62 protein-coding genes, 5 tRNA genes and 1 riboswitch are annotated in these 54,604 nt (G+C 58.1%); of the genes, 54 read left to right on the forward strand and 13 right to left on the reverse strand.

All coding sequences use genetic code 11. The annotated features are described in order from the left end of the window. Positions 1–97: 97 nt before the first annotated feature. The 5 genes from MOV80_RS10410 to ribB form a co-directional block, all read right to left on the reverse strand. A complete protein-coding gene (locus tag MOV80_RS10410; RefSeq protein WP_118266425.1) occupies positions 98–784 on the reverse strand; it encodes a BON domain-containing protein in 687 nt (228 codons plus the stop codon). 302 nt (positions 785–1,086) lie between these two features. Beyond that, positions 1,087–2,436, reverse strand: a complete 1,350-nt coding sequence (locus MOV80_RS10415) for a sigma 54-interacting transcriptional regulator (RefSeq protein ID WP_118266428.1) — start codon at positions 2,434–2,436, stop codon at positions 1,087–1,089. Further along, entirely contained in the window at positions 2,433–2,963 is a 531-nt protein-coding gene (locus tag MOV80_RS10420; RefSeq protein ID WP_118266430.1) for a hypothetical protein, read from the reverse strand. The genes MOV80_RS10415 and MOV80_RS10420 overlap by 4 nt, the downstream gene beginning before the upstream one ends. Further along, the gene (locus tag MOV80_RS10425) at positions 2,960–4,369 is read right to left on the reverse strand and encodes a HAMP domain-containing sensor histidine kinase (RefSeq protein ID WP_043592296.1); all 1,410 of its coding nucleotides are present in this window, start codon (positions 4,367–4,369) and stop codon (positions 2,960–2,962) included. The genes MOV80_RS10420 and MOV80_RS10425 overlap by 4 nt, the downstream gene beginning before the upstream one ends. 53 nt (positions 4,370–4,422) lie before the next feature. Beyond that, entirely contained in the window at positions 4,423–5,082 is a 660-nt protein-coding gene (ribB, locus tag MOV80_RS10430) for a 3,4-dihydroxy-2-butanone-4-phosphate synthase (protein WP_019100521.1), read from the reverse strand. Positions 5,083–5,206: 124 nt separating this feature from the next. After that, positions 5,207–5,353: riboswitch (FMN riboswitch) on the reverse strand. An 88-nt stretch (positions 5,354–5,441) separates the two neighbouring features. On the opposite strand from ribB, the gene ruvB reads away from it, so the two are divergent. Together ruvB and MOV80_RS10440 are read left to right on the forward strand one after the other, a co-directional pair. Further along, on the forward strand, positions 5,442–6,476 hold the full coding sequence (ruvB, locus tag MOV80_RS10435) for a Holliday junction branch migration DNA helicase RuvB (protein WP_019100520.1): 1,035 nt from the start codon (positions 5,442–5,444) through the stop codon (positions 6,474–6,476). Positions 6,477–6,585: 109 nt separating this feature from the next. Continuing rightward, complete coding sequence (locus MOV80_RS10440; RefSeq protein ID WP_249605091.1) at positions 6,586–6,993, forward strand: hypothetical protein; 408 nt, start codon at positions 6,586–6,588, stop codon at positions 6,991–6,993. A 47-nt stretch (positions 6,994–7,040) separates the two neighbouring features. Here the strand turns inward: MOV80_RS10440 and MOV80_RS10445 are convergent, their stop codons facing one another. The 4 genes from MOV80_RS10445 to MOV80_RS10460 all read right to left on the reverse strand — a co-directional run bounded on the left by MOV80_RS10445 (position 7,041) and on the right by MOV80_RS10460 (position 12,467). Then, the gene (locus MOV80_RS10445; protein WP_249605092.1) at positions 7,041–8,114 is read right to left on the reverse strand and encodes a spermidine/putrescine ABC transporter substrate-binding protein; all 1,074 of its coding nucleotides are present in this window, start codon (positions 8,112–8,114) and stop codon (positions 7,041–7,043) included. A 78-nt stretch (positions 8,115–8,192) separates the two neighbouring features. Continuing rightward, a complete protein-coding gene (gene proB / locus MOV80_RS10450) occupies positions 8,193–9,311 on the reverse strand; it encodes a glutamate 5-kinase (protein ID WP_043592290.1) in 1,119 nt (372 codons plus the stop codon). Positions 9,312–9,510: 199 nt separating this feature from the next. Then, positions 9,511–11,013, reverse strand: a complete 1,503-nt coding sequence (locus MOV80_RS10455) for a hypothetical protein (protein ID WP_141113105.1) — start codon at positions 11,011–11,013, stop codon at positions 9,511–9,513. 101 nt (positions 11,014–11,114) lie between these two features. Further along, positions 11,115–12,467 carry an adenosylmethionine--8-amino-7-oxononanoate transaminase gene (locus MOV80_RS10460; protein ID WP_118266433.1) on the reverse strand — a complete coding sequence of 451 codons (1,353 nt, stop codon included), beginning with the start codon at positions 12,465–12,467 and terminating at the stop codon, positions 11,115–11,117. A 193-nt stretch (positions 12,468–12,660) separates the two neighbouring features. Between MOV80_RS10460 and MOV80_RS10470 the strand changes: the two genes are divergently transcribed. The 4 genes from MOV80_RS10470 (at position 12,661) to MOV80_RS10485 (ending at position 17,263) form a co-directional block, all read left to right on the forward strand. Continuing rightward, entirely contained in the window at positions 12,661–13,080 is a 420-nt protein-coding gene (locus MOV80_RS10470) for a pilin (RefSeq protein WP_118266435.1), read from the forward strand. Positions 13,081–13,092: 12 nt separating this feature from the next. Further along, complete coding sequence (locus MOV80_RS10475; protein WP_118266438.1) at positions 13,093–13,530, forward strand: pilin; 438 nt, start codon at positions 13,093–13,095, stop codon at positions 13,528–13,530. Beyond that, a complete protein-coding gene (locus MOV80_RS10480; protein WP_162896944.1) occupies positions 13,481–15,403 on the forward strand; it encodes a Wzy polymerase domain-containing protein in 1,923 nt (640 codons plus the stop codon). The genes MOV80_RS10475 and MOV80_RS10480 overlap by 50 nt, the downstream gene beginning before the upstream one ends. Positions 15,404–15,478: 75 nt before the next feature. Further along, positions 15,479–17,263, forward strand: a complete 1,785-nt coding sequence (locus MOV80_RS10485; protein ID WP_191186270.1) for an O-antigen ligase family protein — start codon at positions 15,479–15,481, stop codon at positions 17,261–17,263. A 72-nt stretch (positions 17,264–17,335) separates the two neighbouring features. Here MOV80_RS10485 and rpoH read toward each other — a convergent pair whose 3' ends face one another. From rpoH to ftsY, 4 genes are all read right to left on the reverse strand, one after another. Continuing rightward, on the reverse strand, positions 17,336–18,199 hold the full coding sequence (gene rpoH, locus MOV80_RS10490) for an RNA polymerase sigma factor RpoH (RefSeq protein ID WP_249605093.1): 864 nt from the start codon (positions 18,197–18,199) through the stop codon (positions 17,336–17,338). A gap of 185 nt (positions 18,200–18,384) precedes the next feature. Next, entirely contained in the window at positions 18,385–19,293 is a 909-nt protein-coding gene (gene ftsX / locus MOV80_RS10495; protein ID WP_019102028.1) for a permease-like cell division protein FtsX, read from the reverse strand. Further along, the gene (ftsE, locus tag MOV80_RS10500; protein WP_043592279.1) at positions 19,290–19,943 is read right to left on the reverse strand and encodes a cell division ATP-binding protein FtsE; all 654 of its coding nucleotides are present in this window, start codon (positions 19,941–19,943) and stop codon (positions 19,290–19,292) included. Before ftsE ends, ftsX begins: the two co-directional genes overlap by 4 nt. Before the next feature lie 60 nt (positions 19,944–20,003). Then, positions 20,004–21,149, reverse strand: coding sequence for a signal recognition particle-docking protein FtsY (gene ftsY / locus MOV80_RS10505; protein ID WP_081555061.1), 1,146 nt, complete (start codon positions 21,147–21,149; stop codon positions 20,004–20,006). Positions 21,150–21,386: 237 nt separating this feature from the next. On the opposite strand from ftsY, the gene rsmD reads away from it, so the two are divergent. The 48 genes from rsmD to rplQ all read left to right on the forward strand — a co-directional run bounded on the left by rsmD (position 21,387) and on the right by rplQ (position 54,562). Continuing rightward, on the forward strand, positions 21,387–21,944 hold the full coding sequence (rsmD, locus tag MOV80_RS10510) for a 16S rRNA (guanine(966)-N(2))-methyltransferase RsmD (protein WP_249605094.1): 558 nt from the start codon (positions 21,387–21,389) through the stop codon (positions 21,942–21,944). A 103-nt stretch (positions 21,945–22,047) separates the two neighbouring features. Further along, positions 22,048–22,299, forward strand: a complete 252-nt coding sequence (locus MOV80_RS10515; protein ID WP_019100314.1) for a YfhL family 4Fe-4S dicluster ferredoxin — start codon at positions 22,048–22,050, stop codon at positions 22,297–22,299. A 138-nt stretch (positions 22,300–22,437) separates the two neighbouring features. Further along, a tRNA-Tyr gene (locus MOV80_RS10520) sits at positions 22,438–22,522 on the forward strand. A 53-nt stretch (positions 22,523–22,575) separates the two neighbouring features. Next, positions 22,576–22,649, forward strand: a tRNA-Gly gene (locus MOV80_RS10525). A 21-nt stretch (positions 22,650–22,670) separates the two neighbouring features. After that, positions 22,671–22,745: transfer RNA gene (locus tag MOV80_RS10530), tRNA-Thr, on the forward strand. A gap of 40 nt (positions 22,746–22,785) precedes the next feature. Next, positions 22,786–23,976, forward strand: a complete 1,191-nt coding sequence (gene tuf / locus MOV80_RS10535) for an elongation factor Tu (RefSeq protein ID WP_081555062.1) — start codon at positions 22,786–22,788, stop codon at positions 23,974–23,976. Between the two features lie 11 nt (positions 23,977–23,987). Beyond that, positions 23,988–24,063: transfer RNA gene (locus MOV80_RS10540), tRNA-Trp, on the forward strand. A gap of 69 nt (positions 24,064–24,132) precedes the next feature. Beyond that, positions 24,133–24,489, forward strand: coding sequence for a preprotein translocase subunit SecE (gene secE, locus MOV80_RS10545; protein ID WP_019100014.1), 357 nt, complete (start codon positions 24,133–24,135; stop codon positions 24,487–24,489). After that, positions 24,489–25,022: a transcription termination/antitermination protein NusG gene (gene nusG / locus MOV80_RS10550; protein WP_043594671.1), complete on the forward strand. Its 534-nt coding sequence runs from the start codon at positions 24,489–24,491 to the stop codon at positions 25,020–25,022. Before secE ends, nusG begins: the two co-directional genes overlap by 1 nt. A gap of 99 nt (positions 25,023–25,121) precedes the next feature. Next, complete coding sequence (gene rplK, locus MOV80_RS10555; protein WP_019100246.1) at positions 25,122–25,553, forward strand: 50S ribosomal protein L11; 432 nt, start codon at positions 25,122–25,124, stop codon at positions 25,551–25,553. Next, positions 25,553–26,248, forward strand: coding sequence for a 50S ribosomal protein L1 (rplA, locus tag MOV80_RS10560; protein WP_019100247.1), 696 nt, complete (start codon positions 25,553–25,555; stop codon positions 26,246–26,248). Before rplK ends, rplA begins: the two co-directional genes overlap by 1 nt. 179 nt (positions 26,249–26,427) lie before the next feature. After that, positions 26,428–26,502: transfer RNA gene (locus MOV80_RS10565), tRNA-Thr, on the forward strand. Between the two features lie 86 nt (positions 26,503–26,588). Continuing rightward, complete coding sequence (gene rplJ, locus MOV80_RS10570) at positions 26,589–27,086, forward strand: 50S ribosomal protein L10 (RefSeq protein ID WP_039755753.1); 498 nt, start codon at positions 26,589–26,591, stop codon at positions 27,084–27,086. A gap of 36 nt (positions 27,087–27,122) precedes the next feature. Further along, positions 27,123–27,494, forward strand: a complete 372-nt coding sequence (gene rplL, locus MOV80_RS10575) for a 50S ribosomal protein L7/L12 (RefSeq protein WP_019102910.1) — start codon at positions 27,123–27,125, stop codon at positions 27,492–27,494. 158 nt (positions 27,495–27,652) lie between these two features. Continuing rightward, positions 27,653–31,828 carry a DNA-directed RNA polymerase subunit beta gene (gene rpoB, locus MOV80_RS10580; RefSeq protein WP_118266448.1) on the forward strand — a complete coding sequence of 1,392 codons (4,176 nt, stop codon included), beginning with the start codon at positions 27,653–27,655 and terminating at the stop codon, positions 31,826–31,828. A 54-nt stretch (positions 31,829–31,882) separates the two neighbouring features. Further along, positions 31,883–36,079 carry a DNA-directed RNA polymerase subunit beta' gene (gene rpoC / locus MOV80_RS10585; protein WP_043594667.1) on the forward strand — a complete coding sequence of 1,399 codons (4,197 nt, stop codon included), beginning with the start codon at positions 31,883–31,885 and terminating at the stop codon, positions 36,077–36,079. A gap of 208 nt (positions 36,080–36,287) precedes the next feature. Then, the gene (gene rpsL, locus MOV80_RS10590; protein WP_019103491.1) at positions 36,288–36,659 is read left to right on the forward strand and encodes a 30S ribosomal protein S12; all 372 of its coding nucleotides are present in this window, start codon (positions 36,288–36,290) and stop codon (positions 36,657–36,659) included. Positions 36,660–36,768: 109 nt separating this feature from the next. Then, entirely contained in the window at positions 36,769–37,239 is a 471-nt protein-coding gene (gene rpsG / locus MOV80_RS10595) for a 30S ribosomal protein S7 (protein ID WP_019103492.1), read from the forward strand. A 27-nt stretch (positions 37,240–37,266) separates the two neighbouring features. Next, on the forward strand, positions 37,267–39,363 hold the full coding sequence (gene fusA / locus MOV80_RS10600) for an elongation factor G (protein WP_200123251.1): 2,097 nt from the start codon (positions 37,267–37,269) through the stop codon (positions 39,361–39,363). Between the two features lie 77 nt (positions 39,364–39,440). Continuing rightward, positions 39,441–40,631: an elongation factor Tu gene (gene tuf, locus MOV80_RS10605; protein WP_081555062.1), complete on the forward strand. Its 1,191-nt coding sequence runs from the start codon at positions 39,441–39,443 to the stop codon at positions 40,629–40,631. 15 nt (positions 40,632–40,646) lie between these two features. Further along, complete coding sequence (rpsJ, locus tag MOV80_RS10610) at positions 40,647–40,958, forward strand: 30S ribosomal protein S10 (RefSeq protein ID WP_011137734.1); 312 nt, start codon at positions 40,647–40,649, stop codon at positions 40,956–40,958. Between the two features lie 158 nt (positions 40,959–41,116). Beyond that, positions 41,117–41,761, forward strand: a complete 645-nt coding sequence (gene rplC / locus MOV80_RS10615) for a 50S ribosomal protein L3 (protein WP_043594113.1) — start codon at positions 41,117–41,119, stop codon at positions 41,759–41,761. Beyond that, positions 41,761–42,381, forward strand: coding sequence for a 50S ribosomal protein L4 (gene rplD, locus MOV80_RS10620; RefSeq protein ID WP_019100829.1), 621 nt, complete (start codon positions 41,761–41,763; stop codon positions 42,379–42,381). Before rplC ends, rplD begins: the two co-directional genes overlap by 1 nt. Beyond that, complete coding sequence (rplW, locus tag MOV80_RS10625) at positions 42,378–42,686, forward strand: 50S ribosomal protein L23 (protein WP_019100830.1); 309 nt, start codon at positions 42,378–42,380, stop codon at positions 42,684–42,686. The genes rplD and rplW overlap by 4 nt, the downstream gene beginning before the upstream one ends. A gap of 11 nt (positions 42,687–42,697) precedes the next feature. Further along, positions 42,698–43,531 carry a 50S ribosomal protein L2 gene (gene rplB, locus MOV80_RS10630; RefSeq protein ID WP_043594111.1) on the forward strand — a complete coding sequence of 278 codons (834 nt, stop codon included), beginning with the start codon at positions 42,698–42,700 and terminating at the stop codon, positions 43,529–43,531. A 6-nt stretch (positions 43,532–43,537) separates the two neighbouring features. After that, positions 43,538–43,816 carry a 30S ribosomal protein S19 gene (gene rpsS / locus MOV80_RS10635; RefSeq protein WP_019099947.1) on the forward strand — a complete coding sequence of 93 codons (279 nt, stop codon included), beginning with the start codon at positions 43,538–43,540 and terminating at the stop codon, positions 43,814–43,816. Positions 43,817–43,825: 9 nt separating this feature from the next. Continuing rightward, positions 43,826–44,155, forward strand: a complete 330-nt coding sequence (gene rplV / locus MOV80_RS10640; protein WP_019099946.1) for a 50S ribosomal protein L22 — start codon at positions 43,826–43,828, stop codon at positions 44,153–44,155. A gap of 10 nt (positions 44,156–44,165) precedes the next feature. Beyond that, complete coding sequence (gene rpsC / locus MOV80_RS10645) at positions 44,166–44,867, forward strand: 30S ribosomal protein S3 (RefSeq protein ID WP_043594108.1); 702 nt, start codon at positions 44,166–44,168, stop codon at positions 44,865–44,867. After that, positions 44,851–45,267: a 50S ribosomal protein L16 gene (gene rplP, locus MOV80_RS10650; RefSeq protein WP_019101458.1), complete on the forward strand. Its 417-nt coding sequence runs from the start codon at positions 44,851–44,853 to the stop codon at positions 45,265–45,267. Before rpsC ends, rplP begins: the two co-directional genes overlap by 17 nt. Further along, positions 45,267–45,455 (forward strand): 50S ribosomal protein L29, encoded by a 189-nt coding sequence (gene rpmC / locus MOV80_RS10655; protein ID WP_011137725.1) that lies wholly within the window; start codon positions 45,267–45,269, stop codon positions 45,453–45,455. Before rplP ends, rpmC begins: the two co-directional genes overlap by 1 nt. 1 nt (position 45,456) lies before the next feature. Next, positions 45,457–45,720, forward strand: a complete 264-nt coding sequence (gene rpsQ, locus MOV80_RS10660; protein WP_043594104.1) for a 30S ribosomal protein S17 — start codon at positions 45,457–45,459, stop codon at positions 45,718–45,720. A 203-nt stretch (positions 45,721–45,923) separates the two neighbouring features. Beyond that, positions 45,924–46,292, forward strand: a complete 369-nt coding sequence (gene rplN, locus MOV80_RS10665; protein WP_019104491.1) for a 50S ribosomal protein L14 — start codon at positions 45,924–45,926, stop codon at positions 46,290–46,292. Positions 46,293–46,301: 9 nt separating this feature from the next. Further along, positions 46,302–46,616 (forward strand): 50S ribosomal protein L24, encoded by a 315-nt coding sequence (gene rplX / locus MOV80_RS10670; protein ID WP_019104492.1) that lies wholly within the window; start codon positions 46,302–46,304, stop codon positions 46,614–46,616. A 10-nt stretch (positions 46,617–46,626) separates the two neighbouring features. Continuing rightward, the gene (gene rplE / locus MOV80_RS10675) at positions 46,627–47,166 is read left to right on the forward strand and encodes a 50S ribosomal protein L5 (RefSeq protein WP_019104493.1); all 540 of its coding nucleotides are present in this window, start codon (positions 46,627–46,629) and stop codon (positions 47,164–47,166) included. A 4-nt stretch (positions 47,167–47,170) separates the two neighbouring features. Next, complete coding sequence (gene rpsN, locus MOV80_RS10680; protein WP_081546296.1) at positions 47,171–47,476, forward strand: 30S ribosomal protein S14; 306 nt, start codon at positions 47,171–47,173, stop codon at positions 47,474–47,476. Between the two features lie 14 nt (positions 47,477–47,490). After that, positions 47,491–47,886, forward strand: coding sequence for a 30S ribosomal protein S8 (gene rpsH, locus MOV80_RS10685; RefSeq protein WP_019104495.1), 396 nt, complete (start codon positions 47,491–47,493; stop codon positions 47,884–47,886). A 9-nt stretch (positions 47,887–47,895) separates the two neighbouring features. Then, positions 47,896–48,429 carry a 50S ribosomal protein L6 gene (gene rplF, locus MOV80_RS10690; protein WP_019104496.1) on the forward strand — a complete coding sequence of 178 codons (534 nt, stop codon included), beginning with the start codon at positions 47,896–47,898 and terminating at the stop codon, positions 48,427–48,429. Positions 48,430–48,442: 13 nt separating this feature from the next. Then, a complete protein-coding gene (gene rplR / locus MOV80_RS10695) occupies positions 48,443–48,796 on the forward strand; it encodes a 50S ribosomal protein L18 (protein WP_019104497.1) in 354 nt (117 codons plus the stop codon). A gap of 13 nt (positions 48,797–48,809) precedes the next feature. Next, positions 48,810–49,328 (forward strand): 30S ribosomal protein S5, encoded by a 519-nt coding sequence (rpsE, locus tag MOV80_RS10700; RefSeq protein ID WP_043594101.1) that lies wholly within the window; start codon positions 48,810–48,812, stop codon positions 49,326–49,328. Next, positions 49,321–49,506 carry a 50S ribosomal protein L30 gene (gene rpmD / locus MOV80_RS10705; RefSeq protein WP_011137715.1) on the forward strand — a complete coding sequence of 62 codons (186 nt, stop codon included), beginning with the start codon at positions 49,321–49,323 and terminating at the stop codon, positions 49,504–49,506. Before rpsE ends, rpmD begins: the two co-directional genes overlap by 8 nt. Positions 49,507–49,509: 3 nt before the next feature. Beyond that, entirely contained in the window at positions 49,510–49,941 is a 432-nt protein-coding gene (gene rplO / locus MOV80_RS10710) for a 50S ribosomal protein L15 (protein WP_019102768.1), read from the forward strand. Positions 49,942–49,952: 11 nt separating this feature from the next. Then, positions 49,953–51,272 (forward strand): preprotein translocase subunit SecY, encoded by a 1,320-nt coding sequence (gene secY / locus MOV80_RS10715; protein ID WP_039755684.1) that lies wholly within the window; start codon positions 49,953–49,955, stop codon positions 51,270–51,272. Positions 51,273–51,533: 261 nt separating this feature from the next. Continuing rightward, positions 51,534–51,647 (forward strand): 50S ribosomal protein L36, encoded by a 114-nt coding sequence (rpmJ, locus tag MOV80_RS10720; protein WP_011137711.1) that lies wholly within the window; start codon positions 51,534–51,536, stop codon positions 51,645–51,647. A 70-nt stretch (positions 51,648–51,717) separates the two neighbouring features. Continuing rightward, on the forward strand, positions 51,718–52,080 hold the full coding sequence (gene rpsM / locus MOV80_RS10725; protein WP_019102771.1) for a 30S ribosomal protein S13: 363 nt from the start codon (positions 51,718–51,720) through the stop codon (positions 52,078–52,080). 19 nt (positions 52,081–52,099) lie between these two features. Next, positions 52,100–52,495 carry a 30S ribosomal protein S11 gene (gene rpsK, locus MOV80_RS10730; protein ID WP_008955659.1) on the forward strand — a complete coding sequence of 132 codons (396 nt, stop codon included), beginning with the start codon at positions 52,100–52,102 and terminating at the stop codon, positions 52,493–52,495. A gap of 18 nt (positions 52,496–52,513) precedes the next feature. Beyond that, a complete protein-coding gene (gene rpsD, locus MOV80_RS10735; protein WP_043594097.1) occupies positions 52,514–53,134 on the forward strand; it encodes a 30S ribosomal protein S4 in 621 nt (206 codons plus the stop codon). 23 nt (positions 53,135–53,157) lie between these two features. Continuing rightward, the gene (rpoA, locus tag MOV80_RS10740; RefSeq protein ID WP_039755788.1) at positions 53,158–54,141 is read left to right on the forward strand and encodes a DNA-directed RNA polymerase subunit alpha; all 984 of its coding nucleotides are present in this window, start codon (positions 53,158–53,160) and stop codon (positions 54,139–54,141) included. Between the two features lie 25 nt (positions 54,142–54,166). Further along, complete coding sequence (gene rplQ, locus MOV80_RS10745) at positions 54,167–54,562, forward strand: 50S ribosomal protein L17 (protein ID WP_019102992.1); 396 nt, start codon at positions 54,167–54,169, stop codon at positions 54,560–54,562. The last annotated feature ends 42 nt before the right edge of the window (positions 54,563–54,604 follow it).

Raw genomic sequence — 54,604 nt, forward strand, 5'->3', positions numbered from 1 at the left:
TGTGTTCCTTGGGACGACTCCGGGTAAAGCGAGTATCGGCGCGACAGGTCAGGGCAAGCGAGCCAGGCGGGTTGTGCGCCGATGAATGAAAGCGGAATTAGCCAGCGGCTTTGAGAGTGACGTTGGTGCGTACCGAGGTTACGCCCGGCACGCGGGAAGCTTCTTCAGCTACGCGGCGCAGCGCTTCTTCGCTGGGCGCGGTGCCATTCAGGGTGACTTCGCCTGCTTTCACACTGGTCTGGATATTGGCGCCAACCTGAGCCGCGGCTTTGGCGACGGCCTCCTGAACCGCCTGGTTCAGACCGGTGGCTGCGCTTGGCGTAGCTTCGGCGATAAAAGCTTCAGTAGCGCTGGCGTCGCCTTTGGCTGCGGTAGCACGCTGGGCTTGCTCGGCCGGGGCGCTGGCGTCGCCTTTGGCTGCGGTGGCGCGTTGGGCTTGCTCGGCCGGAGCGCTGGCGTCGCCTTTGGCTGCGGTAGCGCGCTGTGCTTGCTCGGCCGGAGCGCTGGCGTCGTCCTTGGCTGCGGTGGCGCGTTGAGCTTGTTCGGCCGGAGCGCTGGCGTCGCCTTTGGCTGCGGTAGCGCGCTGGGCTTGCTCGGCCGGAGCGCTGGCGTCGCCTTTGGCTGCGGTGGCGCGTTGGGCTTGCTCGGCCGGAGCGCTGGCGTCGCCTTTGGCTGCGGTGGCGCGTTGAGCCTGCTCGGCCGGGGCGCTGGCGTCTTGAGCCGCCCAGCTGGCGCCGGTGAACAGGGAAGTCATCAGAGCAATGGCAAGAGTGGATTTCTTCATGGGATTAACCTTTTTGAGAGAGTGAGTCACATCGCTTGCGCTTGAGTCTGTCGCGCTTCGATCATTTGCGCTCTCCCTATGGCAAAAGGCGTGCCAGCTTTGATTTTTTCTTATTTTTCAGTGGCTTGAGTTTTTTGTGGCTGGAGTTGGCTTGCAGGATGCGGCTATTCTGTCGCTGTTTGGCGACAGCGAGGAGGGGGGACGGGGTAGGGCTTTGATTTCGCTGTGATTTTACCTGTCGCCGATTGGCGACAGGCGTTGGCGGCGCTTCATTTTTTATCACGCCTGTCGCGTCGCCACGCTTATTCCAGCTTGAAGGCGGCGGGCGTCAGCTCGTGTTTTTGCAGCAAGCGGTAAAACTCGGTGCGGTTGCGGTCAGCCAGTCGCGCGGCGTCGCTGACATTGCCACCGGTCAGCCGCAGCAAGCGTTCCAGGTAGTCGCGTTCAAATTGTCGCTTGGCTTCAGCCAGCGTTGGGATCGCGCTTTCTTCGCTGGCGACGGCTTTCTGTACTTGCGCCAGCGTCACTAGGGAGCCGGTGGTCAGCACGCAGCATTGTTCTACCACATTGGCCAATTGCCGGATATTGCCCGGCCAAGGCGCGGCGCTCAGGTATTCCAGCGCGTCGGCGGCGAAACCGCTGACGGCTTTCTGATAGCGGGTGGCGATTTTTTCCAGGAAATGAGCTGCCAGCAGAGGGATGTCTTCGCGGCGTTCGGCCAGTGGCGGCAGGCGCAGCGACACCACGTTCAGGCGGTAGAACAAGTCCTCTCGGAAGCTGCCTTCCTGGATCAGCGCTTCCAACTCGCGATGCGTGGCCGACACCAGACGGATATCCACCGGGGTCGCCCGGGTCGCGCCGACCGGACGTACTTCGCGTTCCTGCAGCACGCGCAGCAATTTGACCTGCAGAGGCGGCGGCATGTCGCCGATCTCGTCCAGGAATAGGGTGCCGCCGTCCGCCTGTTGGATCAGGCCGGTCTGGCGCGCGTTGGCGCCGGTGAACGAGCCTTTTTCATGACCGAACAGCTCGCTTTCCAGCAGATTGTCCGGAATCGCTCCGCAGTTGACCGCGATGAAAGGTTGGCCCGCGCGCGGGCTGGCCAGGTGAATGGCTTTGGCCAGCACTTCCTTGCCGGTGCCGCTTTCGCCGCGCAGGAGCACGCTGGCGCCGGTGGCTGCGACCATACGGGCCTCGGCCAGCAGTTCCTCCATCGCCGGGCTGCGGCTGACCAGGCCGGAGCGCCAGCCAGTGGCGGCCTGGTCGGCCGGCCGGCCAGGTCCCGCCAGCGACAAGCCCTGGGCCACCTTGTCCAGCAGCGCCTTGCCGTCGAAGGGTTTGACCAGGTAGCCGAACACGCCGCGGCTGACAGCCTCCACTGCGTCCGGCACCGTGCCGTGGGCGGTCAGTAAAATCACCGGCATCGCAGGGTAGCGCTGGCGGACTTGTTCAAACAGCTCCAAACCGTCCATGCCGGGTAGGCGCCAGTCCGTCAGCAATAAGTCGGCGCGGCGAGCCGCTAGCGCGTTTAGCGCCGCCTCGGCGCTGTTTAGCGCCTCAACCTCGTAGCCGGCGGCGCCGAGCCGCAGTCCGAGCAAGCGCAATAGGTCGGGATCGTCGTCGACCAAGACGATGCGGGCGATGGCGCTCATGGCTGGCCTCCTTTGGTTTTGCTGGGCTTCAGCTGGAGTTCGCGTTCGACTTCGCGCAGGGCGTTGAGCTTGCCGCTTAGATCGTCGTAGCGTTTCTGCAGGTCGCGGTTCTGCGCCTGTTGCCGCTCCAGCGCTTCCGCCAGCTTGCGTCGTTCTTGAAATTGTTGGAGCTGCAGCCGCGCAAGACCTAGGCTGGCCGGGTCCAGGTTGTCGGTCTTGGCAAGCAGGCTCTCCAACTGAGTCAGTATTTTTTGCGTATCGGCTCGGTTCTCCGCCGTTTGCGCTTGTTGGAGCAGAGACAGCAAGCGGCTGCTGCCGCAGCTTTCCCGCCCGGTCAGGGACAGGGTCTGGATTTCCCGCGTCTGGTTCAGCAGCAGCAGGACTTGATTGGCGTCCGGGCAACGGATGATGGGCGCGGCCGGCGCGGCGGCCGGCTGACGCTGATGAGCGCAGGCGCTCAGGACCAGCAGGCTGCAAAGCCAGAGCAGCCGTCGTGTGTTGAGGGTCAAAAGGCAAAGTGTCTTCATGTCTTGTTCTCCGGTTCCGGCCACTGAAGGCGGAAGCAGGCGCCGTTCTGGGGCGTGGGTTCCAGCGTTAGTTCGCCTCGCATCAATTGGGCGAAACCGCGCGCCATCGCCAGGCCCAGCCCGGTGCCGGGCAATTCGTCCGGCGGCGGCGAACCGCTCCAGAACGGCTCGAAAATCTTTTCTCGATAGGCTTCCGGCACGCCGGGGCCTTGATCGCTGATTTCCAGCCAGACGCCGCCGCCATCGCGGCCGTGACGGATGTTCAAGGCGCTGCCGGCGGGGCTGTGGCGAATGGCGTTGATTAATAGGTTGTCCAGGATGGTCTCTACTTTAGAGCGGTCGCCGTTAACCCGCTCTGCGTCGCCCTGGACTTTGGCGGCGAGACGTTTGGCTTGCAGCAGAGGACGACAGACCTGCAACCGTTCCGTAATCAGCGCCGGCAGATCGAAGGTTTCCACGGTTAGCGTCTCGGACAGCCATTGGCCGGCATCATAGCGCAATAAGGCTTCCACGCGTTGGCGCAGGGTCTGCGCATTGTTTTGCAGGATGGCCACAATTTCCTGTTGTTGGGCGGATAGCCGTCCTATCACTTCTTCACGCAATAGCGCGGCGGCCTCATGGATGGCGGCCAGCGGGGTTTTCAGCTCATGGGAGGCTTGACGGAAGAAACGGCCTTTCTGTTCTTCCAGCGCCGCCAGCCTGCGGTCCAGTTGGGCCAGCTCGCGGGCCAGTCGCTGCAGGTCGGCGGGGCCGGACTGGCGCCAGTCCTGCAGCCGCGCGCCATCGCTCATCCGCGCGATTTTGGCTTGCAGCTTGCGTAGCGGCCAACTGATCAACAAGGTCATCGCCAGCGCCAGCGCCAGCGCGGAGGCTAGCGACAACCAGGCCAGACGGTCGGCGGTGCGGCGCATCTCGGTGATCGAATCCTGCCATTGACGCTGGCTCTGTTCCAGTTGGCGGTTGATCAACTGGCCCTGCGCCGTCAGGTGCAGGTCCAGCTGGCGGAACAAACGGTCGCGTTGCGCGCCGGAGCGCGCCGGCAGGCCCTGGAGCTGCGGCTGGATCGCTAGGATGGCCCGGGCGCTGAGCGCCAGCTCGTCGTCGTCGCCACGCTGCAGCTTGCGTTGCGCCAGTTCGATTTCCTGCCAGGCGCCGGCGGCGGTGTTGGCCAGCGCGCGGTCTTTCAGGATCTGGGCCTGGCGGGTGGCGCGTTCGAACTGAATGGATTGTTCGCGCGACACGCGGTTGGCGTCCAGCCATTCCTTGGCTTGTTCCTGATGCGAGCGCAGTGTGGAGGCGGCGTGTCCCAACTCGTTGCGCAGTTGGATCAGCACGGCGGAGGGCACGACGGCGACGATCAGAAAGCTGGCCAGCAACAGGCTGCGGAAAGAAACGAAACGAAGCATGATGGGGTCGGCGTCGACGCCGCGGGCGCATGCCCGCGGCTTAAGGGCAAAGATCAAGCAGACAGCGGAGCGGCGGCTAAGTTCTGGCGGGAAATCCATTCAGCCAGCTCGGCCACGCTCAGAATGGGCAGCGTGTGCGTTTGAGCGTAGTCCGCGATTTGCGCGCCGCGCATCATGCTGCCGTCCGGGTTCATCAGCTCGCAGAGCACGCCGGCGGGCTGGAAGCCGGCCAGCCGCGCCAGCTCCACAGCGGCCTCGGTGTGGCCGCGGCGGCTCCGCACGCCGCCTTCTGCCGCCACCAGCGGAAAGACATGGCCGGGACTGACCACGTCCCCGGCCTGCGCTTGCGGGTGGACGGCTGCCTGAATAGTACGCACCCGGTCGGCGGCGGATACGCCGGTGGATACGCCCTGCGCGGCTTCGATGCTGACGGTGAAGGCGGTGCCGTAGCGGCTGCCGTTGCGTTGGGTCATCGGAGGCAATTGCAGCCGTGCGGCGTGCTCGGCGGTCAGGCACAGACAGACGATGCCGCTGCAATCGCGGATCAGGCGCGCCATTTCGGCTTCGTTCAGCGCGTCGGCGGCCAGGATCAGGTCGGCTTCGTTCTCGCGGTCGTGATCGTCGGGAACGATGACCGGCAGGCCGCGGCGCAAGGCGTTCAGCGCCGTTTCGACGCGTTGGGACAGGGTGTCGGGGTGTGTGGCGATACTCATGGAAACGGTCCTCGGATAGTTTGAGAAACAGGTTCCAGGGCGTGAAAAGGGCAGGCGCGAACCCACCCGCGCGCCAAGCGCGCAGCGAACACGCCGCGACCGCGCGCAGCGCGGCGGACGGCGATGTCGTCTTCTCTCATCCGGACTATTACCGTCGGCTCTGGCCTGTCACCAGATCTGCTGACCTTCCGCCGGGAAGCGGAAGCGCTCGCGGGCTCGATCTTGCGATCATACCGCCGGTGGGGAATTGCACCCCGCCCTGAAGACGTTGCGTTGGCTCGCCGCGATGGGCGGGCCAGCGGCGATTATAGCGCGGTGGTAAGATTGGACATTCGTTTTTTTGGCCGGCGGCTGACACCATGATTGAAACCGACAACCTGTACGGCGGCGCGCCCGAGCCCCGCATCGTCACCCAGCAAAGCCTGTCCAGCCAGGAGGAGGCGTTGGAGCGCGCTTTACGGCCCAAACTGTTGGACGAGTACGTTGGCCAGAAAAAGGCGCGCGAACAGCTGGAAATCTTCATCGAGGCGGCCAAGCGCCGCAGCGAAGCGCTGGACCACGTGCTGCTGTTCGGCCCGCCTGGGCTGGGCAAGACTACCTTGGCGCATATCGTGGCCCGCGAAATGGGCGTCAATCTGCGGCAGACCTCCGGACCTGTGTTGGAGCGGGCCGGGGATTTGGCGGCGCTGCTGACTAATCTGGAGCCGCACGATGTGCTGTTCATCGATGAGATTCACCGGCTGAGCCCCGTGGTGGAGGAAATCCTTTATCCGGCCTTGGAGGATTATCAGATCGACATCATGATAGGCGAGGGGCCGGCGGCGCGTTCGGTCAAGATCGATCTGCCGCCGTTCACCCTGGTGGGCGCCACCACCCGTGCCGGCATGCTCACCAATCCGCTGCGCGACCGCTTTGGCATCGTCGCGCGGCTGGAGTTTTACAACGCCGAGGAACTGACCCGCATCGTCAACCGTTCCGCTGGCTTGTTGAACGTCAAATTGGCCGACGACGGCGCGTTCGAAGTGGCGCGCCGCAGCCGCGGCACGCCGCGTATCGCCAATCGGCTGCTGCGCCGGGTGCGGGATTACGCCGAAGTCCGGGCCGACGGCGTGGTCAGCTCCCAGGTGGCGGACGCCGCGCTGGCGATGCTGGACGTGGACCCGGCCGGCCTGGACGTGATGGACCGCAAGCTGCTGCAAGCCATTTTGGAGAAGTTTTCCGGTGGGCCGGTGGGCTTGGACAACGTCGCGGCAGCCATCGGCGAGTCCACCGACACTATCGAGGACGTGATCGAACCCTTCCTGATCCAGCAAGGCTATCTGCAGCGCACCCCGCGCGGTCGGATGGCGACGGCGCTGGCTTATCAGCACTTTGGCTTGCCGCTCAAGGATTGAGGTGGTGTCGCCTGCGCGCAGCAGGACGGCAATCCCTTGATCGCCGCCGCCGGCGCTCAGGCGTACAATTCCGGATTCACACGGCATTCCGCTGCGGCGGGGGACGATTATGTTTTACGCTTTGTTTGGCCTGACCTTGGCGGTGGCGATAGCCACCTCGGTATTCACCGCGCGTTTTTTCGATCCGGCGGTCAACAAAATTCTGGCGCGGGTTCTAGGGCGTGATTTGACTGATGCCTGGCGCAAGTACATTTTCTTCGCCATCGTGGTCACCGGCGTTTCCGGCGGGGTGCGGCAGTGGTCGCTGGAGAAGTACTTGCCGCCGGCCGCGGGCAAGGGCAGCACCGTGATGGAGCTGACCGGCGAACGATGGTTGCTGGAGTTGTTCAACACTTTCATCGATACGCTGCGCTCGATTGCTTGGGTTATGTTGTTGTTCTTCCTGTGCGCAATGCTGGCCTATGTGATCATGAAGGCGGTGGAGATGCGTAAAGGCGAGCGGCCTCCCGAAGAATGAAAAAATCCCGACCATGGTCGGGATTTTTCGTTGAAACGGGGCCTGGCTCAGCGGCCGATCTTGATCTGCGACCACAGGCGGTTCAAATCGCGGCGGGATTTCACGTCCAGATCTTTCAGCGCCACGTACTTGCCCTTGGCCGGCTCCAGCATGATCACCGGATTGGCCTTGATCTGCGGTTTGAAGAAAGCCTCGGCCGCTTTGACCGGGTTGGTCGCGCCGATCTGGTTGGAGATTTCGGCGGCGTTCTTGCCATCCAGCATGAAGTTGATGAAGCGGTGCGCTAGGTCCGGCCGCGGAGCATCCTTCAGAATCACCATATTGTCCACCGCCAGGATATTGCCTTCCTTCTGTGGCTGGTAGCCCAGTTTGAACGGTCGTTTGGCGTGCTGCGCGTCTTGCTGCGCCTGGAACAAATCGTTGGAATAGCCGTGGGCCACCCAGATATTGCCTACGGTCAGCTCTTTGATATAGCTCTGGTTGTTGAAGGCGGCCCAATAGGGCTTGGCTTTGCGGATCACGTCGGCCGCGGCCTTCCAGTCTGCTGGCTGGACGGAGTTGGCGTCCTTGCCCAGATAGAGCAGGGCGGCGGACATCAGTTCGCGCTGCGAATCCAGTACAGTGACCCGGCCTTTGATTTTTGCCAGCACCGCAGGATCGAAGATCAAGGCCCAACTGTTGGCCTGCGGCAACACGCCGGCTTTTTGCAACTGGGTTTCGTTGTAGCCGAGCAAGGTCAGCGACACAACGGTGGGGGCTGCCACCTTGTTGCCGGCGTCGAACGGCGCGTTCAGCCTCAGGTAGCCTGAATTGAGGTTCTTCCAGTTGGGCAGCTGCGCCTTGTTCAGCGGCTGGGTTTTGCCCTGCTTGATCAGAGTGCTGACGGCGAAGGCGGTGGGGAAGACCATGTCGTAGCCTTTGGCGCCGGCGGCCAGTTTGGCGAGCATCTCCTCGTTGTCCCCGTAATAGTCCTGCACCAGCCGGCATTTGCACGATTGCTCAAAACGCTTGGCGGTGTCTGCGGACAAGGCGTTGTTCCAGTTGTAGATATGGAGTACGTCCTCGGCCATTGCCGAGCCCCAAGTCAGAGCCAGAAGCGCCGAAAGGGCCAGCTTTTTCATACGCGTGAATCCTTTAGTTCAAAGAATGGAATGGAAAAACGGAGACGGAGCGGAGGCGTCGAGGCGCCACCGCATCCGTTACAGAGCGACCATATTGTCGCGATGAATCAATTCCGGTTCGATCATATAGCCGAGTGAGGCTTCAATCTCCCGGGTGGGCTTCTGCATGATGGTGCGCGCTTCGCTGGAGCTGTAGTTGACCAGGCCGCGCGCCACTTCCTTGCCTTCCTGATCGACGCAGGCCACCGCCTCGCCGCGCAGGAAATCGCCTTCCACCGCGCAAACGCCGATAGGCAGCAGGCTGGTGCCGCGTTCCCGCACCGCCAACGCCGCGCCGGAGTCCAGAACCAGGCGTCCGGATAATTTCAAATGATCGGCCAACCATTGCTTGCGCGCCGCCATGCGGTTGGTGGGCGGCAGCAACTGGGTGCCGATGCCCTCGCCGTCCGCCAAGCGCGACAGCACCTGATGCTCGCGGCCGCAGGCGATCACGGTGGCCGCGCCGCTGCGCGCCGCGCGCTTGGCGGCGAGAATCTTGGTGATCATGCCGCCGGTGCCCACACTGGAGCCGGCGCCGCCGGCCATTTCTTCCAACCGAGGCTCGCCGGCAATGGCTTCATGAATGAATTCCGCGTCGGGGTGTTTGCGAGGGTCCGCGCTGTACAGGCCTTGCTGATCAGTGAGAATGATCAGCGCGTCGGCCTCTATCAGATTGGTCACCAGCGCGCCCAGGGTGTCGTTGTCGCCGAAGCGGATTTCGTCGGTGACCACGGTGTCGTTTTCATTGATGATGGGCACCGCGTTCAGGTTCAACAGGCTGGTCAATGTGGAGCGGGCGTTAAGATAGCGGGTACGGTCAGCCAAGTCCTCGTGGGTCAGCAGGATTTGCGCGGTCTGCAAGCCAAAGCCGCGAAAGGCCGTTTCATATGCCTGGCACAGGCCCATCTGGCCCACTGCGGCGGCAGCCTGCAATTCATGCACGCCCTTGGGGCGCACGGTCCAGCCTAGTCGTTGGCAGCCTTCGGCAATCGCGCCGCTGGAAACCAGCACCACCTGTTTGCCGCGCCGTTTCAATTCGGCGATTTCCGCCGCCCAGCGATTGAGCGCCGCCATATCCAGGCCCTTGCCGTCATTGGTGACGAGACTGGAGCCGACTTTGACCACAATCCGGTCAGCGGCGTGAATAACCGAGCGCATCCAAAACTCCATGAGTCAAAACGATAGATGCGGGGGAGTTTACCCGAAAAAGAGCATGCCGGACCGTCTCCGGCGGGGCGGAGATCCGATGGCGGCAAAGCGACGCCATCATGGTGTCGGCAGCCTGTTGATTACACGGGCTTTGATGCGGACCGTGCAATTCGGCAGGGTCCGCGGCAAGATAAAAGCTTGATCTGAGTCAGAAATGCTCGCTATCGCGGTATTCCATGATTTGGAACAGCGGAGTCTGCGTGTGTAAACGCGATACCCGGATCAGGCTTTCCCGTTCGCCGTCATGTAGGCGGAATTCGCGTAACTGGCTATACGGGCGTCCAGCCATCAACAGCAATCTGGGCATTCCTGCAGGCGTGGCCAGCAGCAAGGCGAACTGAAAGCTGTCGCCGGGGTGGGTAATGCTGGGCATGGCCAGCGCGGGTTGGGGCGGTCCGCCGATGAACTCGACGCCGCATTCGATTTCCCGCCCATCCGCGCGAAGCGCAACCCAGCGGGCGATGCCGAGCTTGGCGTTTTCCGGCTGGTTTGGCGGGGTGACCAGCAGCAGTTCCCCTGCTCGTAGGGATTGATCTCGCGGTTGGCCGTGCAGCAGCAAGCCGGTATCGCTCTGATTGGATATGGCCAGCAAGCAGGGCGGCGGCGGCGGCCGGTGGCGAGGCGTGTCCTCTTCAGCGGAGATGCCGGGCAATTGCCAACTTAGATCGTTGCGATGGAACCAGATGCCCGGCAGTGCCGCGACGATTTCGATGATGGTTTGGGTCTTGAGTCGTGGATGACGGCGACGTTTGGGCTGATGCCATTCTTCCACCAGTAAGGATAACAACTGCAATTCATCAATCATCAGGCCCTGTTGACGATTGTTCTGAGCTTTTTGCAGTGCCTCGCGGCTTTTCTCCAGGATGTCTCTGAGCGGCTCCAGATCCAGCAGAAAGCAGCCGGGGCCCAATTTGCTTGCGGAAATCGGCAGAAAGCGTGGGGGGGAGTCGATTTGTTGATCAACCAGATAGCCATGCACGGGCTGGGTCAAGGCTTCAACTGGAATCAGCCGGGCTTTGGCTGCTAGATCGAAGATCAGCTGTCGCGACAAGGCTTGCTCGGTGGGGGCGAGGCGGTTGCTGGGGGTCAGCCCCATCAATAGGATCTGCAAGTAGATGGTCTGGATGGAGTCATCGTTAGCCAGCCCCTTGTCTTGCCAGCCGCGGCCGCTGGCGAAGACATGCAACTGGTGGCAGTCGTACCAGAAGTCCGGCGTGATCGGGGTATAGCATTGCTGGCTGATGCTCAGCAGCTGGCGCGCCGCCATCATGGTGTAGGCCATCAGCTCGATTTTAGGGTGCTCGCGATCAAGCAGGCCGCGCTTGGCAAGGCGATCGTGCAGAGTCTGTTTGAACGTGATGAAAATCAGAGCGAACAGCTCGACGCTCAGCAAGGCCAGTTGGCGCACCTTTGGCGTTCCTAAACTGTCGTGTTGGCGAATCTCGTTTTCCAGCAGCGGGTAATAGCGATCCACCGCTTTCAGGTACAGCTTCAGGAGCTTGTGGCGCAAATGGCTGTCCAGTGGAACTCGGGACAAGTTTTGCATGGACTGGCTCAATAAGCGTCCGCATTCGGGCAGATCGGTGAATGGCAGCCGCTCCAGCCATGCCGCCACGCTATCCGGTTGAGTATCTATCAGCAGAGGATCCATAGTTTGTTCTGGCAGGGTGGGCAGCGGCATGCAAGGCGATTCACAATGTAAATTGTGCCGTTTCCATGCTATGGGCACTCACCCCGCCATGGCAAGGCGGATCACGGCAAAGCGATGCTTTGGCCGTCGGCGGTGTTGGATGCGCGCGCCAGTTCCTCCAGTGTGGCTGCGGTGGCGGCGATCAGGAAGGCCATCTCCTCGTCGGTGATCGTATAGGGGGGCATGAAATACACGGTGTTGCCGATGGGGCGCAACAGGCAACTTCGGCGCAGCATCGCGGCAAAACAGGCTTGGGCGAAGTCGGCGCGTGAAGTGTCGACCTCGAAGGCCCAGATCATGCCCTTGTGGCGGAAATTCCTGACGTCCGGACGCGCTTGCAAATCAGTCATCATCGAATTGAAGCGCTGAGCTTTGTCGGCATTGGTGGCCAGGACATCCTCCTCCGCGAAGATATCCAGCACTGCCAGCGCCGCGGCGCAGGCCAATGCATTGCCGGTATAGCTGTGCGAATGCAAGAAACCGCGAGTGACATCGTCGTGGTAGAAGGCCTGATAAATTGGGCTGCTGGTCAACACGCAGGAAAGTGGCAGGAAACCGCCGGTGATGCCTTTGGACAGACAGAGGAAGTCCGGCGTGATGTCGGCTTGCTGGTAGGCGAACAGGCTGCCGGTCCGGCCAAAGCCCACGGCGATTTCATCGGCGATCAAGTGCACCTGGTATTGATCGCACAGTCGGCGTAGCTCGCTCAGATAGAGCGGGTCGTACATTACCATCCCGGCCGCGCCTTGAACCAAGGGCTCCACGATGACGGCGGCCACTTCTCCCGCGTGCTTGGTCAGCAGGTTTTCCAGCGCCTGGATCGCTTTGCGCGCGGCATCGGCCGCGCTTTCACCGGGCAGCGCGCGGCGGGCGTCCGGAGACGGCGCGCGCAGGCCCGGCTTCAGCAAGTCTGCATAGGTGCTGGAAAACAAGGGAACGTCGGTGACGGCCAGGGCGCCCACGGTTTCACCGTGATAACTGTTTTCCAGGCTGATGAAACGCGACTTGTCCGCTAGCCCCTGATTGCGCCAGTAGTGAAAGCTCATCTTGAGCGCAATTTCCGTGGCGCTGGCACCGTCGGACCCATAAAACACGTGAGCCAAGCCGCTGAGCTTGGCCAGACGTTCTGACAACTCCACCACCGGCTGATGCGTAAAGCCGGCCAGCATCACGTGCTCCAGCTTGTCCAGTTGATCTTTGATCGCCCGCTTGATGCGAGGATGACCATGGCCAAACAAATTCACCCACCAGGAGCTGACCCCGTCCAGATAGCGCTTGCCGTCGAAGTCTCTCAGCCAGACGCCGTCCGCGCTGGCGATGGGTACGATGGGCAAAGCCTCATGGCGTTTCATCTGGGTGCAGGGGTGCCAGACAGTGTTGAAGCTGCGCTGCAGCCAGTCTTGGTTATCACTCATATCTGTTCTATGTATTCAGACTAAGAGTTCGATGCTATCACAGGGAGAGCGAGGCAGCGGACTGACCAAGAACGTCACATTTCTACCTGTTGCGCTGTTTATGACTGGCGGACTGGCAGGAATGAGTGTGAAGAAGGGGGTGGCATACTTTCTGCATAAGTGCTCTCTATAAAACAAGCCTTGGAGCCGAGCAATGAGGAAGGCGGCTGGGTTTACCTTGATTGAACTAATGATTGTTGTCGCCATTATTGGTATTTTGGCGGCGATTGCGATTCCGGCTTATCAGAACTATGTGGTTCGTGCCAAGGTGGCGGAAGGCTTGACCTATGCGGATCAGGCCAAAACCTCGGTGTCAGAATACTATCTGGCTGGCAATACTTGGCCAAGCACTAATGCTAGTGCAGGTTTACCTGATACTTTGGCCGGAAACTATGTCAGCAATGTACAGGTTGGAGTTAGTAGTGGAGTCAGTACTGTGACCGTGTTGTTTAATAGCAGTGTGGTCTCTGGTTTGACTGTGGTCTTTACCCCTGTAGCTAGTAGTGGTACTGTTGCGTGGTCGTGCTCTACCGATGCGGCTTATGCTCAATATGTGCCTTCGTCTTGCCATTAAATGGAGCTTGCAATGCAAAAATCCCAACAAGGTTTTACTCTTATCGAACTGATGATAGTGGTGGCTATTATTGGTATTCTCGCCGCGATTGCTATTCCCGCTTATCAGGACTATACCAAACGGGCTAGGGTGTCAGAGGGGCTAAGCTTGGCTTCTGCAGCCAAAACTGCAGTGGCAGAGTACTATGCTTCAAATGGTTCTTTCCCCTCTACAAATACTTCAGCTGGCTTGCAAACATCAATTAGTGGTAACTCAGTGACTAGTGTGCTTGTTGGTACAAGCGGTGTCATTACGGTTTCATATAGCACTACTTTGATTGACTCCACCAAAAATCAATTGACGCTGACACCTGTTGCATCGAATGGGTCGATTGTTTGGACATGTGGAGCGTCTGGGACTAATGCCCTTAACTCTCAGTGGTTGCCAGCTAACTGCCGTGCCGGCAACTGATTGTTATAAAAACTTATTAAGGAGGGTGCCAATCGGCACCCTTTTTGTTATGCACAAAAATATAAAACTTATTTCATTTTTTTTGATGGCGTTAGCAATTTCGTTGCCATTCACGAGCTGGTTACGTTATGTGCCGTTACCAGACTGGGTGTCTGATGCATTTGCATTTGCATTGCTTGGTATGGTTATGTTTGGCTTGTGTTTTTTGAAAATGGATAAAGTAGTGGCTTCTTGGCTTGAATTGGTTTTGTTAATTCTTGCAGTGGTCATGTTGCAGTCAGCTTTCTATAGCCAGCTTGCCATTTTATTTGCCGGCTTGGCTCTGTTTGTTCTCCTGCTGCGTAGCTGTTTGAAACCGAGAGATGTTAATTCCTTGATTGTAATGCTGGCTAAGGTTGTTGCTGTGTTTGCTTTGCTACAATCTTTTGCAGGCATCCTTCAGGCGTTGGGGATGGCGCGTTATTTTTATGGGGTCATTGTTTATAGCCCAAACTCTTTGGATGTGGTTGGAAATATTGCGCAGCGAAATCAATATGCAAATTTTCTTTTTTTGGGGGTTCTGTCAGTTTGTTATTTGCATGCGATGGGTGGCATACGATACAGATTTGTGTTGTTTTTTTTGCTGCCCGTAATTTTGGCGATTTCTTGGTCTGGGGCTCGTTTGCCCTTTGTCTATATGTTGTTGGCTTCAGTGTTGGTGTGGTACTGGTATAGAAGTTTGACGGATGATGAAAAAGGACGTGGCGAAGTAAAGTTTTTTGCTTGGGCTGTAGTGGGGGCTGCGCTATTGATGTTTTGCTTTCAACTTTGGAATAGCGAAATTATGCTACTGCTAAGTAAAATAGGACTACCTGTTAATGTTGTTAGCGGCTCAGATCGCATCATGGATGGTGGTTTGGGGGTGCGGAGGCGGATTGAGTGGACCAAGGCGTGGCTTATTTTTATTGAGCATCCATGGTTTGGCGTAGGATGGGGAGGGTTTGCTGCAGAGACGGTAAGGATGGAATGGCTGTCCGGTTTGCCTAAACAACCGGAGAGTTGGCTGTTTACTCATAGCCATAACTTGTTTTTCCAGTTGCTAGCAGAGTCTGGATTGTTTGGCACTGTTCCTGTTGTGTTGGGTTTATGCTATTTGTTTTTTAGATTATTGCGGAAGGTGAAGAAGAGTATAGATAGTCTGTGGCTGTGTGGCGTTTTTGTAGTGATTTTAGTGCATAGTATGTTTGAATATCCTTTGTGGTATATGCCATTTTTGATTGTTTTTGTTTTGATTTGTGCTTTGGTGAAGGGGCATGAATGGAGTGTCTCGCTTCGTCCAGGATTCGTGAAAGGGTTGTCGGTTTTATTTGGGATTGGGTTTGTGCTGTATTTTTTGCTGGGGCTAAGTTCTTTTTGGACGGTTGTCCAGTATGGAGTGCCATCGTTAAATGAAAAGGATAATATTGCTCGGTTGGAGGCGTTGTCAAATATTGGAAGGAATCCATTTTGGGCAAGAGATGTGGATATGGTGTTGGGTAACTATATGATACCTACAAGTGAACAGTTGGATATAAAGCTTGCCCATTTTGAAATGTTGGCTCGTTACCGTCCTTATCCTAATGTGTTATTAAAATTAGCGATATTGCAGGCTCTGAAGGGGAACAAGGTAGAAGCGGACAAGTCATTAAAGATGGCAATCGCTAATTATCCAGATTATGTGAAAGGTTTTGTGGGTATGTTGGCATCTCAAAATAGTTCTCAAGTGCTTCCCTTGAAACAGCTAGCCATGGTCGCGGCCCAAGCCTACGCCCAGCATCCTCCTTATAGTCAAGCCGCGCAGTTGGCCGCAGTGATAACCGTGGCCGCGCCTGTGACGCGCAAAACACTGTTTTGACCGCCAGAGTGCGGTTTGTTTGAGCGCGCGCTTGCGGTATCCTGCGTCCTCTATCTAGCAAACGACAGCCGTAATATGAGCGCTCAAAGATTTTCCACATTCCTGGCGGTGCTGGCCCTGTGTCTCATCGCCATCCTGCCTTTCGCCTCGCGCATCCACTATGTGCCGCTGCCGCAGTGGTTTGGCGAAATCAATGTGGTCTGGCTGCTGCTGGCGGCGGCTGTCTTCTTGTTGCCGAGCGGATCATTGTTCCGCTACATGCCGCGCAGCGCCTGGTGGTGTCTGGGCATGGGCCTGCTTTGGGCTGGGCAGCCATTCTGGGTGGATGCGCTGTTCCCCGGGATGAATTACGCCACCGCCTTGGCCTGGTTGGCCGCGGCCTTGCTCGCGGCGGTTGCCGTGTCTTTGCGCGAGGAGATGGGGGAGCGGCCGTTTGCGGTTTGGCTGGCCTGGGGCTTGATCGTTGGCGGTTTGGTGCAGGCGGTGATAGGCGTGGCTCAATTGACCGGCTACGCCGCGGAGCTGGGCTTGTTCTACGATGGCTCTCACCCCACCAGCAATATCTTTGGTCATATCGGCCAACGCAATCAATACGCGCATTATTTGATGTGGTCGGTGGTGGCCGGGGTGTATTTGTATGCAGCCGGACGGCTGCCGCGCTGGGGCCTGGCCATTCTCGTGCTCGGCCTGGCTTTGATGCTGGGGTGGGCGGGCTCGCGCACCATTCTGTTGTATCTGGTGGCCTTGTCCGGGCTGGCTGCGCTCTGGCATTGGCGCATCGGCAGCGCGGAGTCGCGCCGGATGCTGTGGGCGATGTGGCTGTCCTGCCTGGTGGTGTTGGCGATGCAGTTCGCCCTGCCTTGGTTCAATCAGCTGATTTCCCTGCTGACGCACGAAAACCTGCAAAACACTTCCGGCCTGGCCCGCTTGGCGGCCAATGGCGACGATATGGGATCGCGGCGTTTCGCCGAAATGCACAAGGCTTGGCTGAGTTTCCTGTCGCATCCGCTGAGGGGGGTGGGCTGGTCGCAGTTCGCCGCGGAGAGCGTGCGTTTGCAGCCGCTGCCGCAGTTCGCCGCATCCGGTTTCAACAGCGGTTTGTTCACCAACTCCCATAATCTGATCCTGCAATTGCTGGCCGAGATGGGCGGCGTGGTCACTTTGCTGGTCGTCGGCGGTTTTGCCTGGGTGCTGTGGCCGTTCTTCGGTCGTCGCGCCACGCTGGAAGGGGTGCTGGCCCTGGGCTGCCTGGCGGTGACGCTGACGCACAGCATGCTGGAGTATCCGCTGTGGTATTACTACTTCCTGGCGATGCTGGTGATCTTCGCCGCGATGGCGCCGCGCGGCGATCGGCAGCTGGCTTGGCCGCTGCGTCTGCCGCTGTTCGCGGCGCTGGTTTGGGTAGGCTGGCTGTCGATCAGCAGCCTGTCGATGTTCTGGGAACTGGTGGGCCTGTACACGCCGACCAATGACGCCAAACGCGATGAGGTTAGGATGGAGCGTCTGATCGAGATCGCGGACACCAAGCCGCTGTTCGCCTACCATGCGCTTTACACCGTGGACGACTACTTGAAAGTAGGGCCGGAGCAACTTGAGCGCAAGCTGACGCTGGAGAGCCGACTGACCGCGTTCCGTCCTTATCCGGAAGTGATGCTGAAGCGCGCGCAGTTGGAAATCTTGGCGGGGAGGCAGGTTCAGGCGGAGCAGACCTTGCGGACGACGCTGGCATCGTTCCCCACTTACGCCGGCATGTTTCTGGGTACGCTGGACGATGACAGGGCAGAATGGGAACCCCTGCGCGCAGTGGCCCGCGAGGCCTACGCCAAGCTGCCGGCCAAGTACCAGACCATGTTGGAGTAAGCGCTTTCTCGTGCTCGGGACACAAAAAAACCACAGGCTGAGGCCTGTGGTTTTTTATTGAGCGGAAGACGCTTAGCCTTCTATCACCACGCCTTGGCTGAGGGCGGTCTTCATTTTGCCCAAAGCCTTGGCTTCGATCTGGCGGATGCGCTCGGCGGACACGCCGAATTCGGCGGCCAGCTCGTGCAGCGTGGAGCCGCTGTCGTCGGCCAGCCAGCGCGCTTCAACGATACGGCGGCTGCGCGGGTCCAGCGTGGCCAACGCTTGCTGCAGGCCTTCGGTCTGCAGATGGTCGAACGCGCGGCGCTCAAGCTCGCGGGTCGGCTCATTGTGGTGGTCCGCCAGCCAGTCGATCGGCGCGTAGCCGTCGTCGTTATTGTCGTCAGCCAGCAAGGCGACGTCTTGGCCGCTCATGCGGGTTTCCATTTCGCGGACTTCTTCCGGCTTGACGCCTAGATCGGCTGCGATTTGGCGGGCCTCGTTTTCCGACAGCGCGGAGAAACTGCTCTTCATGCTGCGCAAATTAAAGAACAACTTGCGCTGAGGCTTGGTGGTGGCAATGCGCACCAAGCGCCAGTTGCGTAGGATGAATTCGTGAATCTCGGCCTTGATCCAGTGCACGGCAAAAGAGAACAGGCGCACGCCGCGATCGGGTTCGAAGCGCTTGACGGCCTTCATCAGGCCAATATTGCCTTCTTGAATCAAGTCGGCTTGCGGCAAACCGTAACCGGAGTAGCCGCGGGAAATTGATACCACCACGCGCAGGTGCGAGAGCACCAGCTGGCGCGCGGCTTCCAGGTCGTTTTGCTCCTGAAAGCGCGTTGCAAGCTCGTTTTCCTGCTCAGGCGTCAGCATGGGCACGCTGTTAACAGCTTGGATGTATTGCTCCAGGCTGCCGCTGGTGGACGGGACGGGCAAAGCAAATGTTGTGGTCATCTGTATAACTACCTCCTTGGGTAGTGGTATGTTAGCACTCGTATATGGAGAGTGCTAGCAATGAAAGGTTCCTGCGTCAATGATTTTTCCTATCGGCTCGATAGTAACGCAGCCGATGCGCTGACGCTGTCTGCTCTGATTAACAGTTGTTGCGCCGCTTACATGCGCTGGCAAGCGGCCGCGTTTCATTTGGGTTCTATCTTGCGTAGATGATGATCGGAGGCGAGGCGGGCGCCCAGCATCGCCAGTAGGGCGGAGACGGCGACGGCGACGGCCAGTTCGACCGGGCTCAGATTGCGCAGCTCCACCCGTTCGCCGTACAACTGGGCGAATTCGCGAATAGCCGGGTTGGCGACCGAGGTCAACCAGCCTGTCAGCGCCCAAGCGGCCAAGCCAGCCAGGATGCCTTGCCACATCGCGTGGTACATGAAAGGGCGGCGGATGAAACTGTCCGGCGCGCCTATCAATTTAGAGACCTCGATTTCGTCCTGCCGCGCCAGGATCTGCATGCGGATTGCGTTATTGGTCACCAGCACCAGCGCCAGTCCCAAGGCGATGCCCATGAACCAGGTCAGATGCTTGCCCATTTCCACCATGCCGTACAGGCGCTTTGCCCAGTCTGCGTCGAACTGCGCTTGTTCCACCATGGGCAGGCCGGACAGTTCCTTTTGCAGCATCTCCAGTTCGCGGGGCTCCAGCGCCTTAGGCGTGACGACGAAGGCGTCCGGCAGTGGGTTGCTGTCCAGGCCATCGGCCAAACCCGGCAGGCCGTTGCGTTTCTCCATGTCCGCCAGCGCCTTGTTCTTGCTGACGAAGCTGTAGCTCTTGACCTTGGGGTGATGGGTTAAGGTGGAAGTGACCGCGGCGAGATCCGCTTCTTCCGATGATTGCTCCATGAACAAGGTGATTTGCGGCGTGGCGCTCAAGCGGCCCACCCAGTCCTGCACGCTGCTGACGGTCAAATAAAGCGAGAGCGGCAAGGCCAGTGCCAGCGACAGCATCAACAAGGTCAAAAAGCTGCCGAAAGGTTGGCGCAAAATTTTGATCAGCGCTTGTTTGGCGCTTTGCCAGTTCAGATAGAGATAATGTTTCATGCGGCAAATTGTCCTTCCCGCAGGCGAATGATTCGGCGGCCGTAGTCTTCCATCAGGGTTTCATCGTGCGCGGAGATGAGCACCGTGACGCCCACCTGGTGGAAGGATTTGAACAATTCCATGATGTCCAGCGCATAAGCGCGATCCAGATTGGCCGAGGGTTCGTCGGCCAGCAGGATGCTGGGGCGGTGCACCACGGCTCGGGCGATGCACAGGCGCTGTTGTTCGCCGCCTGACAGGCGGATCGGCATGCTCTTTTCCTTGCCGAGCAAACCAACCTTGTCCAGCGCTGCGCGCACGCGCTTGGCGGCGTCGCGGCGGTCAAAGCCGATAATGTCCAAGGGCAGCATCACATTGTCGAACACGCTGCGGTCGAACAGGATCTTGTGGTCCTGGAAGACAAGGCCGATGTGCTGGCGCACATAGGGGATCTGGCTGGAGCGCAGCTTGGACAGGTTCTGGCCGTTGACCACCACGCCGCCCGCAGTGGCGCGCTCTATGCCGGCGATGAGCTTGAGCAAGGTGGATTTGCCGGCGCCGGAATGGCCGGCGAGAAAGACCATCTCACCGGTATCAATGTTGAAAGACAGGTTTTTCAGGGCTTCGTTGCCACCTGGGTAGCGTTTGGTGACCTGGTCGAACTGGATCATTATTCTGTTCCCGCGTTAGCTGGTGACGGCAAGAGTGAGAGCTTGCAATGGCTGATGCGTTCAGTCGAACAGCGCGTCGATGTAGTCCTTGGCTTTGAACGGCCGCAGGTCGTCTATGCTTTCGCCCACGCCGACAAAGCGCAGCGGAACGGGGCGTTGCTTGGCGATGGCCGCGATTACGCCGCCCTTGGCGGTGCCGTCCAGCTTGCTCAAGATTAGCCCGGTCAGGCCGAGGGCGTCGTCAAAAGTCTTGACCTGAGTGATGGCGTTCTGGCCGATATTGGCGTCCAGAACCAGGATGATTTCATGCGGCGCGTCCGGCAAAGCCTTTTGGATTACCCGCTTCACCTTCTTGATCTCTTCCATGAGGTGCAGTTGGGTGGGCAGGCGGCCCGCGGTATCTGCCAGCACGATGTCGATGCCGCGGGCGACCGCGGCTTGAATCGCGTCGTAGCAAACGGCTGCGGAGTCGCCCCCTTGCTGGGCGATCACGGTGACGTTGTTGCGCTCGCCCCAGGCCATCAGCTGTTCGCGCGCGGCGGCGCGGAAGGTGTCGCCGGCAGCCAGCAGCACGCTCTTGCCCTGGCTTTGATAGTACTTGGCCAGCTTGCCTATCGAAGTAGTCTTGCCGGCGCCGTTGACGCCGGCCATCATGATGACGAAGGGTTTCTTGCCGTTAACGTCCAGCGGTTTTTCCAGTGGCGAGATCAAATCGCTGAGCGACCCTTTCAATGCGTCTTTCAGTTCAGAAGCATCCTTCAGCCCTTTCAGCGAAACACGCTCGCGCACGTCGTCGAGCAGGTGCTGCGTGGCGTCCACCCCCATGTCGGCGGTGAGCAGAACGGTTTCCAGTTCCTCGTACAACTCTTCGTCGATCTTGCCGCCGCCAAACAGACCAGCCAGGGATTTCCCCAGCTTGTCGCGGGTTTTTGAGAGGCCGGCTTTCAGCCGTTCTGCCCAGCTCATTTTTTTCAGAGAAACCTGAGGGGGCTCGGGCGGCGTATCGGCGCGCGTCGAGGCTGGGACGGCTTCGGCGGGTGCTGCCGAGGAGTGCTGCGGCTCGGGCGCGCGTGTTTCCGGTTGTTGGATGGCAGGGGCGGCCACTTCGGGCGGGATGATGGTTTGAGCGTCGGCCGCAGGCTCCGTTTGGACTGTTGTCGGGGGCGTGGGCTCGGACTGGGGTTTTCTTTTGAAGAAGCTAAACATGCGTTAAGGCCGGCAGAATTCGGTAAATGGCTAAATTGTATCCTCAAATGGAGATGCGTACCCAATTGTTGCAGCGCAGAGGCGGGTGGGGCTATGGGATCGTTGAAATCTATATATAAGGAATAGATGGTTTTTTGTGGCGCGAGGTGCGACAGATAGCGGCCGGTTTGCGCGACAATGAGGCGCAATGACGCGGATCGGGTTACACTCAGCCCCTTGTTTTTTGAGCTTGGAATTATGAGTCAGTCGCGTAACACGGTCAGAATCATAGGTGGCGAGTATCGTCGCCGGCTATTGCCGTTTCCCGACGCTCAGGGTTTGCGGCCAACGCCGGACCGTGTGCGGGAAACCTTGTTCAATTGGTTGGGCCAGCAACTGTACGGCAAATCCTGTCTGGATCTCTTCGCCGGCAGCGGGGCGCTGGGCTTCGAGGCGGCTTCTCGCGAAGCGCGTCGCGTGGTGATGGTGGAGAAGTCCCGCACGGTGGCCGAGTCCCTAAAGGCCAACCGGCTATTGTTGTCGGCTGCTAGCATCGATGTGGCGCAGTTCGACGCCTTGGCGTATCTGAAGGTCTGTCGGGAGCGTTTTGACGTCGTTTTCGTCGATCCGCCGTTTGACTCCGATTTGCTGGCCCAGGTTTTGCCTATGCTGGCTCAAGTGATGAGCGAGGACGGTCTGGCATATATCGAGAGCCGCCGCTGGCCCGAGGAATTGCCGGGCTGGGAGGTGCTGAAGCGGGCCAAGGCCGGCCAGGTGCATTACGGTTTGTTGCGCCGGGTGGCGGAGCCAGGCTGAGCGGTTTGTTCGCCGCGCTCTCATAAATATATAACGGGGCGAACTTGCGAGCCCGACTGTCGGGTGACAGAATTCATGCTGTGGAATACTTGAGGAATTTACTATGTCTTTGATGATTACCGACGAATGCATCAACTGCGACGTCTGTGAGCCGGAGTGCCCCAATAACGCGATTTCCCAGGGTGAGGAAATCTATCAAATCGACCCCAATCTGTGCACCCAGTGCGTTGGCCACTACGACGAACCGCAATGCCAGCAGGTCTGTCCGGTCGATTGCATCCCCCTGGATCCGTCTCACGAGGAGACGCAGGAGGCGTTGCATCAGAAGTATCTGCGGATTTCTGGGCAGGCGTGAACTGCTAAGCTTTTGAATTTATTGAAAGCGCCCCAGGCTTGCCGGGGCGCTTTGCTTTTGTCCGCAAAATAATTGGAAAAAAATGCAAAAACCGGTTGACGGCCATTGGGGCTATCTATAATATTCGGGTCTCTTTCAGGAGGGATTCCCGAGCGGTCAAAGGGATCAGACTGTAAATCTGACGGCTCAGCCTTCGAAGGTTCGAATCCTTCTCCCTCCACCAGAATTTAGCGTCTTGGCGTGTGCGACGAAAGTTGCTCGAGGTTGTTGTTGCAGGCGGGTGTAGCTCAATGGTAGAGCAGAAGCCTTCCAAGCTTACGACGAGGGTTCGATTCCCTTCACCCGCTCCAAGCGTGTAGCCTGTTTGAAGGGCCCATGTAGCTCAGGGGTAGAGCACTCCCTTGGTAAGGGAGAGGTCGGCAGTTCAATTCTGCCCATGGGCACCACCATTTACTTTGTGTTGTTTCGTATCCAGGAAATTTTGCCATGGCTAAGGAAAAGTTCGAGCGGACTAAACCGCACGTAAACGTCGGCACCATCGGTCACGTGGACCATGGTAAAACCACTCTGACCGCTGCTATCACCACTATTCTGTCGAAGAAGTTCGGTGGCGAAGCCAAAGACTACTCCCAGATCGACAGCGCGCCGGAAGAGAAGGCTCGCGGTATTACCATTAATACCGCTCACGTAGAATACGAAACCGAGTCCCGTCACTACGCTCACGTAGACTGCCCGGGTCACGCCGACTACGTTAAGAACATGATTACCGGTGCTGCCCAGATGGACGGCGCTATCCTGGTGTGCTCGGCCGCTGACGGTCCGATGCCGCAAACCCGCGAACACATCCTGCTGTCCCGTCAGGTTGGCGTTCCGTACATCATCGTGTTCCTGAACAAGGCCGACCTGGTGGACGACGCTGAGCTGCTGGAACTGGTTGAAATGGAAGTTCGCGATCTGCTGTCTTCCTACGACTTCCCGGGCGACGACACCCCGGTGGTGATCGGCTCCGCTCGTCTGGCGCTGGAAGGCGACCAGTCCGAATACGGCGAGCCGGCTATCTTCAAGCTGGCGGCTGCTCTGGATTCCTACATTCCGACTCCGGAACGTGCCATCGACAAGCCGTTCCTGCTGCCGATCGAGGACGTGTTCTCGATCTCCGGCCGCGGCACCGTGGTAACCGGTCGCGTAGAGCGCGGCATTGTTAAAGTCGGCGAAGAACTGGAAATCGTGGGCCTGAAGGCAACCGCGAAGACCACTTGCACCGGCGTGGAAATGTTCCGCAAGCTGCTGGACCAAGGTCAGGCCGGCGACAACGTTGGCGTGCTGCTGCGCGGCACCAAGCGTGAAGACGTTGAGCGTGGCCAGGTGTTGGCTAAGCCGGGTACCATCACCCCGCACACCAAGTTCGGCGCTTCCGTGTACGTGCTGAGCAAAGACGAAGGTGGCCGTCACACCCCGTTCTTCGCGAACTACCGTCCGCAGTTCTACTTCCGCACCACCGACGTAACGGGCGCAGTAACCCTGTCGGAAGGCGTTGAAATGGTAATGCCGGGCGATAACGTGGAAATCACCGTTGAGCTGATCGCTCCGATCGCCATGGAAGAAGGTCTGCGTTTCGCCATCCGCGAAGGCGGCCGTACCGTCGGCGCCGGCGTTGTTGCCAAGATCATCGCTTAATTAAAGTTTAAAGGCCAGTAGCTCAATTGGTAGAGTATCGGTCTCCAAAACCGAGGGTTGGGGGTTCGAGACCCTCCTGGCCTGCCAATTAAGACCAGCCGGCGCTTGTGCGCCGGTTGGTCTTTTGTCGCATACGCGCATTGAGAAGATATCGACATGGAAATGCAAGATAAAATCAAGCTGGCGCTGGCCGGTTTGCTGGTGGCGGCTGGTATCGTCGGCTTTTACATGATTCCGGCGGATCAGGGTATTTTGCGCGCGCTTTCGTTTGTGGCTGGTGTGGTTCTGGCGGTTGGCGCGATCTGGTTGTCGCAGCCGGGGAAGAGTTTTGTCTCTTACGCCAATGAGTCTCTGGTTGAGGCGCGCAAAGTGGTGTGGCCGACTCGCAAAGAGGCGATGCAGATGACCGGCATGGTGTTTGTTTTCGTGCTGGTGCTGGCCTTGTTCATGTGGTTGGTGGACTCCAGTCTGTCTTGGTTGTTTTATGATGTGATTCTTGGTCGAGGTAAATAATGGCAATGCGCTGGTATGTGGTTCACGCTTACTCGGGCTTTGAAAAGAGCGTGCAAAAGGCGCTGCGCGAGCGCATTGAGCGTTCTGACGTCGCCGATCAGTTTGGCCAGATTCTGGTGCCGGTAGAGGAAGTTGTTGACGTGAAGAACGGTCGACGCTCCATTACCGAGCGCAAGTTTTTCCCGGGTTATGTGTTGGTTGAGATGGAAATGACCGACGATACCTGGCACCTGGTTAAGAGCACTCCGAAGGTGACCGGCTTTGTTGGCGGTACCGCCAATCGCCCCGCGCCGATTTCCAAGAAGGAAGTCGAGGCCATCATGCAGCAGATGCAAGAGGGTGTGGAGAAGCCGAAGCCGAAAGTTCTGTTTGAGGTGGGTGAGAAGGTGCGCGTCATCGACGGCCCGTTCAATGACTTCAATGGTTCCGTCGATGAGGTGAACTACGAGCGCAACAAGCTGCGAGTGTCGGTGCAGATTTTTGGTCGCGACACCCCTGTTGAGCTCGAATTCAGTCAGGTTGAAAAGTTGTAAGCCTGCCTCTTGGCAAGTGTTTTTTAGGCGTGTATACTGTTGCGCTTTCGTCGGGGAGCGAGTTGACGCTCGCGTTATACCCAAACTAGGAGTTTAATCGTGGCAAAGAAAATTGTCGGCTATATCAAGCTGCAAGTGCCCGCTGGTAAAGCCAATCCGTCGCCGCCGATCGGCCCGGCTCTGGGTCAGCGTGGTTTGAACATCATGGAATTCTGCAAGGCGTTCAACGCCGCGACTCAAGGCGTTGAGCCGGGTCTGCCGATTCCTGTGGTGATTACCGCATTCGCGGACAAGTCTTTCACCTTCATCATGAAGACCCCGCCGGCCACCATCCTTCTGAAGAAGGCTGCTGGCATCAAGTCCGGCTCCGCTAAGGCGCATGTGGACAAGGTGGGTAAAGTGACTCGCGCTCAGCTGGAAGAAATCGCCAAGACCAAGCAGCCGGACCTGACCGCTGCCGATCTTGACGCTGCTGTTCGCACCATCGCCGGCTCCGCCCGTTCGATGGGTCTGGAAGTGGAGGGCGTGTAATGGCTAAGGTTTCCAAGCGCTTGCAGGCTCTGAAGGCTAGCGTTGATCGCAATAAGCTGTACGCAATCGACGAAGCGATTTCCCTGGTGAAAGCCGCCGCCACCGCCAAGTTCGACGAGTCTATCGACATCGCCGTAAACCTGGGCGTGGACCCGCGCAAATCCGACCAAGTGGTTCGTGGCTCCGTGGTTCTGCCGCGCGGCACCGGCAAGTCGGTACGTGTAGCCGTGTTCGCCCAAGGCGCGAACGCTGAAGCCGCTAAAGCCGCTGGCGCCGAAGTCGTTGGTTTCGACGACCTGGCCGAGCAGGTTAAAGCCGGCAACCTGGACTTCGACATCGTGATCGCCTCCCCGGACGCCATGCGCGTTGTGGGTCAGCTGGGTCAGATCCTGGGCCCGCGCGGCCTGATGCCGAACCCGAAGGTTGGCACCGTGACCCCGAACGTAGCCGAGGCCGTGAAAAACGCCAAAGCCGGTCAGGTTCAATACCGTACCGACAAGGCCGGTATCGTTCACGCCACCATCGGTCGCGCTTCCTTCGAAGCCGAAGCTCTGCGTGAAAACTTCTCCGCTCTGGTTGATGCCTTGGTGAAAGCCAAGCCGGCAGCTTCCAAGGGCGTGTATCTGAAAAAGATCGCCGTATCCAGCACCATGGGTGTCGGCGCTCGTGTAGATACCAACTCGATCAGCGCTTAATCGCTGTTTGAGTTTGGCGGGACGGTTCGCCGTCTCGCCAAGGCTTTGGGCTGGCAAGCTTGCTTGTCAGGTTGTCAAAGACCGTAGGCGCCGCAAGGCTTAATCGCAGATTTGCTTGTATGGAAGTCCGCAACCTACGCAGATGGTGTACCCGAAACAGGCTTCTGAACAAAGTTCAAGCTCATGTAGCTCAGGGGTAGAGCACTCCCTTGGTAAGGGAGAGGTCGGCGGTTCAATTCCGCCCATGAGCACCAGTTCTTTATGATGTCTCCTGATGTAGGTCGCCGCTGCAAAGCGAAGCGAAAATCCTTTCGCTTCATTTCAGTCTAGGAGGTAGACCTTGAGTCTCAATATCGAAGATAAAAAGGCGGTCGTAGCTGAAGTATCTGCCACGCTGGCAGACGCTCAGACCCTCGTTATCGCTGAATATCGGGGCATCGAGGTAAGCAGCATGACCAAACTCCGCGCTCAGGCGCGTGAGAATGGCGTATACCTGCGCGTTCTGAAGAACACGCTGGTGCGCCGTGCTGTGGAAGGCACTCCGTTTGCCGGTCTGGCTGACCAAATGGTCGGCCCGCTGGTTTACGCTGTTTCCGCCGACCCGGTAGCTGCTGCCAAGGTGCTGCATCAATATGCCAAGGCTGACGACAAAATCATCGTCAAGGCAGGTTCCTACGATGGCCAGGTGCTGAACGCCGCTCAGGTTGCTGAGCTTGCGTCCATCCCGAGCCGCGAAGAACTGCTGTCCAAGCTTCTCTACGTTATGCAGGCTCCGGTCGCTGGCTTCGCCCGCGCGCTGGCCGCCCTGTCCGACAAGAAGCAAGCCGAAGCCGCTTAACTTATTTGATTCTTATAGAATTCAGGAGATTTTCACATGGCAATCACCAAAGAAGACATCCTCGAGGCCGTTGCTGGTCTGACCGTGATGGAACTGAACGACCTGGTTAAGGCGTTCGAAGAGAAGTTCGGCGTTTCCGCCGCTGCTGTTGCTGTTGCTGGCCCGGCTGGCGCCGGCGCTGCTGCCGCTGAAGAAAAAACCGAGTTTGACGTTATCCTGACTGGCGCTGGCGACAACAAGGTTGGCGTGATCAAGGTTGTGCGCGCAATCACCGGTCTGGGCCTGAAAGAAGCCAAAGACCTGGTTGACGGCGCTCCGAAAGCCCTGAAAGAAGGCGTGGCGAAGGCTGAAGCCGACGACATCCTGAAACAGCTGACCGAAGCCGGTGCTAAGGCTGAAATCAAATAATCTTCTTTGAAAAAAGAGGGTGAGGCTGGCGGAGTAATCCGCCAGCCTTATTGCGCTTGTAGTTGGCCGAAACGAAGAAGGTAAAAGCCAGCAATTATTGAGCGTGGCTGCTGACTTTTGGTTTCTTGCTTGCGCCACCCCACCTCGATGGAGACTCTATGAGTTATTCGTTTACTGAGAAGAAGCGTATTCGTAAAAGTTTTGCGAAGCGTGCCAGTGTTCTCGATGTCCCATTCCTGTTGGCGACCCAGATTGATTCCTACACCGAATTTCTCCAGTTGGGTGTGCCGCTTGACCAGCGTAGGGATGTGGGCCTTCAGGCTGCGTTCAAATCGATCTATCCGATCATCAGCCACAATGGCTACGCGCGTTTGGATTTCGCTCATTACATCTTGGGCGAGCCGCCGTTCGACGTGCAGGAGTGCCAGCTGCGCGGCATCACTTACGCCGCTCCGCTGCGCGCGCGCATCCGCCTGACCATTTTCGATAAAGAGTCTTCCAAGCCTGTAGTGAAGGAAGTGCGCGAGAACGAAGTGTACATGGGCGAGATTCCGCTGATGACGACCAATGGTTCGTTCATCATCAACGGTACCGAGCGCGTCATCGTTTCTCAGTTGCACCGTTCCCCGGGCGTTTTCTTCGAGCACGACCGCGGCAAGACTCATTCCTCCGGCAAGCTGCTGTTCTCCGCCCGCGTGATTCCTTACCGCGGTTCCTGGCTGGACTTCGAGTTTGATCCGAAAGACCTGCTGTACTTCCGTATTGACCGTCGTCGCAAGATGCCGGTGACCATTTTGCTGAAGGCGCTGGGTTACACCAACGAAGAAATCCTGTCCGAGTTCTACAGCTTCGACACCTTCTATCTGACCAAAGGCGGCGTGTTCATGCGCGTGGTGCCGGATCGTCTGAAGGGTGAAGTGGCCAAGTTCGACATCGTTGCCGCCGATGGCAAGCTGATCGTGGCCAAGGACAAGCGCATCACCGCCAAGCACATCCGCGACATCCAGACTGCTGAGCTGGATCGCATCGAAGTGCCTGCCGACGCGTTGCTGGGCAAGGTGCTGGCGCACAATGTCGCCAATACCGATACCGGTGAACTGATTGCGCGTGCCAACGACGAGATCACCGAGGAAGTGCTGGCCAAGCTGGCGCTGGCGGACATCCAGCAGGTGGAAGTGCTGTTCACCAATGACCTGGACCAGGGCTCCTATATTTCGCAGACCCTGCGCGCAGACGATATTCAGGACCAGCTGCAAGCTCGCGTGGCAATCTACCGCATGATGCGCCCGGGCGAACCGCCGACTGAAGACGCGGTGGAAGCGTTGTTCCAGCGCCTGTTCTTCAGCGAAGAAACCTACGACCTGTCGCGCGTGGGCCGCATGAAGTTCAGCTCGCGCACTTATCAGTACAAGTTCGACGACAAGACTCCGGAGTGGTTCAAGGTTCTGATCGGTGAGAAGTTCGCCGGCCGTCGCGATGTGATGGAAGGCACGCTGTCGACTGAAGACATCGTTTCCGTGATCGCCATCCTGACCGAGCTGCGCAATGGCCGCGGCGAAGTGGACGACATCGATCACTTGGGCAACCGTCGCGTGCGTTCGGTAGGCGAATTGGCCGAGAACCAGTTCCGTGCCGGTCTGGTGCGCGTCGAACGCGCGGTCAAGGAGCGTCTGAACCAGGCGGAATCCGACAACCTGATGCCGCATGACCTGATCAATGCCAAGCCGGTATCCGCCGCGATCAAGGAATTCTTTGGTTCCTCGCAGCTGTCCCAGTTCATGGATCAGACCAACCCGCTGTCCGAGATCACCCACAAGCGCCGCGTATCGGCCCTGGGCCCGGGCGGTTTGACCCGCGAACGCGCCGGCTTCGAAGTGCGAGACGTGCATCCGACCCACTATGGCCGTGTATGCCCGATCGAAACGCCGGAAGGCCCGAACATTGGTCTGATCAACTCGCTGTCCGTCTTTGCGCGCACCAACGAGTTCGGCTTCCTGGAAACGCCGTACCGCAAAGTGGTGGACAGCAAGGTCACCAACGAGATCGATTACCTGTCTGCGATCGAAGAAGGCCGCTACGTGATTGCTCAGGCCAACGCCGAGCTGAGCGAAGAGGGCAAGCTGATCGACGAGCTGGTGACCTGCCGCGAAAAGGGTGAAACCATTCTGGCGACCCCGGACCGCGTACAGTACATGGACGTGGCCACTGGCCAGGTGGTGTCCGTTGCCGCTTCGCTGATTCCGTTCCTGGAGCACGATGACGCCAACCGCGCATTGATGGGCGCCAACATGCAACGCCAGGCCGTGCCTTGCCTGCGTCCGGAAAAAGCTTTGGTGGGCACCGGTATCGAGCGTTCGGTGGCGGTAGACTCCGGCACCACCGTCGTGGCGCGCCGCGGCGGCGTGGTCGACTATGTCGATGCCGGCCGTGTGGTGATTCGCGTCAATGACGAGGAGGCGACCGCGGGCGAGGTGGGTGTGGATATCTACAACCTGACCAAGTTCACTCGTTCCAACCAGAACACCAACATCAACCAGCGTCCGATCGTGAAAGTGGGCGACCGCATCGCGCGCGGCGACGTGGTTGCCGACGGCGCCTCCACCGACCTGGGCGAGCTGGCGTTGGGTCAGAACATGACCATCGCCTTCATGCCGTGGAACGGTTACAACTACGAGGACTCGATCCTGATCTCGGAGAAGCTGGTCGCCGAAGACCGCTACACCTCGATCCACATCGAAGAACTGTCCGTGGTTGCCCGCGACACCAAGCTGGGGCCTGAGGAAATCACCCGCGACATCCCGAACCTGTCCGAGCGCATGGCTGGCCGTCTGGATGAAGCCGGCATTGTGTACATCGGCGCCGAGGTTGAGGCGGGCGACGTGCTGGTAGGCAAGGTGACGCCTAAGGGCGAAACCCAATTGACTCCGGAAGAGAAGCTGCTGCGCGCGATCTTCGGCGAGAAGGCCTCCGACGTGAAGGACACCTCGCTGCGCGTGCCGACCGGCACCGTGGGCACAGTGATCGACGTGCAGGTATTCACCCGCGAAGGCATCGAGCGCGACAAGCGCGCTCAGTCCATCATCGATTCGGAGCTGAAGCGTTATCGCCTGGACCTGAACGACCAGCTGCGTATTTTCGACAACGACGCCTTCAGCCGTATTGAGCGTTTGATCGTGGGCAAGGTCGCCAACGGCGGTCCGAAGCGCCTGATGAAGGGCACTGTGATCGATCAGGAATACCTGGCCGACCTGCCGTCCAAGCATGATTGGTTTGACATCCGCATGTCGGATGAAGACATCGCCAAGCAGCTGGAACTGATCAAGGAAAGCCTGGCGCAGAAGCGCGAAGAATTCGATCTCAAGTTCGAAGACAAAAAGCGCAAGCTGACCCAGGGCGATGAACTGCCGCCGGGCGTGCAAAAGATGGTCAAGGTGTATCTGGCCGTTAAGCGCCGCCTGCAGGCGGGCGACAAGATGGCCGGCCGCCACGGTAACAAGGGTGTGGTGTCGCGCATTCTGCCGATCGAAGACATGCCGTACATGGGCGACGGTCGTCCAGTCGACATCGTGCTGAACCCGCTGGGCGTACCGTCGCGTATGAACATCGGTCAGATCCTGGAAGTGCATCTGGGCTGGGCCGCCAAGGGTATTGGCGAGCGCATTGACCGCATGGTCAAGGAGCAGCAGTCCGCCGCCGAGATCCGTGGTTACCTGGAGCGCATCTACAACGAAGCCGGCAAGGCCGAAGACATCGCTTCGCTGAGCGAGGACGAGGTCCTGTCCCTGGCGGACAACCTGCGCAAGGGCATGCCGTTCGCCACGCCGGTGTTCGACGGAGCCAAGGAGACCGAGATCAAGCACATGCTGGATCTGGCCTATCCGGAAGACGACCCGCTGACCGAGAAAATGGGCTTTAATGAGTCCAAGACTCAGATGACCTTGTACGATGGCCGCTCCGGCGAAGCTTTCGACCGCAAGGTCACCGTGGGCGTGATGCACTACCTGAAGCTGCATCACCTTGTCGACGACAAGATGCACGCGCGTTCCACCGGCCCGTACTCGCTGGTGACCCAGCAGCCGCTGGGCGGTAAGGCCCAGTTCGGCGGCCAGCGTTTCGGTGAGATGGAGGTCTGGGCGCTGGAAGCTTACGGCGCCGCCTACACTCTGCAGGAAATGCTGACCGTGAAGTCGGACGATGTGACTGGTCGTACCAAGGTGTACGAGAACATCGTGAAAGGCGAGCACAAGATCGATGCCGGCATGCCGGAATCCTTCAACGTGCTGGTGAAGGAAATCCGTTCGCTCGGCCTCGACATGGACCTGGAACGTTATTGATTGGGTTGAATGGGCGCGGCAAACCGCCGCGCCTGTCCCCTGACTGGAGACGCAATGAAAGCTCTGCTCGACCTCTTTAAGCAAGTTACGCAAGAAGAAGAGTTTGATGCGATTAAGATCGGCATCGCCTCGCCTGACAAGATCCGTTCCTGGTCTTATGGTGAAGTAAAAAAGCCTGAAACCATCAACTATCGTACCTTCAAACCGGAACGCGACGGCCTGTTCTGCGCGCGCATCTTCGGCCCGGTGAAGGACTATGAATGCTTGTGCGGCAAGTACAAGCGCCTGAAGCATCGCGGCGTGATCTGCGAGAAGTGCGGCGTGGAAGTCACCTTGTCCAAGGTGCGTCGCGAGCGCATGGGCCACATCGAGCTGGCCAGCCCGACCGCGCACATCTGGTTCCTGAAGTCGCTGCCGTCGCGTCTGGGCATGGTGCTGGACATGACGCTGCGCGACATCGAGCGCGTGCTGTACTTTGAAGCGTTCGTGGTGACCGATCCGGGCATGACCCCGCTGCAATATCGTCAGTTGCTGACCGAAGAGGACTTCCTGGACAAGGAAGACCAGTACGGTGAAGAGTTCGTCGCCATGATGGGCGCCGAAGCGGTCAAGGAATTGCTGAAGAAGCTGAACCTGGACAGCGAGATCGAGACTCTGCGCGCCGAGCTCAAGGCCACCAGCTCCGACACCAAGATCAAGAAGATCTCCAAGCGCCTGAAAGTGCTGGAGGCCTTCCAGCGTTCCGGCATGAAGCCGGAGTGGATGATCCTGGAAGTGCTGCCGGTGCTGCCGCCGGAACTGCGTCCGCTGGTGCCGTTGGACGGCGGTCGCTTCGCGACTTCCGATCTGAACGATCTGTACCGCCGCGTGATCAACCGGAACAACCGCCTGAAGCGCCTGCTGGAACTGCGCGCGCCGGACATCATCGTGCGCAACGAGAAGCGCATGCTGCAGGAATCGGTTGACTCGCTGCTGGACAACGGCCGTCGCGGCAAGGCGATGACCGGCGCCAACAAGCGTCCGCTGAAATCGCTGGCCGACATGATCAAGGGCAAGGGCGGTCGTTTCCGTCAGAACTTGCTGGGTAAGCGCGTGGACTACTCCGGTCGTTCCGTGATTACCGTGGGTCCGACCCTGCGTCTGCATCAGTGCGGCCTGCCTAAGAAGATGGCGCTGGAACTGTTCAAGCCCTTCATCTTCCACAAGTTGGAAGTGATGGGTCTGGCATCCACCATCAAGGCGGCCAAGAAGCTGGTAGAGCAGGAAGTGCCGGAAGTCTGGGACATCCTGGAAGACGTGATCCGCGAACATCCGGTTCTGCTGAACCGTGCGCCTACGCTGCACCGTTTGGGCATTCAGGCGTTCGAGCCGGTGCTGATCGAAGGCAAGGCCATCCAGCTGCATCCGCTGGTCTGCGCGGCGTTCAACGCCGACTTCGACGGTGACCAGATGGCTGTTCACGTGCCGCTGTCGCTGGAAGCGCAGATGGAAGCCCGCACTCTGATGCTGGCTACCAACAACGTGCTCTCCCCAGCCAACGGCGATCCGATCATCGTGCCGTCGCAGGATATCGTGTTGGGTCTGTACTACATGACCCGCGACAAGGTGAACGGCAAGGGCGAAGGCATGGTGTTTGCGGACACCAAGGAAGTGCATCGCGCCTACGAAACCCGTCAGGTTGAGCTGGCGACGCGCATCACCGTGCGTCTGCGCGAGTGGGAAAAAGACGAGCAGGGCGAATTCCAGCCGGTGATCAAGCGTTACGACACCACCGTGGGCCGCGCTATTCTGTCCGACATCCTGCCGAAAGGGCTGCCGTTCGAGCACATCAACAAGGCGCTGAAGAAGAAGGAAATCTCCAAGCTGATCAACGTATCGTTCCGCCGTTGCGGCATCCGCGATACCGTGATCTTCGCCGACCAGTTGATGTACACCGGTTTTGCCTACTCCACCCGAGGCGGCATCTCCATTTGCGTGGACGATATGCAGATCCCGGCCAAGAAGGTCGATCTGCTCGCCGACGCGCAGAAGGAAGTCAAAGAGATTGAAGAGCAGTATCGTCAAGGTCTGGTGACTCAGGGCGAACGCTACAACAAGGTAGTGGACATCTGGGGCCGCACCGGCGACAAGATCGCCAAGGCGATGATGGACGAACTGTCCAAGCAGAAGGTTCTGGACCGCGAAGGCAAGGAAGTCGATCAAGAGTCCTTCAACTCCATTTACATGATGGCCGACTCGGGCGCGCGGGGTTCCGCAGCCCAGATCAAGCAGCTGGCCGGTATGCGGGGTTTGATGGCCAAGCCGGACGGCTCGATTATCGAAACGCCGATTACCGCGAACTTCCGCGAAGGCCTGACCGTACTGCAGTACTTTATTTCCACTCACGGTGCGCGTAAGGGTCTGGCGGATACCGCCTTGAAGACCGCAAACTCCGGTTACCTGACTCGTCGTCTGGTCGACGTGACCCAGGATCTGGTGGTGATCGAGGACGATTGCGGCACCAGCAACGGCTTCACCATGAAGGCCGTGCTGCAGGGCGGCGATGTGATCGAACCGCTGCGCGACCGCATCCTGGGTCGCGTGGCCGCGATCGATCTGGTGGATCCGTCTACCGGTGAAACCGTGATCGAAGCCGGTTCTTTGCTGGACGAGCATCTGGTGGACGTGGTCGATAGCCTGGGCATCGACGAAGTGAAGGTGCGTACCGCCATCACTTGCGACACCCGCTACGGTCTGTGCGCCAAGTGCTATGGTCGCGACCTGGCGCGCGGCAAGCGCGTCAACGCCGGCGAAGCCATTGGCGTGATCGCCGCCCAGTCCATTGGTGAACCGGGCACCCAGCTGACCATGCGTACCTTCCACATCGGTGGCGCGGCTTCTCGTAACGCCGCCGCTAGCCAGGTAGAGGGCAAGTCCAACGGCACGGTGCGCTTCTCCAGCCAGATGCGCTACGTGGCGAACACTAAGGGCGAACTCATCGTCATCACCCGCTCCGGCGAAGTGGTGATTCACGATGATATGGGCCGCGAGCGCGAGCGTCACAAAGTGCCGTACGGCGCGACGCTGATGGTGACTGATGGTCTGCAGATCAAGGCTGGCGCCGTGCTGGCCACTTGGGATCCGCATACCCGTCCGATCATCACCGAGTACGCTGGCCGCGTGAAGTTCGAGAACGTGGAAGAGGGCAACACCGTTGCCAAGCAGACCGACGAAGTAACGGGTCTGTCGACGCTGGTCGTGATCGATCCGAAGCGCCGCGCCGGTTCGCAGTCCAAGATGCTGCGTCCGTTGGTGAAGCTGCTGGACGACAACGGCAACGAAGTGAAGCTGGCCGGTTCCGAAGCCTCGGTATCGATCACCTTCCAGGTGGGCGCCATTATTACGGTGCGCGACGGTCAGGAAGTGGGCAAGGGCGAAGTGCTGGCCCGCATCCCGCAGGAATCGTCCAAGACCCGCGATATCACCGGTGGTCTGCCGCGCGTGGCCGAGCTGTTTGAAGCGCGTTCGCCGAAAGACGCCGGCATGCTGGCGGAAGTCACCGGTACGATCTCCTTCGGCAAGGACACCAAGGGCAAGCAGCGTCTGATCATCACCGATCTGGAAGGCAACGGTTACGAAAACCTGATCCCGAAAGACAAGCACGTGCTGGTGCACGACGGTCAAGTGGTGAATCGCGGCGAATCCATCGTCGACGGTCCGGTGGACCCGCACGACATCCTGCGCCTGCAGGGCATTGAGGCGCTGGCCCGCTACATCGTCCAAGAGGTGCAGGAGGTCTATCGTCTGCAGGGCGTGAAGATCAACGACAAGCACATCGAGGTGATCATTCGCCAGATGCTGCGTCGCGTGATCATCTCCGACAGCGGCGATACCGACTTCATCCAGGGCGAACAGGTGGAGCGCGCCGACGCGCTGGAAATGAACGACAAGATGCTGGCGGAAGGCAAAGAGCCTGCGCAGTACGAAAACGTGCTGCTGGGTATCACGAAGGCGTCCTTGTCCACCGACTCGTTCATCTCCGCTGCTTCCTTCCAGGAAACCACTCGCGTGCTGACCGAAGCGGCCATCATGGGCAAGAAGGACGACCTGCGCGGCCTGAAGGAAAACGTGATTGTCGGTCGTCTGATCCCGGCGGGTACCGGTCTGGCTTACCACCGCACCCGTCGCGGTTCGACGCAGCACACCTTGGAAGCGGCCGAAGCCCAGTTCTTCGATATCGCTCCGGCGGATGCGCTCGACAGCAACGAATAACGCTTAGTCGTCTTGGCCGGAAAGAGGCGGAATTGCCCGCCTGCGGACGGCCCTGACGCAAAGTGTTGAAAAAACGCTGCCCTATCAACGGTTAAGGTGATAGGGCGGCGTTGTTTTCATTGACGGTGGGACGTTGACTAAAATATAATCCTCCGTCCTTTCTGGCGGCGTGTTGCCGTTGGAGAGCTTCAACTAGGAACTGATAGTAATGCCAACCATTAACCAACTCGTTCGCAAAGGCCGCGTCGCCATCAAGGCGAAGAGCAAGGTGCCTGCGCTGGAAGCCTGCCCGCAGAAGCGTGGCGTGTGCACCCGTGTCTACACCACCACTCCGAAGAAGCCGAACTCGGCTCTGCGTAAAGTGTGCAAGGTTCGTCTGACCAACGGTTTCGAAGTGATTTCCTACATCGGTGGTGAAGGCCACAACCTGCAGGAACACTCCGTAGTGCTGCTCCGCGGCGGTCGTGTAAAAGACTTGCCGGGTGTTCGCTACCACACCGTTCGCGGCTCCCTCGACACCGCAGGTGTTAAAGACCGTAAACAGGCTCGTTCCAAATACGGCGCCAAGCGTCCTAAGTAATTGGGGTGCTCTCAAGGCGGCCTGATCAACACTCAGGGTCGTCTAGTAAGTGACTGCTCCATTGGGTAGTCATGAGCCAAAGCTCAACTGAATAATCTAAGGAAGTAACATGCCACGTCGCAGAGAAGTCCCCAAGCGCGAAATCCTGCCGGATCCGAAGTTCGGTTCCCAGGACCTGTCCAAGTTCATGAACGTAGTCATGATCGATGGCAAGAAATCCGTTGCAGAGCGCATCATTTACGGTGCTTTGGAACAGATCGAAAAGAAATCCGGCAAGAATGCCCTGGAAGTATTCAACACCGCTCTGGCCAACGCCAAGCCGGTTGTTGAAGTAAAAAGCCGCCGTGTAGGCGGTGCCAACTATCAAGTTCCTGTTGAAGTACGTCCGTCGCGTCGTATGGCTCTGGCCATGCGTTGGCTGCGCGACGCTGCGCGCAAGCGCGGCGAAAAGTCCATGGACCTGCGCCTGGCTGGTGAATTGCTCGACGCGGCCGAAGGCCGTGGCGGCGCGATGAAGAAGCGTGACGAAGTGCACCGCATGGCAGAAGCCAACAAAGCCTTCTCGCACTTCCGCTTCTAAGCAGACCCACTATTTAAGGTGTAGATCGTGGCAAGGAAAACCCCCATTGAGCGTTACCGTAACATCGGTATCTCCGCTCACATTGACGCCGGTAAGACGACCACTACCGAGCGTATTCTGTTTTACACCGGTGTGAACCACAAGCTGGGCGAGGTTCATGACGGCGCTGCCACCACCGACTGGATGGAGCAAGAGCAGGAGCGTGGCATTACCATCACCTCCGCTGCTGTGACCACCTTCTGGAAGGGTATGGGGATGCAGTTCCCCGAGCACCGTTTCAACATCATCGACACCCCGGGACACGTGGACTTTACCATTGAGGTAGAGCGTTCCATGCGTGTGCTGGACGGCGCGGTGATGGTGTACTGCGCGGTGGGCGGCGTTCAGCCCCAGTCTGAAACCGTATGGCGTCAGGCTAACAAGTACAAAGTTCCGCGTATCGCTTTCGTGAACAAGATGGACCGTCAAGGCGCCAACTTCTTCCGTGCGGTTGAACAGGTGAAAACTCGCCTGCGCGGCAACCCGGTGCCCATCGTAGTGCCTATCGGCGCTGAAGACGGCTTCACCGGCGTGGTTGATCTGCTGAAAATGAAGGCCATTATCTGGGATGAAGCTTCCCAGGGCATGAAATTCGAATACGGCGAGATCCCGGCCGACCTGGTTTCCGTGGCCGAAGAATGGCGCGAGAAGATGGTTGAAGCCGCGGCTGAAGCCAGCGAAGAAATGATGGACAAGTACTTGGGCGGCGAGGCGCTGACCGAGGAAGAAATCATCGCCGGTCTGCGCGAGCGTACCCTGAAGTGCGAAATCCAGCCGATGCTGTGCGGCTCCGCGTTCAAGAACAAGGGTGTACAGCGCATGCTGGACGCCGTGGTTGAGCTGCTGCCGGCGCCGATCGACATCCCGGCCATCGCTGGTGAGACCGACGGCAAACCGGCCGAACGTCACGCTTCCGACGACGAGCCGTTCTCGGCTCTGGCGTTCAAGCTGATGAACGACCCGTACGTCGGTCAGCTGACCTTCTTCCGCGTCTACTCTGGTGTGGTTAAGTCCGGTGATACCGTGCTGAACTCCATCAAGGGCAAGAAAGAGCGTATCGGCCGTATCGTGCAGATGATGGCGAACGACCGTATCGAGCTGGAAGAAGTGCGTGCCGGCGACATCGCCGCCGCCATCGGCCTGAAAGAAGTGACCACGGGTGAAACCCTGTGCGACCTGAACGCCAACATCATCCTGGAGCGCATGGAGTTCCCGGAGCCGGTGATTCACGTTGCTGTTGAGCCGAAAACCAAGGCCGACCAGGAGAAGATGGGCGTTGCCCTGAACCGCCTGGCCAAGGAAGACCCGTCGTTCCGCGTGCGTACCGACGAAGAATCCGGCCAGACCATTATTTCCGGTATGGGCGAACTGCACCTGGAAATTCTGGTTGACCGCATGAAGCGCGAATTTGGCGTTGAAGCCAACGTTGGTGCTCCGCAAGTGGCGTATCGTGAAACCATTACCAAAACCGTTACCGATGTTGACGGCAAGCACGTCAAGCAGTCCGGTGGTAAGGGTCAGTACGGTCACGCGGTTATTACCCTGGAGCCGTCCGGCGAGGGTAATGGCTACAAGTTTGTCGACGAGATCAAGGGTGGCGTGATTCCGCGTGAATTCATTCCGTCCGTGGACAAGGGTATTCAGAACACCCTGTCCAGCGGTATTCTCGCCGGCTTCCCGGTGGTTGACGTTACCGTGCGTCTGACCTTCGGTTCCTACCACGACGTCGACTCCTCGCAGATCGCGTTCGAACTGGCTGGCTCCCTGGCATTCAAAGAAGCCATGCGCCGCGCCGGTCCGTGCATCCTCGAGCCGATGATGGCGGTGGAAGTGGAAACTCCGGAAGAGTACATGGGCGATGTGATGGGCGACTTGAACCGTCGTCGCGGCATCGTTCAGGGTATGGACGACGATGGTTTGGGTGGCAAGAAGATCAAGGCCGAAGTACCGCTGGCCGAGATGTTCGGTTACTCGACCGACCTGCGTTCCGCTACCCAGGGTCGTGCGACCTACTCGATGGAGTTCAAGCACTACTCCGAAGCTCCGAAGCATGTTGCCGACGCCGTAATGGCCGCTCGCAAGTAATGCGCGCTGAGGCTGGCCGAGCCGTAAGGGCTTGGCCAGTCCCGATCTAATGTTCTTTAATTAAGGATTTTTGCAAAATGGCAAAAGAAAAGTTTGAGCGGACCAAACCGCACGTAAACGTAGGCACCATCGGTCACGTGGACCATGGTAAAACCACTCTGACCGCTGCTATCACCACTATTCTGTCGAAGAAGTTCGGTGGCGAAGCCAAAGACTACTCCCAGATCGACAGCGCGCCGGAAGAGAAGGCTCGCGGTATTACCATTAATACCGCTCACGTAGAATACGAAACCGAGTCCCGTCACTACGCTCACGTAGACTGCCCGGGTCACGCCGACTACGTTAAGAACATGATTACCGGTGCTGCCCAGATGGACGGCGCTATCCTGGTGTGCTCGGCCGCTGACGGTCCGATGCCGCAAACCCGCGAACACATCCTGCTGTCCCGTCAGGTTGGCGTTCCGTACATCATCGTGTTCCTGAACAAGGCCGACCTGGTGGACGACGCTGAGCTGCTGGAACTGGTTGAAATGGAAGTTCGCGATCTGCTGTCTTCCTACGACTTCCCGGGCGACGACACCCCGGTGGTGATCGGCTCCGCTCGTCTGGCGCTGGAAGGCGACCAGTCCGAATACGGCGAGCCGGCTATCTTCAAGCTGGCGGCTGCTCTGGATTCCTACATTCCGACTCCGGAACGTGCCATCGACAAGCCGTTCCTGCTGCCGATCGAGGACGTGTTCTCGATCTCCGGCCGCGGCACCGTGGTAACCGGTCGCGTAGAGCGCGGCATTGTTAAAGTCGGCGAAGAACTGGAAATCGTGGGCCTGAAGGCAACCGCGAAGACCACTTGCACCGGCGTGGAAATGTTCCGCAAGCTGCTGGACCAAGGTCAGGCCGGCGACAACGTTGGCGTGCTGCTGCGCGGCACCAAGCGTGAAGACGTTGAGCGTGGCCAGGTGTTGGCTAAGCCGGGTACCATCACCCCGCACACCAAGTTCGGCGCTTCCGTGTACGTGCTGAGCAAAGACGAAGGTGGCCGTCACACCCCGTTCTTCGCGAACTACCGTCCGCAGTTCTACTTCCGCACCACCGACGTAACGGGCGCAGTAACCCTGTCGGAAGGCGTTGAAATGGTAATGCCGGGCGATAACGTGGAAATCACCGTTGAGCTGATCGCTCCGATCGCCATGGAAGAAGGTCTGCGTTTCGCCATCCGCGAAGGCGGCCGTACCGTCGGCGCCGGCGTTGTTGCCAAGATCATCGCTTAAGGATCGGAGAATCTAATGTCTAGCCAGAAAATCCGCATCCGCCTGAAGGCTTTCGATTACAACCTGATCGATCGCTCCGCTCAGGAAATCGTTGAAACCGCCAAGCGCACCGGCGCCGTTGTTAAAGGCCCGGTTCCGCTGCCGACCAAAATCGAGCGTTTCAACGTTCTGCGCTCCCCGCACGTGAACAAGACTTCCCGCGATCAGCTGGAAATCCGCACTCACCTGCGTCTGATGGACATCGTGGACCCGACCGACAAAACCGTCGACGCTCTGATGAAGCTCGATCTGCCGGCCGGTGTGGATGTGGAAATCAAGCTGCAGTAATCGCTTAAGTTCAAGGGTTTGCGAGCTAAGTTCTTGCGATTCTTGAATTTTCTGTGATACATTAGCGGACTCGCCATTTTGGCGAGTCCGTTTTTGTTTTTTCTGTCGTGTTTTTTATGCCGGTCAATCGTAATCGGCGCCTGAAAAAGGAAATAAACATGAGTTTAGGTCTTGTCGGTCGCAAAGTCGGCATGACCCGCATTTTTGCCGAAGATGGCGCAACCATCCCGGTAACTGTGCTGGACATGTCCGCTAACCGCGTCACGCAAATCAAAACTGCTGAAACCGACGGCTACAATGCCGTGCAGGTTACCTATGGCTCCAAAAAGGCCAGCCGTGTTGTTAAGGCTGCCGCGGGCCACTTCGCCAAGGCTGGCGTTGAAGCAGGTCTGGGTCTGGTCGAGTTTCCGCTGACCGCCTCCGATCTGTCCAGCTTCAAGCCGGGCGATGCCATCGCTGTTGAGATCTTCACCGTTGGTCAACTGGTTGATGTAACCGGCACCTCCAAAGGTAAAGGCTTCTCCGGCGTGATCAAGCGTCACAACTTCTCTTCCAACCGTGCTTCCCATGGTAACTCGCGTTCGCATAACACGCCGGGTTCCATCGGTCAGGCGCAAGATCCGGGTCGCGTTTTCCCGGGTAAGCGCATGGCGGGCCAATACGGTAACGTCAAGAGCACCGTGCAGTGCCTGGAAATCGTTCGTGTCGATGCCGAGCGTCAACTGATTCTGGTTAAAGGCGCTGTTCCTGGCGCCAAGAACGGTGACGTAGTCGTTCGTCCTAGCGTGAAGGCGGGTGCGTGATGGAATTGAATGTAATCAATACCCAAGGCAAGGCTGTTGGCAGCCTGCAAGTGTCCGACTCTTTGTTCGGCCGCGAATACAACGAAGCCCTGGTGCATCAGGTTGTTACCGCATTCCTGGCGAATGCTCGTAGCGGCAACCGCGCCCAGCTGACCCGTGCTGAAGTGAAGCACTCGACCAAAAAGCCTTTCCGTCAGAAAGGTACTGGTAACGCTCGTGCCGGTATGACTTCCACCCCGAACCGTCGTGGTGGTGGCCGTGCCTTCCCGAACAAGCCGGACGAGAACTTCACTCAGAAAGTTAACCGCAAGATGTTCCGTGCAGGCATGGCCGCGATTCTGTCGCAGCTGGTCCGCGACGAGCGTCTGATCGTGGTTGACGAGCTGAACGTTGAAAGCCCGAAGACCAAAGAATTCGTTGGCACCGTTCAGCCGATGGGCCTGGAACAGGCTTTGTTCATCACTGGCGAACTGAGCGAAAACCTCTATCTCTCTTCGCGTAACCTGCCGAACGTGCTGGTTATCGAAGCGGTTCAAGCTGATCCGTACAGCCTGTTGCGCTTCAAGAAGACCGTGATCACTCGCGACGCTGTGAAGCAACTTGAGGAGCAGTGGGCATGAACCAAGAACGTCTGTTGCAAGTAATTCTTGCTCCCATCGTTTCCGAAAAGAGCACCATGATTGCTGAGAAGAACCAGCAAATGGCGTTCCGCGTTGCCAAAGACGCGACCAAGCCCGAAATCAAGGCCGCGGTTGAAATGCTGTTCAACGTAAAAGTTGAAGGCGTTTCCACTGTGAATGTCAAAGGCAAGGTTAAGCGCTTTGGCCGTTCCATCGGTCGTCGCAGTGACTGGAAAAAGGCCTACGTTAGCCTGGTGGAAGGTCAAGAAATTGATCTGACCGCTACCCCGGCCGCAGCGGAGTAAGGAGATAGAGCATGCCTATCGTTAAGGTAAAACCGACTTCCGCGGGCCGCCGTGCCGTTGTCAAGGTAGTAAACCCTGACCTGCACAAAGGTGCTCCGCACGCCGCCCTGTTGGAAAAGAAATCTTCCACCGGTGGCCGTAACCACAATGGTCACATCACCACGCGTCATCGTGGCGGTGGCCACAAGAAGCACTACCGCATCATCGACTTCCGTCGCAACAAGGATGGCATCCCGGCGAAAGTGGAACGCATCGAATACGATCCGAACCGCACCGCTCACATCGCTCTCCTGTGCTACGCCGATGGCGAGCGTCGCTACATCATCGCCCCGCGCGGTGTGAAAGCAGGCGCTGAGCTGTTGTCCGGCGCGGAAGCTCCGATCAAGGCCGGTAACGCTCTGCCGATCCGCAACATCCCGGTGGGTACCACTATCCACTGCGTGGAAATGCAGCCTGGCAAGGGCGCTCAGATGGTTCGTTCCGCTGGCGCGTCCGCGATGCTGCTGGCTCGCGAAGGCGCTTACGCTCAACTGCGTCTGCGTTCGGGCGAAATTCGCCTGGTGCACGTTGATTGCCGAGCGACTGTTGGTGAAGTGGGTAACGAAGAGCACTCCCTGCGCAAGCTGGGCAAGGCTGGCGCTACTCGCTGGCGCGGTATCCGTCCGACCGTTCGTGGCGTTGCCATGAACCCGGTTGACCACCCGCACGGTGGTGGTGAAGGCCGTACTGGTGAAGGCCGTGTGCCGGTTAGCCCGTGGGGCACTCCGGCTAAGGGCTTCCGTACCCGTCGCAACAAGCGTACCGACAATATGATCGTACGCCGTCGCTATTCCAAAAAAGGGTAATTGACAATGGCACGTTCGCAGAAAAAAGGCCCGTTCGTTGATCTGCATCTGCTGAAAAAAGTAGATGCGGTGCGGGCAACCAGCGACAAGCGTCCGATCAAGACTTGGTCTCGTCGTTCGACCATCCTGCCGGATTTCATTGGTCTGACCATCGCTGTGCACAACGGTCGCACCCATGTGCCTGTTTATGTTTCCGAAAACATGGTCGGCCATAAACTGGGCGAATTCTCGCTGACTCGTACCTTCAAAGGCCACGCGGCCGATAAGAAGGCGAAGAAGAGATAAGGTGAAGCGATGAGAGTATCTGCAAATCTGAAAAGCGTTCGCCTGTCGGCACAAAAATGCCGCCTGGTGGCCGATCTGATCCGCGGCAAGTCCGTTGATCAGGCTCTGAATATCTTGGCCTTCTCCCCGAAGAAGGGCGCGGTAATCATCAAGAAAGTGCTGGAATCTGCCATCGCTAACGCCGAGCACAACGAAGGCGCCGACATTGACACCCTGCGTGTCACCGGCATCTTTGTTGACAAAGGCGCTAGTCTGAAGCGTTTCACCGCCCGTGCTAAGGGTCGTGGCAATCGCATCGAAAAGCAGACCTGCCACATCTCGTTGACCGTTGGCAATTAAGGGGTAAGAAATGGGTCAGAAGATTCATCCGACGGGATTCCGTCTTGCCGTTAACAAAAACTGGTCTTCCAAGTGGTTCGCGAATTCGCAGAACTTCCCGGAAATGCTGAAGCAGGATATCGAAGTTCGTGAATTCCTGAAAAAGCGTCTGGGTCACGCTTCGGTTGGCCGTGTGACCATCGAGCGCCCGGCTAAGTCCGCCCGCATCACCATTCACAGCGCCCGTCCGGGTGTTGTGATCGGTAAAAAAGGCGAGGACATCGAGCTGCTCAAGCAAGAACTGCAAAAGCGCCTGGGCGTTCCCGTGCATGTGAACATCGAAGAAGTTCGCAAGCCGGAACTGGATGCTCAAATCATCGCCGACGGCATCGCTTCCCAACTGGAGAAGCGCGTGATGTTCCGTCGCGCCATGAAGCGCGCTATGCAAAACGCAATGCGCATGGGCGCTCAAGGCATCAAGATCATGAGCTCCGGCCGTCTGAACGGTATCGACATTGCTCGTAGCGAATGGTACCGCGAAGGCCGCGTGCCGCTGCATACCCTGCGCGCAGACGTAGACTACGCTACCTCCGAAGCCAAAACTACCTACGGTATCATCGGCATCAAGGTATGGGTATACAAGGGCGAGCTCAAGCCGGGTCAAGTTCAACCGGCTCCGGTAGCGACCGAGAAGAAATCGAGAAAGGGTGCTCGAAATGCTGCAGCCAACTAGACTCAAGTACCGTAAACAGCATAAAGGCCGCAACACGGGTATCGCTACTCGTGGCAACAAAGTGAGCTTTGGTGATTTCGGTCTGAAGGCGGTTGGTCGTGGTCGTCTGACCGCGCGCCAGATCGAAGCTGCGCGTCGCGCGATGACCCGTCACATCAAGCGTGGCGGCCGCATCTGGATCCGCATCTTCCCGGACAAGCCGATTACTTCCAAGCCTGCTGAAGTTCGTATGGGCGGGGGTAAAGGCTCTCCGGAGTACTACGTGGCCGAAATCCAGCCTGGCAAGATGCTGTACGAAATGGATGGTGTTTCCGAGGAACTCGCTCGTGAAGCTTTCCGTCTGGCCGCAGCCAAGTTGCCGATCGCCACTGTGTTTGTAACTAGACAGGTAGGTCAGTAATGAAAGCGTCCGAACTGAAAGCCAAAACTGTTGACGAGCTGAAGGCGGAACTGCTTAGCCTCTTGAAGGCCCAGTTTGCTCTGCGCATGCAGCACGCCACTCAGCAACTCGCCAAGACCTCTGAACTGAAGAAAGTACGTCGCGACATCGCTCGCGTGCGCACCGTTCTGAAAGAAAAGGCAGTTTAAGATGAGCGAAACCAAAGTGGTACGTACGCTGACCGGTACCGTAGTCAGCGACAAGATGGATAAAACCGTGACCGTGCTGGTCGAGCGCAAAGTAAAGCACCCGATCTACGGCAAGATTATCCGTCGTTCTAAGAAGTTCCACGCGCACGACGAGAACAACGAGTTCAAGGCCGGCGATATCGTTGTTATCAGCGAGTCCCGTCCGCTCTCGAAGACCAAGACGTGGGTGGTAACTGCCCTGGTAGAGAAATCCCGCCAGGTGTAAAGACTTGCAGGGGGCGAAAGCTCCCTGTATAATGGCCATCTTCCTACCTCTATCGGGTAGGAGTTCCGCCCTTACGGGGTCCAAAACTGGCCGTTGGATACGCCACAGTTTCTGTGGCGTTTCGTCTGTTTGGTCTTGCTCTTATGCGAGAAACCGGCAGGTGAGAGTGACGGATAAAGTTGGATTAGAAAGGTAATCATCACATGATCCAAATGCAGACCATGCTTGAGGTCGCTGACAATACAGGTGCGCGTCACGTTATGTGCATCAAAGTATTGGGCGGTTCCAAGCGTCGCTATGCAAGCGTAGGCGACATCATCAAGGTGACCATCAAGGATGCTGCACCGCGTGGACGCGTCAAAAAAGGCGACGTTTACAACGCGGTTGTGGTTCGCACTGCCAAAGGCGTGCGTCGTCCGGATGGCTCGTTGATCAAGTTTGACGGCAACGCCGCCGTCCTGCTCAACAACAAGCTTGAGCCTATCGGCACTCGTATCTTCGGGCCTGTTACGCGTGAACTGCGTACCGAGCGCTTCATGAAGATCGTTTCGCTGGCTCCTGAAGTACTGTAAGGAGATCGCATGCGCAAAATTCGCAAGGGTGATGAAGTCGTAGTAATCACCGGCAAAGACAAAGGTAAGCGCGGCACCGTTCTGCGCGTTCTGGACGAGAAACTGGTTGTTGAAGGCGTGAATGTCGCCAAGAAACACCAGAAGCCGAATCCGGTGCGTGGCGTGGCCGGCGGCATCGTTGAAAAGACCATGCCTGTTGACGCATCGAACGTCGCCATTTTCAATCCGGCAAGCCAAAAGGCTGACCGCGTAGGCTTCAAGATTCTTGAAGACGGCCGCAAGGTACGCGTGTTCAAGTCCAACGGCGAAGTCATTGGCGCGTAAGGAACAAAACATGGCACGTCTCTACGATTTCTACAAAGACACCGTAGTGCCTGAACTGATGAAACAGTTCGGCTACAAGTCCATCATGCAAGTCCCGCGCATTGAGAAGATCACTGTGAACATGGGTGTGGGCGAAGCTGTTGCCGATAAAAAGGTAATGGATTTCGCCGTGGGCGACCTGGAAAAGATCGCCGGCCAGAAGCCGGTTGTCACCACCGCTCGCAAATCCATCGCAGGCTTCAAGATTCGCGATCACTATCCGGTGGGTTGCAAGGTAACTCTGCGTCGCGAACGCATGTACGAGTTCCTGGACCGCCTGGTGACGATCGCGCTGCCGCGCGTTCGCGACTTCCGTGGTGTTTCCGCCAAGTCTTTCGACGGCCGCGGCAACTACAACATGGGCGTTAAAGAACAGATCATCTTCCCGGAAATCGAGTACGACAAGATCGATGCTCTGCGTGGTATGAACATTACTGTTACCACCACCGCGAAGACTGACGAAGAGGCCCGCGCTTTGCTGGCCGCGTTCAAGTTCCCGTTCAAGGGTTAAGCACATGGCAAAACTTGCACTGATTCAGCGCGAAGAGAAGCGTGTCAAGCTGGCTGCAAAATTTGCTGCCAAGCGCGAAGCCCTTATCGCGACTATCAACAATCAAAGCCTCTCGGAAGAAGAGCGCTTTGCAGCTCGCCTGCAACTGCAGCAGCTGCCGCGCAATGCTTCCCCGGTTCGCCAGCGTCGTCGCTGCGCCATTACCGGTCGTCCGCGTGGCGTATTCCGCAAATTCGGTCTGGGTCGTAACAAACTCCGTGAAATCGCTCTGAAGGGCGAGATTCCGGGGGTTGTGAAGGCCAGCTGGTAATAGGAGACACATAAATGAGCATGCACGATCCTATTTCCGATATGTTGACCCGCATCCGCAACGGCCAAATGGCTTCCAAGGTGGCTGTTTCCATGCCGTCTTCCAAGCTGAAAATTGCGCTGGCGCAGGTGTTGAAAGAAGAAGGCTACATCGAAGACTTCGCCGTTGCCGGCGAAGAGAAGAAGCCTGTTCTCGATATCCAGCTCAAGTACTATGCTGGCCGTCCGGTGATCGAGCGCATTGACCGCGTTTCCCGCCCTGGCCTGCGTGTGTACAAGGGCTCCACCGAAATCCCGAAAGTCATGAATGGCTTGGGCGTGGCTATCCTGTCCACCTCCAAAGGCGTTATGACTGATCGCAAAGCGCGCGCGGCCGGCATCGGCGGCGAGTTGCTGTGCGTCGTGGCTTAAGGGGGTCAAATGTCTCGCGTAGCTAAGAATCCCGTAGTCATCCCGGCTGGCGTCGAAGTGAAATTCGGCGCTGCAGAAGTGACTGTGAAGGGCGCCCTGGGCTCCCTGAGCACCGCTCTGTGCGAAGAGGTAGATGTCAAGCTGGACAACGGCCAACTGACATTCGCCGCCAAGAACGACAGCAAGTTCGCTCGTGCCATGTCCGGCACTCTGCGCGCGCTGCTGAACAATATGGTGACCGGCGTGTCCAAAGGCTTCGAGAAGAAGCTGCAGCTGGTAGGCGTGGGCTATCGTGCCCAGGCCCAAGGCGACACCCTGAACCTGTCTCTGGGTTTCTCCCACCCGGTGGCTCATCAAATGCCTGAAGGCGTTAAAGCTGAGACTCCGAGTCAGACCGAGATCCTGATCAAAGGCGCTGACAAGCAGCGCGTTGGCCAGGTGGCTGCCGAAATCCGCGCTTACCGCGCTCCCGAGCCGTACAAAGGCAAGGGCGTTCGTTACGCTGATGAGGTTGTGGTTCTGAAAGAAACCAAGAAGAAGTAACTGAGGCACTGATATGGACAAGAAACAAGCTCGACTCCGCCGCGCACGTAAAACCCGTGCCCGGATCGCGGAGCTCAAGATGGTGCGTCTCACTGTGTATCGCACCAATAGCCACATTTATGCCCAGATCGTTGATGAGACTGGCAGCAAAGTACTGGCCAGCGCCTCTTCGCTGGAAACCGACGTACGCGCTGATCTCAAAAACGGCGGCAACGTGGCAGCTGCAGCCGTGATCGGCAAGCGCATTGCTGAAAAAGCAAAAGCCGCTGGCATCGAGAAAGTCGCTTTCGACCGCTCTGGTTTCAAATACCACGGTCGTATGAAAGCGCTGGCTGACGCCGCTCGCGAACACGGTCTCGTATTCTAATTCGGAGTGAAGAATGGCTAAACACGAAACGGAAGATCGTGGCGACGGTCTGGTCGAGAAAATGATCAGCGTCAACCGCGTCACCAAAGTGGTTAAAGGCGGCCGTATCATGGCTTTCTCCGCCTTGACCGTGGTAGGTGATGGCGATGGCGGAATCGGCATGGGTAAGGGCCGTTCCAAGGAAGTTCCGGTTGCCGTACAAAAGGCAATGGAACAAGCTCGCCACAACATGGTTAAGGTTCCGTTGAAAAACGGCACTTTCCACCACACTGTGGTTGGCAAGCACGGCGCTACTACTGTATTCATCCAGCCCGCTAAAGAAGGTACCGGTGTGAAAGCCGGCGGCCCGATGCGCGCTATCTTTGATGCTATGGGTGTTCATAACGTCTCGGCAAAAATTCATGGTTCCACCAACCCGTACAACGTGGTGCGTGCAACTCTGGATGGTCTGAGCAACATCAACACCCCGGCGCAAATCGCCTCCAAGCGTGGCCTGAGCGTCGAGGACATCCTGGGGGTGAGCCATGAGTAACGCCAAGACTGTAAAGGTCACTCTGGTAAAGAGCCTGATCGGTCGCCTGGAGTCTCACAAGGCTTGCGCCCGTGGTCTGGGTCTGAAGAAAATTCGCCAGACTGTTGAAGTGCTCGATACCCCTGAAAACCGTGGCATGATCAACAAGATCAGCTACTTGTTGAAATTCGAGGGCTAAGAGATGCTGCTGAACACTGTACAGCCGGGTGCCGGCGCCAAGCATGCCAAGCGCCGTGTAGGCCGTGGCATCGGCAGCGGCCTGGGCAAGACTTGTGGCCGCGGTCACAAAGGTCAGAAGAGCCGTGCAGGTGGTTTCCACAAGGTTGGTTTCGAAGGCGGTCAAATGCCGCTGCAACGTCGTCTGCCGAAACGCGGCTTCAAGTCGCTGAACGCAGGCAAGGTTGCCGAGATTCGCCTGTCCGAGCTGAACCTGCTGCCGGTTGATGAAATCGACCTGCTCTCTCTCAAGCAAGCTGGTCTGGCTTCCATCCAGGCGACTTCCGCCAAGGTGGTGCTGTCCGGCAAGATTGAGCGCGCAGTAAAACTGCGCGGCGTTGGCGTAACTGCCGGCGCTCGCGCCGCCATCGAAGCTGCCGGCGGCAGCGTAGAATAAGGCAATAATCTGTGGCGAATACTTCTCTAGTGGCAAATGCCAATAAGTTTGGTGATCTCAAGCGTCGAATCTGGTTCCTGATTGGTGCCCTGATCGTTTATCGCATCGGTGCCCACATCCCGGTTCCGGGTATCAACCCTGCCGAGCTAGCGAAGTTGTTCCACTCATCGCAGACGGGCCTGCTCGACATGTTCAACATGTTCTCGGGCGGCGCCCTCTCGAGGTTTACGGTTTTTGCCATTGGCATTATGCCGTACATCTCGGCCTCCATCATTCTTCAGCTCGCCTCCGAGGTTCTTCCGAGCCTCAAGCAGCTGAAGAAGGAGGGCGATGCGGGACGTCGTAAGATAACCCAGTACACACGTTACGCCACTGTTCTGCTCGCGACTTTCCAAAGTTTCGGCATTGCGGTGATGCTGTACAAGCAGCCTAACCTGGTGGTGACTCCGCAGTGGGAGTTCTACCTGACGACTGTCGTATCGCTGGTAACCGGCACCATGTTCCTCATGTGGCTGGGCGAGCAGATTACCGAGCGCGGGATTGGCAACGGCATTTCGTTGATCATCTGCGCAGGTATCGCCGCTGGCGTTCCGGCTGCGATCGGCAAGACCTTGACTCTAACCAGTCAGGGTTCTTTGCCTATCCTGTTTGCCGTCGTGTTGTTTGTCGGAGTGATCGTGGTGACTTATGTGGTGGTGTACGCCGAGCGCGGCCAACGCAAAGTCCTGGTGAACTACGCCAAACGGCAGGTGGGCAATCGCGTCATGCAGGGCCAGAGCACGCATTTGCCGCTCAAGCTCAACATGGCGGGGGTGATTCCGCCGATTTTCGCGTCCAGCATCATCCTGTTCCCGGCCACCGTTCTCGGCTGGTTCGGTCAGGGCGAGCACATGGGCTGGCTGAAGGGCATCGCAGACAAACTGCATCCCGGTCAGCCGATCTACGTGCTGCTGTATGCGGCGGCCATCGTCTTCTTCTGCTATTTCTACACGGCGTTGGTGTTCAACCCGAAGGAAACGGCTGACAACCTGAAGAAGAGCGGTGCCTTCATCCCGGGTATTCGTCCTGGTGAGCAGACTTCCCGGTACATCGAGAAGATCATTCTGCGGCTGACGCTGATTGGTGCGATCTACATCACACTGGTCTGCTTGTTGCCGGAATTCCTGATCTTGAAGTGGAACGTGCCGTTCTACTTCGGCGGCACATCGCTGCTGATCATTGTGGTGGTAACCATGGACTTCATGGCGCAGGTACAGTCTTACGTGCTGTCGCATCAGTACGAGAGCTTGCTTAAGAAGGCCAACTTCAAAGGCAACGCGCTCACGCGCTGACAACTTGAGCTTGCGCTGGGTTATTGGCTAAGGAAGACACCATCCAGATGCAGTGCGAAATTCCGGAGTCCGCTTCGGAGTTTTGCTTGTGAATGGACACGTGGTAACCGGGCACTTCAGACGGGGTGCGATTGCATAGGCATTCGCATCCAATCTGACTGCGGTTTGGGGCGAGGGGTTTCTCCTCGGTCCTGCCCGTCCCGGATAGTGTTCCGTGCGAAATAACGCACTTGCTCTTTTAGAGGATTGAAAGGAACTGACATGCGAGTACAGCCTTCGGTAAAGAAGATTTGCCGCAACTGCAAAATCATTCGTCGCAATCGCGTAGTTCGCGTGATTTGCACGGATCCGCGTCACAAGCAAAAACAAGGCTAACATTTGTTAGACCTGGATTTGCGTGTTACAATCGCAAACTTTTCAAGGTCTTAAGGCTTAAGGAAAGAGTATGGCCCGTATTGCAGGGGTAAACATCCCCAATCATGCGCATGCCGTTATCGGCCTGCAGGCAATTTTCGGCATCGGTCAGACTCGCGCCCAGCAGATTTGTGCTGCTGCCAGCGTGAACCCTTCCACGAAAGTGAAGGATCTGACTGACGCTGAAATGGAAGCTCTGCGTGACGAAGTCGCCAAGTTCACCGTTGAAGGTGATCTGCGTCGCGAAGTCACCATGAGCATCAAGCGTCTGATGGACATGGGCTGCTATCGCGGCTTCCGCCATCGTCGTGGCCTGCCGTGCCGCGGTCAGCGCACTCGCACTAACGCTCGCACCCGCAAGGGGCCGCGTAAGGCGATCGCCGGCAAGAAGTAATTAATAGGAACAACAGATAATGGCTAAAGCAAACACAGCAGTTCGTGTACGCAAGAAAGTGCGCAAGTCTGTTAGCGAAGGCATCGTGCACGTGCACGCTTCGTTCAACAACACCATCATCACGATCACCGACCGTCAAGGCAATGCATTGTCTTGGGCTACCTCTGGCGGCGCTGGTTTCAAGGGCTCGCGCAAGAGTACACCCTTTGCTGCTCAGGTAGCAGCAGAGCACGCTGGTAAAGTTGCCCAAGAATACGGTGTGAAGAACCTCGAAGTTCGTATCAAGGGCCCGGGTCCGGGTCGTGAATCCGCTGTTCGCGCACTCAACGCGCTGGGTTTCAAGATCACCAGCATCTCCGACGTGACGCCGGTACCGCACAACGGTTGCCGTCCGCCCAAAAAACGTCGTATCTAATTCGGAGAGTGTGAGAACATGGCACGTTATATCGGCCCTAAGTGTAAGCTCGCTCGTCGTGAAGGCACCGACCTTTTCCTGAAGAGCGCGCGTCGTGCACTGGATTCCAAGTGCAAACTGGATAGCCCTCCGGGCCAGCATGGCGCTCGTAAGAGCCGCCTGTCTGACTACGGTGTGCAACTGCGTGAAAAGCAGAAAATCCGTCGTATTTACGGTGTACTCGAGCGTCAGTTCCGCAATTACTTTGCGGAAGCTGTGCGTCGCAAAGGCTCCACGGGTGAAAACCTGCTGAAGCTGCTCGAGGCCCGCCTGGATAACGTTGTATATCGCATGGGCTTTGGCTCCACTCGCGCCGAAGCGCGCCAGCTGGTTAGCCACAAGGCTATCGTTGTGAACGGCCAGGTTGTGAACATTCCGTCCTACCAGGTTAAAGCCGGTGACGTAGTGTCCGTCCGTGAAAAAGCCAAGAAACAGGCCCGTATCGTAGAAGGTCTGGCTCTGGCCGAGCAGGGTGGCTTCCCGTCTTGGGTTCTGGTTGACTCCAAGAAAATGGAAGGCACTTTCAAATCCGCTCCGGAACGTTCCGAACTGTCTAGCGATATCAACGAACAACTCGTTGTGGAATTCTACTCCAAGTAATCGCTAGCTCTTAGGGAATGACTATGCAAAACAGCGCTTCGGAATTTCTGAAACCTCGTCTTATCGACGTTCAGCCGGTTTCCGCCACTCACGCTCGTGTGTCGATGGAGCCGTTCGAGCGCGGCTACGCTCATACTCTGGGTAATTCGCTGCGCCGGATTCTGCTGTCGTCGATGCCGGGCTATGCTCCGACCGAAGTGACTATCGCTGGCGTTTTGCATGAGTATTCCGCACTTGATGGCGTGCGCGAGGATGTCGTAGACATCCTCCTCAACCTCAAGGGCGTAGTGCTTAAGCTGCATGGTCGTGACAGTGTTGTGTTGTCCTTGAAAAAGGACGGCGAAGGCGCTGTCTTGGCTGGCGATATCGAACTGCCGCACGATGTGGAAGTGATCAATCCGGACCACGTGATTTGTCACATCTCTTCTGGCGGTAAGATCGACATGGAGATCAAGATCGAAAAAGGCCGCGGCTATCAGCCGGTGTCGGTTCGATCCAATCATGAAGACAACCGTTCCATCGGTACCATTCAACTGGATGCTTCCTTCTCGCCGGTTCGCCGCGTGAGCTTCGCTGTGGAAAGCGCCCGTGTTGAGCAGCGTACCGATCTCGACCGCCTGGTTCTCGATATCGAGACCAACGGCGTGATTGAGCCGGAACAGGCAGTGCGCAACGCTGCCCGTATTCTGATGGATCAGCTGTCGATCTTTGCCGATCTCCAAGGCACAGCGGTTGAAGAAGTCGTTGAAAAGGCGCCGCCGATCGATCCGATCCTGCTGCGTCCGGTAGACGATCTTGAACTGACGGTTCGTTCGGCCAACTGCCTGAAAGCTGAGAACATTTATTACATCGGCGATCTGATCCAGCGTACTGAAACCGAGCTTCTGAAGACTCCGAACCTCGGCCGCAAGTCGCTGAACGAGATCAAGGAAGTTCTCGCTTCCAAAGGCCTGACTCTCGGGATGAAACTCGAGAACTGGCCGCCTGCTGGCCTCGAAAAGCCGTAAGGTTTGAGATAAAAGGACATTAACAATGCGTCATCGTTACAGTAATCGTAAACTGAACCGCACGACCAGCCATCGTCTGGCGATGCTGCGCAACATGGCGAATTCGCTGCTGAAGCACGAAGTTATCGTGACCACGCTGCCGAAAGCCAAGGAACTGCGTCGTGTGGCCGAGCCGTTGATTACGCTCGGCAAAAAGCCGTCTCTCGCCAACCGTCGTCTGGCGTTTGACCGCACTCGTGACCGCGATATCGTGGTTAAACTCTTCGACGTTCTCGGCCCGCGCTTCTCCGCCCGCAATGGTGGTTATGTGCGTATCCTGAAGTACGGTTTCCGCAAGGGCGACAATGCCCCGATGGCTCTGGTAGAGCTGGTGGACCGTGCGGAAGATGCCGTAGCGGTTGAAGACAACTCCGCCGAGTAATCGACGAAGTTGAGAAAGAAGCCAGGCGTAAGCCTGGCTTTT

The organism is Chromobacterium sp. IRSSSOUMB001, assembly GCF_023507765.1.
Classification (GTDB): domain Bacteria; phylum Pseudomonadota; class Gammaproteobacteria; order Burkholderiales; family Chromobacteriaceae; genus Chromobacterium; species Chromobacterium haemolyticum.

Coding starts and splice junctions, on each gene's coding strand:
- rpsD (WP_043594097.1), top strand. CDS start 52,514: ATGGCACGTTATATCGGCCCTAAGTGTAAGCTCGCTCGTCGTGAAGGC.
- MOV80_RS10440 (WP_249605091.1), top strand. CDS start 6,586: ATGTTTTACGCTTTGTTTGGCCTGACCTTGGCGGTGGCGATAGCCACC.
- rplC (WP_043594113.1), top strand. CDS start 41,117: ATGAGTTTAGGTCTTGTCGGTCGCAAAGTCGGCATGACCCGCATTTTT.
- rpoC (WP_043594667.1), top strand. CDS start 31,883: ATGAAAGCTCTGCTCGACCTCTTTAAGCAAGTTACGCAAGAAGAAGAG.
- rplX (WP_019104492.1), top strand. CDS start 46,302: ATGCGCAAAATTCGCAAGGGTGATGAAGTCGTAGTAATCACCGGCAAA.
- rplD (WP_019100829.1), top strand. CDS start 41,761: ATGGAATTGAATGTAATCAATACCCAAGGCAAGGCTGTTGGCAGCCTG.
- proB (WP_043592290.1), bottom strand. CDS start 9,311: ATGCGCTCGGTTATTCACGCCGCTGACCGGATTGTGGTCAAAGTCGGC.
- rpmJ (WP_011137711.1), top strand. CDS start 51,534: ATGCGAGTACAGCCTTCGGTAAAGAAGATTTGCCGCAACTGCAAAATC.
- ribB (WP_019100521.1), bottom strand. CDS start 5,082: ATGAGTATCGCCACACACCCCGACACCCTGTCCCAACGCGTCGAAACG.
- rplF (WP_019104496.1), top strand. CDS start 47,896: ATGTCTCGCGTAGCTAAGAATCCCGTAGTCATCCCGGCTGGCGTCGAA.
- rpsL (WP_019103491.1), top strand. CDS start 36,288: ATGCCAACCATTAACCAACTCGTTCGCAAAGGCCGCGTCGCCATCAAG.
- MOV80_RS10460 (WP_118266433.1), bottom strand. CDS start 12,467: ATGAGTGATAACCAAGACTGGCTGCAGCGCAGCTTCAACACTGTCTGG.
- MOV80_RS10455 (WP_141113105.1), bottom strand. CDS start 11,013: ATGGATCCTCTGCTGATAGATACTCAACCGGATAGCGTGGCGGCATGG.
- rplE (WP_019104493.1), top strand. CDS start 46,627: ATGGCACGTCTCTACGATTTCTACAAAGACACCGTAGTGCCTGAACTG.
- rpoB (WP_118266448.1), top strand. CDS start 27,653: ATGAGTTATTCGTTTACTGAGAAGAAGCGTATTCGTAAAAGTTTTGCG.
- MOV80_RS10425 (WP_043592296.1), bottom strand. CDS start 4,369: ATGCTTCGTTTCGTTTCTTTCCGCAGCCTGTTGCTGGCCAGCTTTCTG.
- rpsH (WP_019104495.1), top strand. CDS start 47,491: ATGAGCATGCACGATCCTATTTCCGATATGTTGACCCGCATCCGCAAC.
- rpsJ (WP_011137734.1), top strand. CDS start 40,647: ATGTCTAGCCAGAAAATCCGCATCCGCCTGAAGGCTTTCGATTACAAC.
- MOV80_RS10410 (WP_118266425.1), bottom strand. CDS start 784: ATGAAGAAATCCACTCTTGCCATTGCTCTGATGACTTCCCTGTTCACC.
- rpoH (WP_249605093.1), bottom strand. CDS start 18,199: ATGACCACAACATTTGCTTTGCCCGTCCCGTCCACCAGCGGCAGCCTG.
- secE (WP_019100014.1), top strand. CDS start 24,133: ATGGAAATGCAAGATAAAATCAAGCTGGCGCTGGCCGGTTTGCTGGTG.
- MOV80_RS10445 (WP_249605092.1), bottom strand. CDS start 8,114: ATGAAAAAGCTGGCCCTTTCGGCGCTTCTGGCTCTGACTTGGGGCTCG.
- ftsY (WP_081555061.1), bottom strand. CDS start 21,149: ATGTTTAGCTTCTTCAAAAGAAAACCCCAGTCCGAGCCCACGCCCCCG.
- rpsQ (WP_043594104.1), top strand. CDS start 45,457: ATGAGCGAAACCAAAGTGGTACGTACGCTGACCGGTACCGTAGTCAGC.
- tuf (WP_081555062.1), top strand. CDS start 39,441: ATGGCAAAAGAAAAGTTTGAGCGGACCAAACCGCACGTAAACGTAGGC.
- ruvB (WP_019100520.1), top strand. CDS start 5,442: ATGATTGAAACCGACAACCTGTACGGCGGCGCGCCCGAGCCCCGCATC.
- rplL (WP_019102910.1), top strand. CDS start 27,123: ATGGCAATCACCAAAGAAGACATCCTCGAGGCCGTTGCTGGTCTGACC.
- MOV80_RS10420 (WP_118266430.1), bottom strand. CDS start 2,963: ATGAAGACACTTTGCCTTTTGACCCTCAACACACGACGGCTGCTCTGG.
- rplW (WP_019100830.1), top strand. CDS start 42,378: ATGAACCAAGAACGTCTGTTGCAAGTAATTCTTGCTCCCATCGTTTCC.
- rsmD (WP_249605094.1), top strand. CDS start 21,387: ATGAGTCAGTCGCGTAACACGGTCAGAATCATAGGTGGCGAGTATCGT.
- MOV80_RS10475 (WP_118266438.1), top strand. CDS start 13,093: ATGCAAAAATCCCAACAAGGTTTTACTCTTATCGAACTGATGATAGTG.
- rpsC (WP_043594108.1), top strand. CDS start 44,166: ATGGGTCAGAAGATTCATCCGACGGGATTCCGTCTTGCCGTTAACAAA.
- MOV80_RS10485 (WP_191186270.1), top strand. CDS start 15,479: ATGAGCGCTCAAAGATTTTCCACATTCCTGGCGGTGCTGGCCCTGTGT.
- MOV80_RS10415 (WP_118266428.1), bottom strand. CDS start 2,436: ATGAGCGCCATCGCCCGCATCGTCTTGGTCGACGACGATCCCGACCTA.
- rplP (WP_019101458.1), top strand. CDS start 44,851: ATGCTGCAGCCAACTAGACTCAAGTACCGTAAACAGCATAAAGGCCGC.
- rplN (WP_019104491.1), top strand. CDS start 45,924: ATGATCCAAATGCAGACCATGCTTGAGGTCGCTGACAATACAGGTGCG.
- ftsE (WP_043592279.1), bottom strand. CDS start 19,943: ATGATCCAGTTCGACCAGGTCACCAAACGCTACCCAGGTGGCAACGAA.
- MOV80_RS10480 (WP_162896944.1), top strand. CDS start 13,481: ATGCCCTTAACTCTCAGTGGTTGCCAGCTAACTGCCGTGCCGGCAACT.
- rpmC (WP_011137725.1), top strand. CDS start 45,267: ATGAAAGCGTCCGAACTGAAAGCCAAAACTGTTGACGAGCTGAAGGCG.
- rpsK (WP_008955659.1), top strand. CDS start 52,100: ATGGCTAAAGCAAACACAGCAGTTCGTGTACGCAAGAAAGTGCGCAAG.
- rpsM (WP_019102771.1), top strand. CDS start 51,718: ATGGCCCGTATTGCAGGGGTAAACATCCCCAATCATGCGCATGCCGTT.
- rplO (WP_019102768.1), top strand. CDS start 49,510: ATGCTGCTGAACACTGTACAGCCGGGTGCCGGCGCCAAGCATGCCAAG.
- ftsX (WP_019102028.1), bottom strand. CDS start 19,293: ATGAAACATTATCTCTATCTGAACTGGCAAAGCGCCAAACAAGCGCTG.
- rplQ (WP_019102992.1), top strand. CDS start 54,167: ATGCGTCATCGTTACAGTAATCGTAAACTGAACCGCACGACCAGCCAT.
- rpsN (WP_081546296.1), top strand. CDS start 47,171: ATGGCAAAACTTGCACTGATTCAGCGCGAAGAGAAGCGTGTCAAGCTG.
- tuf (WP_081555062.1), top strand. CDS start 22,786: ATGGCTAAGGAAAAGTTCGAGCGGACTAAACCGCACGTAAACGTCGGC.
- MOV80_RS10470 (WP_118266435.1), top strand. CDS start 12,661: ATGAGGAAGGCGGCTGGGTTTACCTTGATTGAACTAATGATTGTTGTC.
- rplR (WP_019104497.1), top strand. CDS start 48,443: ATGGACAAGAAACAAGCTCGACTCCGCCGCGCACGTAAAACCCGTGCC.
- rpoA (WP_039755788.1), top strand. CDS start 53,158: ATGCAAAACAGCGCTTCGGAATTTCTGAAACCTCGTCTTATCGACGTT.
- MOV80_RS10515 (WP_019100314.1), top strand. CDS start 22,048: ATGTCTTTGATGATTACCGACGAATGCATCAACTGCGACGTCTGTGAG.
- rplV (WP_019099946.1), top strand. CDS start 43,826: ATGAGAGTATCTGCAAATCTGAAAAGCGTTCGCCTGTCGGCACAAAAA.
- rplB (WP_043594111.1), top strand. CDS start 42,698: ATGCCTATCGTTAAGGTAAAACCGACTTCCGCGGGCCGCCGTGCCGTT.
- rpmD (WP_011137715.1), top strand. CDS start 49,321: ATGAGTAACGCCAAGACTGTAAAGGTCACTCTGGTAAAGAGCCTGATC.
- nusG (WP_043594671.1), top strand. CDS start 24,489: ATGGCAATGCGCTGGTATGTGGTTCACGCTTACTCGGGCTTTGAAAAG.
- rplA (WP_019100247.1), top strand. CDS start 25,553: ATGGCTAAGGTTTCCAAGCGCTTGCAGGCTCTGAAGGCTAGCGTTGAT.
- rpsE (WP_043594101.1), top strand. CDS start 48,810: ATGGCTAAACACGAAACGGAAGATCGTGGCGACGGTCTGGTCGAGAAA.
- rpsS (WP_019099947.1), top strand. CDS start 43,538: ATGGCACGTTCGCAGAAAAAAGGCCCGTTCGTTGATCTGCATCTGCTG.
- rpsG (WP_019103492.1), top strand. CDS start 36,769: ATGCCACGTCGCAGAGAAGTCCCCAAGCGCGAAATCCTGCCGGATCCG.